56 protein-coding genes, 1 tRNA gene and 5 pseudogenes (1 of these 62 running past the window's edge) are annotated in these 57671 nt (G+C 40.4%); 28 read left to right on the plus strand and 34 right to left on the minus strand.

Features of this window, described 5'->3' with window-relative positions; all coding sequences use genetic code 11:
- Nucleotides 1-109 precede the first annotated feature (109 nt).
- The 4 genes from RR876_RS15270 to RR876_RS15285 form a co-directional block, all read right to left on the minus strand.
- On the minus strand, nucleotides 110-1741 hold the full coding sequence (locus RR876_RS15270; protein WP_332478235.1) for a long-chain-fatty-acid--CoA ligase: 1632 nt from the start codon (nucleotides 1739-1741) through the stop codon (nucleotides 110-112).
- A 710-nt stretch (nucleotides 1742-2451) separates the two neighbouring features.
- Nucleotides 2452-3477 (minus strand): AraC family transcriptional regulator, encoded by a 1026-nt coding sequence (locus tag RR876_RS15275; protein ID WP_332478234.1) that lies wholly within the window; start codon nucleotides 3475-3477, stop codon nucleotides 2452-2454.
- A 205-nt stretch (nucleotides 3478-3682) separates the two neighbouring features.
- Nucleotides 3683-5518, minus strand: coding sequence for a DUF1302 domain-containing protein (locus RR876_RS15280; RefSeq protein ID WP_332478233.1), 1836 nt, complete (start codon nucleotides 5516-5518; stop codon nucleotides 3683-3685).
- 291 nt (nucleotides 5519-5809) lie between these two features.
- A complete protein-coding gene (locus RR876_RS15285; protein WP_332478232.1) occupies nucleotides 5810-6397 on the minus strand; it encodes an alpha/beta hydrolase in 588 nt (195 codons plus the stop codon).
- A gap of 344 nt (nucleotides 6398-6741) precedes the next feature.
- On the opposite strand from RR876_RS15285, the pseudogene RR876_RS15290 reads away from it, so the two are divergent.
- A pseudogene (locus RR876_RS15290) lies at nucleotides 6742-7853 on the plus strand (OmpW family outer membrane protein).
- A 322-nt stretch (nucleotides 7854-8175) separates the two neighbouring features.
- A complete protein-coding gene (locus tag RR876_RS15295) occupies nucleotides 8176-9192 on the plus strand; it encodes an AraC family transcriptional regulator (protein ID WP_004980013.1) in 1017 nt (338 codons plus the stop codon).
- A 167-nt stretch (nucleotides 9193-9359) separates the two neighbouring features.
- On the opposite strand, the gene RR876_RS15300 is transcribed toward RR876_RS15295, so the two are convergent.
- The 8 genes from RR876_RS15300 to RR876_RS15335 all read right to left on the minus strand — a co-directional run bounded on the left by RR876_RS15300 (nucleotide 9360) and on the right by RR876_RS15335 (nucleotide 16987).
- The gene (locus RR876_RS15300) at nucleotides 9360-10388 is read right to left on the minus strand and encodes a putative sulfate exporter family transporter (RefSeq protein ID WP_332478231.1); all 1029 of its coding nucleotides are present in this window, start codon (nucleotides 10386-10388) and stop codon (nucleotides 9360-9362) included.
- Nucleotides 10381-10707, minus strand: coding sequence for a Rieske 2Fe-2S domain-containing protein (locus RR876_RS15305; protein WP_332478230.1), 327 nt, complete (start codon nucleotides 10705-10707; stop codon nucleotides 10381-10383). The genes RR876_RS15300 and RR876_RS15305 overlap by 8 nt, the downstream gene beginning before the upstream one ends.
- Nucleotides 10704-11357, minus strand: a complete 654-nt coding sequence (locus tag RR876_RS15310; protein ID WP_332637100.1) for a DsbA family oxidoreductase — start codon at nucleotides 11355-11357, stop codon at nucleotides 10704-10706. Before RR876_RS15310 ends, RR876_RS15305 begins: the two co-directional genes overlap by 4 nt.
- Nucleotides 11357-12697, minus strand: coding sequence for an MFS transporter (locus RR876_RS15315; protein WP_332478228.1), 1341 nt, complete (start codon nucleotides 12695-12697; stop codon nucleotides 11357-11359). Before RR876_RS15315 ends, RR876_RS15310 begins: the two co-directional genes overlap by 1 nt.
- 149 nt (nucleotides 12698-12846) lie before the next feature.
- Nucleotides 12847-13950, minus strand: a complete 1104-nt coding sequence (locus tag RR876_RS15320; RefSeq protein ID WP_332478227.1) for a 3-keto-5-aminohexanoate cleavage protein — start codon at nucleotides 13948-13950, stop codon at nucleotides 12847-12849.
- A gap of 60 nt (nucleotides 13951-14010) precedes the next feature.
- Entirely contained in the window at nucleotides 14011-14859 is an 849-nt protein-coding gene (locus tag RR876_RS15325; protein WP_332478226.1) for a TauD/TfdA family dioxygenase, read from the minus strand.
- Nucleotides 14860-14883: 24 nt separating this feature from the next.
- A complete protein-coding gene (locus RR876_RS15330; protein ID WP_332478225.1) occupies nucleotides 14884-15870 on the minus strand; it encodes a quinone oxidoreductase in 987 nt (328 codons plus the stop codon).
- 529 nt (nucleotides 15871-16399) lie between these two features.
- Nucleotides 16400-16987, minus strand: coding sequence for a TetR family transcriptional regulator (locus tag RR876_RS15335; protein ID WP_332478224.1), 588 nt, complete (start codon nucleotides 16985-16987; stop codon nucleotides 16400-16402).
- Nucleotides 16988-17102: 115 nt separating this feature from the next.
- On the opposite strand from RR876_RS15335, the gene RR876_RS15340 reads away from it, so the two are divergent.
- Nucleotides 17103-18593 carry a SmvA family efflux MFS transporter gene (locus RR876_RS15340; RefSeq protein WP_332478223.1) on the plus strand — a complete coding sequence of 497 codons (1491 nt, stop codon included), beginning with the start codon at nucleotides 17103-17105 and terminating at the stop codon, nucleotides 18591-18593.
- A 148-nt stretch (nucleotides 18594-18741) separates the two neighbouring features.
- Here the strand turns inward: RR876_RS15340 and RR876_RS15345 are convergent, their stop codons facing one another.
- Together RR876_RS15345 and RR876_RS15350 are read right to left on the minus strand one after the other, a co-directional pair.
- Nucleotides 18742-19029: a hypothetical protein gene (locus RR876_RS15345; RefSeq protein ID WP_332478222.1), complete on the minus strand. Its 288-nt coding sequence runs from the start codon at nucleotides 19027-19029 to the stop codon at nucleotides 18742-18744.
- 312 nt (nucleotides 19030-19341) lie between these two features.
- Nucleotides 19342-19418: transfer RNA gene (locus RR876_RS15350), tRNA-Ile, on the minus strand.
- 361 nt (nucleotides 19419-19779) lie between these two features.
- On the opposite strand from RR876_RS15350, the gene RR876_RS15355 reads away from it, so the two are divergent.
- Nucleotides 19780-20223 carry a hypothetical protein gene (locus tag RR876_RS15355; RefSeq protein ID WP_332478221.1) on the plus strand — a complete coding sequence of 148 codons (444 nt, stop codon included), beginning with the start codon at nucleotides 19780-19782 and terminating at the stop codon, nucleotides 20221-20223.
- Between the two features lie 8 nt (nucleotides 20224-20231).
- Complete coding sequence (locus tag RR876_RS15360; RefSeq protein ID WP_332637101.1) at nucleotides 20232-20795, plus strand: tyrosine-type recombinase/integrase; 564 nt, start codon at nucleotides 20232-20234, stop codon at nucleotides 20793-20795.
- 78 nt (nucleotides 20796-20873) lie between these two features.
- On the opposite strand, the gene RR876_RS15365 is transcribed toward RR876_RS15360, so the two are convergent.
- A complete protein-coding gene (locus RR876_RS15365; RefSeq protein WP_332478220.1) occupies nucleotides 20874-21224 on the minus strand; it encodes a DUF3147 family protein in 351 nt (116 codons plus the stop codon).
- A gap of 186 nt (nucleotides 21225-21410) precedes the next feature.
- On the opposite strand from RR876_RS15365, the gene RR876_RS15370 reads away from it, so the two are divergent.
- Both RR876_RS15370 and chrA read left to right on the plus strand, forming a co-directional pair.
- Nucleotides 21411-22337 (plus strand): chromate resistance protein ChrB domain-containing protein, encoded by a 927-nt coding sequence (locus RR876_RS15370; RefSeq protein ID WP_332478219.1) that lies wholly within the window; start codon nucleotides 21411-21413, stop codon nucleotides 22335-22337.
- Entirely contained in the window at nucleotides 22334-23683 is a 1350-nt protein-coding gene (gene chrA, locus RR876_RS15375) for a chromate efflux transporter (RefSeq protein ID WP_332478218.1), read from the plus strand. The genes RR876_RS15370 and chrA overlap by 4 nt, the downstream gene beginning before the upstream one ends.
- A 112-nt stretch (nucleotides 23684-23795) precedes the next feature.
- Here the strand turns inward: chrA and RR876_RS15380 are convergent, their stop codons facing one another.
- The 3 genes from RR876_RS15380 to RR876_RS15390 form a co-directional block, all read right to left on the minus strand.
- Entirely contained in the window at nucleotides 23796-24053 is a 258-nt protein-coding gene (locus RR876_RS15380; protein ID WP_332478217.1) for a hypothetical protein, read from the minus strand.
- A 197-nt stretch (nucleotides 24054-24250) separates the two neighbouring features.
- The gene (locus tag RR876_RS15385; protein WP_332478216.1) at nucleotides 24251-25459 is read right to left on the minus strand and encodes an MFS transporter; all 1209 of its coding nucleotides are present in this window, start codon (nucleotides 25457-25459) and stop codon (nucleotides 24251-24253) included.
- A 181-nt stretch (nucleotides 25460-25640) separates the two neighbouring features.
- Nucleotides 25641-26225 (minus strand): TetR family transcriptional regulator, encoded by a 585-nt coding sequence (locus tag RR876_RS15390; RefSeq protein WP_332478215.1) that lies wholly within the window; start codon nucleotides 26223-26225, stop codon nucleotides 25641-25643.
- A 364-nt stretch (nucleotides 26226-26589) separates the two neighbouring features.
- Between RR876_RS15390 and RR876_RS15395 the strand changes: the two genes are divergently transcribed.
- A complete protein-coding gene (locus RR876_RS15395) occupies nucleotides 26590-26808 on the plus strand; it encodes a DUF6500 family protein (RefSeq protein WP_332478214.1) in 219 nt (72 codons plus the stop codon).
- A 135-nt stretch (nucleotides 26809-26943) separates the two neighbouring features.
- On the opposite strand, the gene RR876_RS15400 is transcribed toward RR876_RS15395, so the two are convergent.
- From RR876_RS15400 to RR876_RS15455, 12 genes and pseudogenes are all read right to left on the minus strand, one after another.
- Nucleotides 26944-27363, minus strand: a complete 420-nt coding sequence (locus RR876_RS15400; RefSeq protein WP_332478213.1) for a hypothetical protein — start codon at nucleotides 27361-27363, stop codon at nucleotides 26944-26946.
- Nucleotides 27360-27665, minus strand: a complete 306-nt coding sequence (locus RR876_RS15405) for a hypothetical protein (protein WP_332478212.1) — start codon at nucleotides 27663-27665, stop codon at nucleotides 27360-27362. Before RR876_RS15405 ends, RR876_RS15400 begins: the two co-directional genes overlap by 4 nt.
- An 89-nt stretch (nucleotides 27666-27754) precedes the next feature.
- On the minus strand, nucleotides 27755-28132 hold the full coding sequence (locus tag RR876_RS15410; protein WP_332478211.1) for a hypothetical protein: 378 nt from the start codon (nucleotides 28130-28132) through the stop codon (nucleotides 27755-27757).
- A gap of 307 nt (nucleotides 28133-28439) precedes the next feature.
- On the minus strand, nucleotides 28440-29018 hold the full coding sequence (locus RR876_RS15415; RefSeq protein WP_332478210.1) for a lysozyme: 579 nt from the start codon (nucleotides 29016-29018) through the stop codon (nucleotides 28440-28442).
- 101 nt (nucleotides 29019-29119) lie between these two features.
- The gene (locus tag RR876_RS15420) at nucleotides 29120-29551 is read right to left on the minus strand and encodes a glyoxalase (protein WP_332478209.1); all 432 of its coding nucleotides are present in this window, start codon (nucleotides 29549-29551) and stop codon (nucleotides 29120-29122) included.
- A 93-nt stretch (nucleotides 29552-29644) separates the two neighbouring features.
- Nucleotides 29645-30031 (minus strand): hypothetical protein, encoded by a 387-nt coding sequence (locus RR876_RS15425; protein WP_332478208.1) that lies wholly within the window; start codon nucleotides 30029-30031, stop codon nucleotides 29645-29647.
- Between the two features lie 58 nt (nucleotides 30032-30089).
- Nucleotides 30090-30554, minus strand: a complete 465-nt coding sequence (locus RR876_RS15430) for a hypothetical protein (protein ID WP_332478207.1) — start codon at nucleotides 30552-30554, stop codon at nucleotides 30090-30092.
- A gap of 65 nt (nucleotides 30555-30619) precedes the next feature.
- Complete coding sequence (locus RR876_RS15435; protein ID WP_332478206.1) at nucleotides 30620-31597, minus strand: hypothetical protein; 978 nt, start codon at nucleotides 31595-31597, stop codon at nucleotides 30620-30622.
- Between the two features lie 312 nt (nucleotides 31598-31909).
- Nucleotides 31910-32721: pseudogene (locus tag RR876_RS15440) on the minus strand (hypothetical protein); the annotation flags it as partial.
- A 36-nt stretch (nucleotides 32722-32757) separates the two neighbouring features.
- Nucleotides 32758-33024, minus strand: a complete 267-nt coding sequence (locus RR876_RS15445; RefSeq protein ID WP_332478205.1) for a hypothetical protein — start codon at nucleotides 33022-33024, stop codon at nucleotides 32758-32760.
- On the minus strand, nucleotides 33025-33189 hold the full coding sequence (locus tag RR876_RS15450; RefSeq protein ID WP_332478204.1) for a hypothetical protein: 165 nt from the start codon (nucleotides 33187-33189) through the stop codon (nucleotides 33025-33027).
- A gap of 223 nt (nucleotides 33190-33412) precedes the next feature.
- Nucleotides 33413-34183, minus strand: a pseudogene (locus RR876_RS15455) (phage head morphogenesis protein); the annotation flags it as partial.
- A gap of 153 nt (nucleotides 34184-34336) precedes the next feature.
- On the opposite strand from RR876_RS15455, the pseudogene RR876_RS15460 reads away from it, so the two are divergent.
- The 6 genes and pseudogenes from RR876_RS15460 to RR876_RS15485 all read left to right on the plus strand — a co-directional run.
- A pseudogene (locus tag RR876_RS15460) lies at nucleotides 34337-34813 on the plus strand (ERF family protein); the annotation flags it as partial.
- A gap of 217 nt (nucleotides 34814-35030) precedes the next feature.
- On the plus strand, nucleotides 35031-35507 hold the full coding sequence (locus tag RR876_RS15465) for a class I SAM-dependent methyltransferase (RefSeq protein ID WP_332478203.1): 477 nt from the start codon (nucleotides 35031-35033) through the stop codon (nucleotides 35505-35507).
- Nucleotides 35508-35770 (plus strand): annotated as a pseudogene (locus tag RR876_RS15470) (DNA-binding protein).
- 78 nt (nucleotides 35771-35848) lie between these two features.
- A complete protein-coding gene (locus RR876_RS15475; RefSeq protein WP_332478202.1) occupies nucleotides 35849-36202 on the plus strand; it encodes a hypothetical protein in 354 nt (117 codons plus the stop codon).
- A gap of 1180 nt (nucleotides 36203-37382) precedes the next feature.
- Nucleotides 37383-37955, plus strand: a complete 573-nt coding sequence (locus RR876_RS15480; RefSeq protein ID WP_332478201.1) for a 1-acyl-sn-glycerol-3-phosphate acyltransferase — start codon at nucleotides 37383-37385, stop codon at nucleotides 37953-37955.
- A 261-nt stretch (nucleotides 37956-38216) separates the two neighbouring features.
- Nucleotides 38217-38966, plus strand: coding sequence for a YebC/PmpR family DNA-binding transcriptional regulator (locus RR876_RS15485; RefSeq protein ID WP_332478200.1), 750 nt, complete (start codon nucleotides 38217-38219; stop codon nucleotides 38964-38966).
- 367 nt (nucleotides 38967-39333) lie between these two features.
- On the opposite strand, the gene RR876_RS15490 is transcribed toward RR876_RS15485, so the two are convergent.
- The gene (locus RR876_RS15490) at nucleotides 39334-39804 is read right to left on the minus strand and encodes an Lrp/AsnC family transcriptional regulator (protein ID WP_004693423.1); all 471 of its coding nucleotides are present in this window, start codon (nucleotides 39802-39804) and stop codon (nucleotides 39334-39336) included.
- A 280-nt stretch (nucleotides 39805-40084) separates the two neighbouring features.
- Nucleotides 40085-40849 carry a glutathione S-transferase family protein gene (locus RR876_RS15495; protein ID WP_332478199.1) on the minus strand — a complete coding sequence of 255 codons (765 nt, stop codon included), beginning with the start codon at nucleotides 40847-40849 and terminating at the stop codon, nucleotides 40085-40087.
- Nucleotides 40850-41228: 379 nt separating this feature from the next.
- Between RR876_RS15495 and RR876_RS15500 the strand changes: the two genes are divergently transcribed.
- From RR876_RS15500 to RR876_RS15540, 9 genes are all read left to right on the plus strand, one after another.
- Nucleotides 41229-42431 (plus strand): SfnB family sulfur acquisition oxidoreductase, encoded by a 1203-nt coding sequence (locus RR876_RS15500; protein ID WP_332478198.1) that lies wholly within the window; start codon nucleotides 41229-41231, stop codon nucleotides 42429-42431.
- Nucleotides 42432-42441: 10 nt separating this feature from the next.
- The gene (locus RR876_RS15505) at nucleotides 42442-43665 is read left to right on the plus strand and encodes an SfnB family sulfur acquisition oxidoreductase (RefSeq protein ID WP_332478197.1); all 1224 of its coding nucleotides are present in this window, start codon (nucleotides 42442-42444) and stop codon (nucleotides 43663-43665) included.
- Nucleotides 43665-45083: an LLM class flavin-dependent oxidoreductase gene (locus RR876_RS15510; RefSeq protein WP_332478196.1), complete on the plus strand. Its 1419-nt coding sequence runs from the start codon at nucleotides 43665-43667 to the stop codon at nucleotides 45081-45083. The genes RR876_RS15505 and RR876_RS15510 overlap by 1 nt, the downstream gene beginning before the upstream one ends.
- Nucleotides 45084-45105: 22 nt before the next feature.
- Complete coding sequence (locus tag RR876_RS15515; protein WP_332478195.1) at nucleotides 45106-45948, plus strand: MetQ/NlpA family ABC transporter substrate-binding protein; 843 nt, start codon at nucleotides 45106-45108, stop codon at nucleotides 45946-45948.
- Nucleotides 45949-45957: 9 nt separating this feature from the next.
- Nucleotides 45958-46794 carry a MetQ/NlpA family ABC transporter substrate-binding protein gene (locus tag RR876_RS15520; protein WP_332478194.1) on the plus strand — a complete coding sequence of 279 codons (837 nt, stop codon included), beginning with the start codon at nucleotides 45958-45960 and terminating at the stop codon, nucleotides 46792-46794.
- 11 nt (nucleotides 46795-46805) lie between these two features.
- The gene (locus RR876_RS15525) at nucleotides 46806-47876 is read left to right on the plus strand and encodes an ATP-binding cassette domain-containing protein (protein WP_332478193.1); all 1071 of its coding nucleotides are present in this window, start codon (nucleotides 46806-46808) and stop codon (nucleotides 47874-47876) included.
- Nucleotides 47857-48516, plus strand: a complete 660-nt coding sequence (locus RR876_RS15530) for a methionine ABC transporter permease (protein WP_332478192.1) — start codon at nucleotides 47857-47859, stop codon at nucleotides 48514-48516. The genes RR876_RS15525 and RR876_RS15530 overlap by 20 nt, the downstream gene beginning before the upstream one ends.
- 336 nt (nucleotides 48517-48852) lie before the next feature.
- Entirely contained in the window at nucleotides 48853-49944 is a 1092-nt protein-coding gene (gene ychF, locus RR876_RS15535) for a redox-regulated ATPase YchF (protein WP_004693442.1), read from the plus strand.
- Nucleotides 49945-50134: 190 nt separating this feature from the next.
- Nucleotides 50135-50473, plus strand: a complete 339-nt coding sequence (locus RR876_RS15540) for a hypothetical protein (RefSeq protein WP_332478191.1) — start codon at nucleotides 50135-50137, stop codon at nucleotides 50471-50473.
- A gap of 58 nt (nucleotides 50474-50531) precedes the next feature.
- Here RR876_RS15540 and RR876_RS15545 read toward each other — a convergent pair whose 3' ends face one another.
- Nucleotides 50532-51071 carry an Mpo1-like protein gene (locus RR876_RS15545; protein WP_332478190.1) on the minus strand — a complete coding sequence of 180 codons (540 nt, stop codon included), beginning with the start codon at nucleotides 51069-51071 and terminating at the stop codon, nucleotides 50532-50534.
- Nucleotides 51072-51188: 117 nt separating this feature from the next.
- Between RR876_RS15545 and RR876_RS15550 the strand changes: the two genes are divergently transcribed.
- Nucleotides 51189-51884: a Crp/Fnr family transcriptional regulator gene (locus RR876_RS15550; protein ID WP_332478189.1), complete on the plus strand. Its 696-nt coding sequence runs from the start codon at nucleotides 51189-51191 to the stop codon at nucleotides 51882-51884.
- Between the two features lie 174 nt (nucleotides 51885-52058).
- On the opposite strand, the gene RR876_RS15555 is transcribed toward RR876_RS15550, so the two are convergent.
- Complete coding sequence (locus RR876_RS15555) at nucleotides 52059-52541, minus strand: hypothetical protein (protein WP_332478188.1); 483 nt, start codon at nucleotides 52539-52541, stop codon at nucleotides 52059-52061.
- A 101-nt stretch (nucleotides 52542-52642) separates the two neighbouring features.
- On the opposite strand from RR876_RS15555, the gene RR876_RS15560 reads away from it, so the two are divergent.
- The 4 genes from RR876_RS15560 to glnD all read left to right on the plus strand — a co-directional run.
- A complete protein-coding gene (locus RR876_RS15560; protein WP_004693451.1) occupies nucleotides 52643-53395 on the plus strand; it encodes an AzlC family ABC transporter permease in 753 nt (250 codons plus the stop codon).
- Nucleotides 53392-53739 (plus strand): L-valine transporter subunit YgaH, encoded by a 348-nt coding sequence (gene ygaH, locus RR876_RS15565; protein ID WP_234966187.1) that lies wholly within the window; start codon nucleotides 53392-53394, stop codon nucleotides 53737-53739. Before RR876_RS15560 ends, ygaH begins: the two co-directional genes overlap by 4 nt.
- A gap of 220 nt (nucleotides 53740-53959) precedes the next feature.
- Nucleotides 53960-55174, plus strand: coding sequence for a formate-dependent phosphoribosylglycinamide formyltransferase (gene purT / locus RR876_RS15570; RefSeq protein ID WP_332478187.1), 1215 nt, complete (start codon nucleotides 53960-53962; stop codon nucleotides 55172-55174).
- A gap of 28 nt (nucleotides 55175-55202) precedes the next feature.
- Nucleotides 55203-57671 carry the 5' portion of a [protein-PII] uridylyltransferase gene (gene glnD, locus RR876_RS15575; protein ID WP_332478186.1) on the plus strand. The gene runs 198 nt beyond the window's last position, so only the first 2469 of its 2667 coding nucleotides appear in the window; the start codon lies at nucleotides 55203-55205; the stop codon falls past the right edge of the window.

Below are 57671 nucleotides of genomic sequence, written 5' to 3' on the forward strand. Positions count from 1 at the left end.
TTTGTAATGGTTTTTCCACTTCTAGTGCTTGTCTAAATCTTAAGCCTGCAGATTTTTGTTCTGTCATCGTCCTTTCCTTGAAATGTTATGAATGAATGTGAAGTGTTGTTTATTCCACTGCGAGTAAAATTGAGCCATAACTTGCTCTTAAATCTTTTTTCAGGACTTTGCCTGTACCTCCAACGGGAATACTATCGACAAAAACCACGCGATCAGGAATTTGCCATTTCGCAATTTTACCCGTGTAATAATCCAAAAGTTCAGCTTCAGACACCTGACTGACTGCGGTCTTTTTCGCGATGAGGATTGGTCGTTCATCCCATTTGGGATGGCTCGCAGCAATGACTGCCACCATGTCTATTTCAGGGTGTGCGATGGCAATATTTTCTAGTTCAACAGAGGAAATCCACTCTCCGCCTGATTTGATAAGATCTTTAGAACGGTCACTGATGACCATATAGCCATCTGAATCAATAGTTGCCATGTCACCCGTGTCAAACCAACCATCTGCGGTGAGTGCATTGCTAAATTGATCGAAATAAGACTCTACGATCCAGTGCCCTTTAATTTGCAAATGCCCTGTGGTTTTTCCATCTGTAGCCAATTCAGTACGACTCTTTTCAGCATCACAAATTCGAATGCTAACCCCAAACGGTGGGCGGCCTTGTGCGAAACGCAAGCTCGATTGCGCCGAGTCATCCAACTGTAAATGTTTGGCCTTGAGTTGATTCACCACGCCCAAAGGACTGGTTTCTGTCATGCCCCATGCGTGAATGGTTTCACACTGAAAATCATCTTTAAACATTTTCAGTATTGACGGTGGGCAAGCTGCGCCGCCAACCACATTACGTTTTAAGCTGACGAGTTTGCTGCCTGATTGCTTCGCTGCTGTAAGCAGTCCTTGCCAAATGGTTGGTACACCTAAAGCTGTTGTCACTTTGTATTGATCAATCAGCTGAACCAAGCTTGCTCCATCCAACATCGGTCCCGGCAGCACCATACTGCAACCGACCATAGCCGCTGCATAAGGCGTGCCCCATGCATTGACATGGAACATAGGAACAACAGGCAAAATACAATCTTGCGCAGAAAAGTTAAATGAATCAGGCAAACAGGTGGCATAGCTATGCAAAATACTTGAACGATGGCTGTATAAAACCCCTTTAGGATTCCCAGTCGTACCCGAGGTATAACACAGTGAACTGGCTTTAGTTTCATCCAATTCTGGCCACTCAAAATGTTCACTTTGCTGTGCGATTAACTCATCATAAAACAGCACTTCAGGTAAGGCTTTTTGAATGTCTTCATCATAAGCATCGAGGCAGATAAAATGCTCTACATACGGAATGGATGGTTTAATAGATAGAACTAGATTTAGGAAGGTTTTGTCAAAAATCAAAGCCTTATCATTTGCATCGTTAATAATATAGCTGAGCTGCTCAGGAAAAAGTCGTGGGTTAATGGTGTGACAAACCAACCCACTGCCCGATATGCCATACCATGTTTCTAAGTGACGATGATTATTCCATGCAATAGTGGCCACACGGTCGCTCACTGCAAAACCGAATGACTGCAATACATTGGCAAAGCGCTTTGAGTTTTTCGCAATTTTCCCCCAGTCTGTATGCAGCATCGACCCATCAGTATTTTTGGAGATAATGGCTGTATCCGCATGATAACGAGCGGCATGTTCAATCAGGCTGCTAATCAACAAAGGTTGAAACATCATATTTCCAATCATCAGAAAATTCCTTTTTAAAAATCTTTTTAGACTTATTGTTTAAGATCCGCATACGATCGGTCTTGGTCATTTGTTTTTTAAAATACTGTCTTTTTCCATCTTCATTTTGTCATTTGGTTGCGTTATTTAGTCATTTGGTCACTTATACACAAAAACTTAAATCTTCTAATTTATTGTTTTAATTAATTATTTATACAAATATTCGATATTATAAAAAATGATAATTAACTCAAAGCGAATCTTTGGGACATGCACCTGATTTCATATGATTTTTTAAGCTTTTAATGAAAAAATACGCTGAGCAAGGTCAGGCTTTAGAAAGAAAACTGCAAAAATATAGAAAAGACGAGGCGGAAAACTGTTGTGACTACTATTACTGTCCTGAAGTTTAATTTAAATAAACTTTGGATACACGAGTGTGGCAAGGATGCAACACGTTACTCATCAGAACAGGGACGTTATGTATGGGTGACAAAGGCTTTTTCTTACTTTTGGCCTTTCAAATTAAGGTACTGCCTACACAAGCGTCTTTCAGCTTTGATTGAAAAGTTAAGGCAACAGACGTACATGACTTTATCAAAATTATGGAAAAACAGTGGTACGATTAATTTTTTAATAGGATAAATATAGATGGATCGAATGATTTTAAGCACCCATCAAATGCCGAAAGCATATTTTAAGAAATAAGAATGAAGCTTAATCTGCACGCTTTAAGCATGCAGATTCATCCGTCTCCAACGCCCGGGCGTAATACCATACCATCGCTTAAATGCGCGGGTGAAATTGGCTTGGTCGTCATATCCCACTTGATTGGCCACTTCAATAATCATGAGTTTTTTATTTTTAAGTAACTCCGCTGCAATTTTTTTGCGTGTGGCTTCAAGCAAGGCTTCAAAGCTAGTCTGATGTTTATTCAAATAACGGTACAAAGTAAAACGGTGAATCGAAAAATATTCAGCCACACGTTCGACATTACAACTTCGGTGCGGCAATAATTCCTCAATAATTTTACAAATCTGACCAATCATATCGACACGATCGTGACTTTGCAGCTCAGACAAATGCTGACGCAAAAATTGATCTAACTGATGGTCATGCCCTGCTCTTTTTTGATCTAGTTGTTCCTGCGGAAATAAAATTTCGTGCTGTGACTGACTAAACCACACAGGACAGCCAAATGCTTTTTCGTACAGATGCGCACACTTCGGCTTCGAATAAGAAATGCGCACCAAAGCTGGACGCCAAGATTTACCCAAAATCAGCTCAATAATAGACACCATCGCAACCAAATACGCGGTTTGATATTGTTCTTTTCCGGGAATGTCACCATCGATATGCATGCAAATACGTGCATAGCCGTCATCTTCTTTCAAATCTAATTTTTGCCCTCTGTACCACATACTGCCGTACTGAAAGAGGCTCTGCATGGCATCCCGCATGGTCGCGGCATTCAGCACCAAAAAACGTAATGGCCCAATATTTGAAAATTGTGCTTTTTTCCCAATCACTAAACCCAAATGATCACAGCCCGTTAATGCTTCAACGGCTTGAAAAATACTGCCCTGTGTTTGTAGAGAAATCGGCAATAAATTGTTTTTTAAGTCTTCGCGCTGAATCCCAAAATGCTCAAATACAGTACGCGCATCGAAACTGTTTTCTTCTAAATAGTTGGCAATCAGGTTCAAAATTCCAATAGGATTGGACTGTGGTTGTCGTTTTAAATCAATGCTGTGCATCGTTCCCTCTATATATGTCGATATATTCAGCACATGACTGCCTGATATCCCTATTCATTTTGAATATTTAATACTTCAAACATGCTGTCAAAATTCTAAGTGCATTTCATTTCAATCCAGTGCCAATGCTACGAAATCATGGTCTGTTTAGACCATGATTCAGATGAGCCAAATATTCACTTTCAAACAAACATCCTAGCTCTTTTTAAAAATTCACTTTGAATGCGAACGAGGCAAAATCTCGGTCATCGATGGTACTGAAGTCATTTGAACCAAAGAAACTGGTATAAGCCATTTCTGCGGTATATCGTTGGCGGTATGTTGCAGACACCGCTGCGGCAACACTCATTTGACCTTCCTGAAAGTTTTGGCTAAAACCATCGACATCATGGCGGAACAACACACTTGGGGTAATCACAGTTGCAGGCAGTAAATCTTTATAGACTAAAGCACCGCGCAAACGATATCCGTATGACCATTCTGTAAAAAAGCCTTCGGTATTACAAAAGCGCTCATTTAAACGGTCAATTTCATCATTGGACAGATGCGCCGTTCCATAAGGCGTACATTGGTTGGCTTTGGTTTCTGGATCATACGCACCTGATGACAACTCGCTACGCCCAAAAGCACCGACACGACCAAAACGGTTGTTCCCGATGTCACCGATATGATTCACCGCCACTTCAGCAGCCCAAGTAAAGGTATTGGCTCCGAAGACATTTGCTAGACTATTACCAGCACCGAGTGAAAATTGAGTCACGGGCGCACGTGCATAACCTTGTAAATATTGCCCAAACTCTGCCGATGTTCCTGCCTCTGTTAGCGGCGTATTTTTGTCTAAGACTTGTGCATAGACAATATCCGTACCATTAAACTGCAAAGGCTGGTTGGGTTTATGCGTTAACTCACTAAACACTGAGGTTGTACCGACTTTGCCTGCCAAGCTGAGTCCATACATTTTGATGTCTTCAGGATAGATCGAGAAAAACTGTGCGGTACTAAAGTTTGCTGGCCCTGCCGCAGTGACGGCTGTACCGTCAAAATTCGCGGTTCGATTATGATAATTTGCAAAATACAGCCCGAGCTCAGCATTGTTTAACTTGGGCAACGTTTGCTTTAAGGAAAAGCCATACTGTCCGCTGTCTTTGGCATAACGACTTTCGCTACGCGGGATATAAGATTTGGCATCTAAAGCCGTATCTGTAAGTTTATCGCCCGGCATCACAGTAATGACGATCGGCCCACAGTTTTCTGGCACAAAGTCCGAAATGGCAAAGAATGTCTCACAACCATCGACCACAGACGGTCTAAACTTAAACTGATAGAAACCTTCAAATTTTAAATGTTCATTGATCCCAGCTTCAAAGGAAAACATTTCGGTTGGAATCACACGTTCTCTTGCATCACCACCGGGACGGTTCATGGCAGCATAATCAAAAGCGCTGACACTATTGAGTCCATTTTGGAAGAACTGTGATTTGCCCCACTGTAAGGTATGTTTGCCCAGTTTCATATTGGCACTTTGGCCATTATCTAAAGCAAAGTTTTTCCAAACATAGGCATCCCACAGGTCGATGCCTTTAAATTTGGCCAGTCGGGGCCATGCCGAATCATCAAAAGCTTTGAAATCACCTTCACCTGTTTCATAAGCATGGTCATACCAATACTTCGCACTGACCACTGCACCCTGCTGTTTTCCTTTTAAGTTCAGCTCGGTAAAACCTTTCACCACTTGTGAAATCACATCGCCTTCATTAAAGTTCACGCGACCATCATCACCATTGATATCAATGCTATGGCCTTCTTTTCCAATATGGTTTGCATCGGGTTTGTAGACCAGTGAACTAGATGCCTCTTGGGTGCTCCAGTTTGTCCCAAAGCTAAGAACAGTTTTAGTTTCAAGCTTCCACTCCTCATTTAGATCAAAACTCGCCGCTGAAACTTCCGAGATGACCAAAGCAAGGCTTAAACAAAGAACCGTTTTTTTCATCAATGCAATATGATGATTTTGTCTGTTTAAAGACACAAATTGACCGACCATATCATCTCCATATCGATATGATTTATTTTTAAATACTGTGATTTATTTCAATATAAATGCTGATGATTTCTGGCTATTACACCGCCACCTTCCACAAAGCACATTTCTTTAAACTCAACATCTTCTCTCCACATCTCTAGTTATTCTGTAAAGCCATCCTTTGGCTCGGGATTTAAATTAACTGTTTTAAAATGTTCAAATTTGTCTTTTGGTCATGCAAATTGGTCTTTAGGTCATTTGCATGAATTGATTTTTCGAGATTGAAATTCAAAGGTGAACTCTGCCTCTCGACTAGGAAACTTGCTCTATGGACAAAGCATCCAACTGCAAGATCAATTGTTCAGCCTGAGGCCAATCGCCAAAACCTGCTGCTGGGTTCAAATGCCCTACAGCACCCGCGTTGATCAACTGACTGCCCCATGTCTCTGCCATTGCCTCAACGGCTTGATATTGTGCTAAATGATCGTTGGTACTCGCCACGACGATACTTGGAAATGGCAGTTTTTGATTCAGTAATGGACTCCAGCCTTCGTTTTTAAGAATCTCAGGACTTGGATAATGCTCAGGCCAACTTTCCGCCAAGTCAGGTGGTGTAACCAGCAACGCCCCTTGAATATCATGCTCATGCAAAGCAGCCCAATGTATAGTCATCAACACGCCCGCGCTATGCGCCACCAAAATAACCGGCCCTTCGATTTTTTTCAGCTCGGCTTCAATACGTGCAACGCGGTTTGCGCAATTCAATTTGTCTGTTTCTGCTGGCGGAACGGCGCGAACTTTTATCAGCTTCGACTCAAGTAATGTTTGCCAATGCGCAGCAACGTGATCGCGCAAACCCGGAATAATGAGGACCGTTGCCTGTGTAAATATTTTTTCCATGGATACACCTATTTAAGCCTGATGCTTTTTAATCAATGCGGCGCATTGTTGTATCCAACATAGAGGGATGGTCGCCAATTCGATATACATAGGGCGACAATGACTTATCATTTGATGACAAATCATCAAATCTATAACATTTTAGAATGCACTCTATAAACAATCTAAGCGTTTGATTTTAATCAATTTAGTAAATTACGTGGTTTAATTTATGCAACACATTTCATGTTTTTATTCAAATTTTGCCGATTGCTTAAAAAAATAACTGACTCAATAATACGCTTGCGTTTCAGAAAGGATCCGCTGAAACCATAAAAAAAATAGCAAATGAAAAGGAAATTAAAATGAGTCAAATCTGTAAAATAGTCGTGCCTATTGCATGCCTATTGCATGCCTATTGTCAGTAAATTTTGCTTATGCGGATTCTACAAACTTTAAACGCTGGGCAGTCAGCGCAGGTTGGATGCATGTCATGCCTCAGGGGAAGGCCAATTCCACCCATGTTACCACTAACGTTGAAGAAGGCGGCAGTTATGGGGTTGGATCATTATGGGCTGCAGACGTTGTTAACTATGAAACAAATGCTCAAAAAATAGTAGACAAAGGAGGATTTGAAGGACTTTCGATGAAAAGTATCCTGAAGCAAGGTCAGTCTAATCCAGATTTTAAAGTTCCGGCTACTCTACTGAAAGGTGCGAAATCTAATATCTCCGGTATTTCAGATTACACCAGCTCCGGAGGTATGCAAGTTGAAGATACTGATACCTTGGGGTTAACCCTGAGCTATTTCGTGAACGATAATGTTTCCTTAGAGTTGATCGGTGGTATTCCACCTAAAGTTGATATTAAGGGTGTGGGAGAAATCAGAGCCGTTGCTGTATCTGTTGCTAATACACCAGGAGTTGGTGCACCTACTTATTTAAATGGCTTAGAACTGATTAAAAACACCTTAATTACAGACCTTGGTGCGCATGGCACGGTTGCTGAAGTGACTGCATGGACACCTGCGGTCACAGCAAAGTACCACTTTGGTACGTCAGGTAAAGACCGATTCCGTCCATTTGTTGGCGCAGGTGTGGTGTATGGACATTTCAATAAATTAAAGCTCAATGGCGGTGTCGAAGAAGATCTCATCCAAGCGGGCTACATGATTGATAATATTTTGAATGGCCGCGCTGGTGAAGCACTGCATGGCGGCAAAGGCAGCTCTACAGCGACCCCTGAGGTGAAAGTCAAAACCAGTGATGCCTTTGCACCTGTACTGACTGCAGGCTTTACCTATGACTTTACCGACCGTTGGTTTAGTACGGGTTCACTTAGCTATATGCCAAACTTTAATAACGTCGCAACTGTGACTGTCACCGACACGTCTACAGGCCGACAATTAATTAAGTCCACCACCAAGATTGATCTCGACCCATTAGTGACTTATGTCGGGGTTGGCTATCGTTTCTAAATGATAGAAAATACTGAACATATCAAATGAAACATCGCATTCAGATTTTGATCATCTCAGGCAGGTCATTTTGCCCACCCAAATCAATCTCTGAAAATGCCCTCATTTGAGACTCAAGTTATCGCATTTTATTTACAGGCTAATTCTTATTCGATATAGGAATTAGTCATTTTTAAATCTGAATGGTTTCTTGATAAAATAAAACAGATTTTAATCAAAAAACCGCACTACTTAAGTGCGGAAACTGATACTTTTATAGTACTGGATATTGCTTAAAAATAAGTTCAGTCAGGACGACTGAAGTAAAAATAGGGAGCTTAAAGTGATTCCACTTGCCCATACGGCTGTACTCAAAAATTATTTGAATGTTAGCCAACAATTCAATTTCAATCCTTATTATTTGCTTTCTAATGCAGGGCTTAATCCTGCGCAGCTCAATGACCCGAAACAACGTATCCCTGTCGACAAAGCCATTGCGCTGTTAGAACAATCTGCTGAAATAAGCGGCTGCGAAGTATTCGGACTGCTTATGGCGGAACAGCGTCAAATTGCTGACTTTGGTGAATTGAGTCTACTGTTAAGTTATCAGCACACTTTACGTGATGCGCTACAAACCATTGTTATGTATAGAAACTTCATTAACAATGCGCTTGAGATGTATATTGAAGAAGCTGGCAATACGGTGATTATTCATTTGGAAGTTGTGGGCGCATCGACCGAATACAGCCGCCAAGCCATCGAATTGGCTTTGGGTGTCACCCATCGTTTTTGTGCAATGTTGCTTTCGCAAAAGTGGCGTCCACTGGGCGTACATTTCACCCATAGCGCACCACAAAATTTGGCTATTCACCAACGGGTTTTTGGTTGTGCTTTAGAGTTTGGTAGCGAATTTAATGGTATTGTTTGTACTGTAGCAGAGCTAGATAAAGCCAACCCGCAAGCCAATACAGCCATGGCAGATCATGCGAAGCGCTATCTTGATATTGATCTGCTGCAAAATGAAAATGAATCCTCCATCATTTTCGATATTCGAAAAAGTATTTATCTTCTTTTACCTATGGGACGTGCCACGATAGATCAAGTGGCAAATCTACATGGGATCAATGTCCGGACCTTACAGCGCAGATTGGAAGCGTCTCAAACCAGTTTTAGTATTTTAACCAACGATGTGCGTCGGGCTTTAGTTTTCCGCTATCTGCAAAATATGAACTACTCCCTTGGACAAGTCTCAGACATCTTGGGCTATTCTATGCCAAGCTCTTTCACCCGTTGGTTTATTGGTCAGTTTGGCGTTTCACCCCTAGCTTGGAGAAATGACCATAAGGGCGCTACTCATTAATAAATGCATGAAATAGATCTACTTCACATTAAAGCTGATTCATCCTATTTGAATGAATCAGCTTTAATCATTTAAAAGTCCGTGTAATACATAGCATTTTGCCAGTCAGTGCGCTGCAATCACTGACTGGCAAATAACGTACTGAGTAGCTCAATGTTATAACGTCATTAGAACATCCAATGCATCAGTAAAAGTACCAAGACCACAAGGAAAATACTCTCTCCCACCATCAATAAGATCGGTTTGATACCCACTGTCGCAAGTTCTTTAAACTGCGTTTTCATGCCCAACGCACTGATGGAAATAATCAAACACCAACGCGACAGCTCATTCATACCACCTTGAACCACCATAGGCACCCAGCCAGTACTGTTTACACAAGCCAAAATTAAAAACCCAACAGCAAACCATGGTAAAAGTGGCGGACGTGGCCCTGTAGACTCTACGCCTTGCATGCGTGTAATCATGGCTGCACAAATAATCACAGGCAATAACATCGCTACACGCATGAGTTTTACCACCGTTGCGGTATCGCCAGTTTCAGTCGACATGCTATAGCCAGCGCCGACCACCTGAGCAACATCATGAATGGTTGCGCCCAAGAATACTCCTGCTTCAGTCGGTGACAAGGCCAACCATTCTGCAATCATCGGATACACAATCATGGCAATGGTCGACAATGCAGAAACGCCAATCACCGTAAATAATGTCGCCTTTTCTTTTTGTGGATGATTCGGTAAAGCAACAGATAAAGCCAACGCAGCTGAAGCCCCACAGATGGCCGTTGCACCACCTGTCAGCATACCAAATAGTTTTTGAAAGCCTATTAACTTGGCAACGACAATTGAAACTGAAATCGTGACAATAATTAAGGTAATCACGAGTGCAATAGGCTGCCAACCCAATGCGGTGATTTGCGCTAAAGTAATCCGCATTCCGAGCAGCGCAATGCCGATACGCATCACCGTTCGTGCGGTGAACTCAATGCCTGCTTTACAACGGCCTTCAACTGACAAAAAGCTCAGCCCCATACCCAGTAATAAGGCAAACAGCATGACAGGAGCACCATAGTGTTCCGATAAAAAACTTGCTGCTGCCGCTGCCACTAAGCTAATACTAAAACCAGGTGCCAAGGCTTGAACTTTTTGACGAATATTATCTGCATAGCTGAGGCTAAATTGGCTAGAACTATTCATGTTGTTCTCCGCTATCTAGCACGATCAACACCTGTTCTCCAACCTTTTGTACAGGATAAGATGCAACACGGAGTTTCGTGGAGTTGAGTAAGTAGCCACTGGCCAAGTCAAAACGCAGCCCGTGTGCACAACATTGGATGACCTTTCCTTCTAACTTGCCGCCGCATAAGGACGCACCTTGGTGTGGGCAACTGTCATCAATGGCATATAATTGATGTGCAACGTTAAACAAAGCCAATGTTTTAGCGCCAACTTGCAAGAAGCAGCGTTCCCCTACAGCAGGAACTTTGGCTTGAGGGACTTCAAAATGTGTAGTCATGCTATTTCTCTCCGTTCGACCAGAGCATCAAGCATGGCTTTATAAAGTTCATCCGCAGGACGGGCACCGACCATAGCAAAGCTACGATCAAAAACAAAATACGGCACGCCTTTCCCTCCCGTATCACCATTAAAAAATGGCATATGTGGTTTCGCTAAAAGCTCATCAATTAGCTCTTCAAAAAAACCACAATAAATGGCAATTTTACGTAATACCTCAGTATCACTAATATTTTCTGAATGGTGAAAATAGGCTGAATACAGCCCTTCGAGGAGTCGATCACTCTGGGCTGCATCACATATTTTGTTTGCGTTTGCATAAAAACTATGTGCTTTGGCTGTATTTGGCATACGTGGAATACGGTCAAAGTCGAGATCAATTGAAACTGCTTTGGCCGCCTGACGAACTTGCGCTTGGCGCATGCGAACAGCAGTCATACTGCCCAGTCTTTGTAAATAAAACGCATTAAAAGGAATGCCATCTACAGGAATATGCGGCAAAAGCTGCACGCCCCTCCACTGAAGTTTCACAATGACGTCGGGATGGCTATATCGTAATTTTTCTATTGCGACCTGTAACTGACGTTTCCCGATCATGCACCACGGGCAAATAAAATCAAAAAAAACTTCAATATTGATTTCACGAGTCATCACTTATCATCCGTATCTAATGCTGGGTTGTGTTGAATATTCATCGGTATTGCCTGCGCATTAAAACGGGCAACATCGCGGACATAATGTTGTTTTGCGTAGAAAAATACCGCCGCAGCTGCAATGCTCATCAGCGGCATCAGTTGAAACGCATTATGTAGTCCAATCAGATCTGAAACTTTGCCGACCACTAAAGGCCCCAAAGCTAGACCGAGGAAATTATTGGCTAAGGTTAATGTCGCAAAAGCGGTACTATGTACAGAGTTATGTGTGAGGTTTGCGACCATGGCGCTTGATGGGCCATTGGTGCCAAGTGCAATAAACATCCCAAGACAGATCATCAGTAACTGTGAATTACCCGCGGGCATTGCAAATGCAATGGATAACAACACACAGCCAATCAAGCAAAATGCGATGGCTAATGTGACTTTGCGAACAGGACGATCTCGTCCTAAGCGGTCACACAACATGCCGCAAAGAATGGTGCCAACCGCACTACTGAGTACGATAAGTGCTGCAATTAACCCAGCTTTGTCGGTACTCATACCGTAGTAACGGTTGAGATAACTCGGGAACCAAACGATCACCGTTCCACCCACAAACAACTGCAAACCACTGCCAATATAAGTCGCAATGACTGAGCGGCTGGAATAAATAGAACGTAATGGATTGGTCGATTTATCCTGTTTTTGTTCTGCACGAAGTTGGCGGCAAGTCTTACCAATTTTTGTTTCTTTCACAATGACTGGATATAAAAAGGCCAGAATCAGCCCAAATACAGCCATGCCTGCAAATGCCCAGCGCCAACCGAAATGCTCGGCCATCACACCACCAAGCGCCATGCCTAGAAATGAACCGAACACGCCACCCGCCATAAAAGCACTGGCTAAAGTGGCACGCATATCGCGAGGGAAAACTGCAACCACCACTGCAATACCGACACTGCCATACGCTGCTTCACCCACGCCGACCATAAAACGTGCCATAAACATTTGTTCATAGTTTTCCGCAACGGCGCAGCCTAAAGTGGCTAAACTCCATAGCACGGCCATAAGTGTTAAGCTTTTCACCTTGCCAAATCGGTCTGCCAAAATGGATAAAGGCAACGTCAATAAGCCCACCATTAAAGCCACAATGCCACTGAGTAAACCCAGCTGGCTATCGCTCAGCGTCCACTCACTTTTGATCAAAGGAAAGACCGCATTCAGCACTTGGCGTGACATATAGTCAGAGATGAGCAAGCCAAAAGTTAAAGCAAAAACCAACCACGCATACTTACGTGGTACGTCAATCGATGTATCTAAACCATCTGTAGAACTGGCATATTGATGCGCGCCCATACGACCTCCTTGTGTTTCTTATACGTTCTAATTCTCATTCTTCATAAAAATTGCACTTGATCCGCAGCACAATCATCTTGGTGACTCAGTCCGAGTCAACATTCCATTTGACTCGGCTTATGTTCATTTACTTTTTTAATCGTGACTTGTTAACCGACTTTACGATTCATTTCATATGTGTTTTGGTCAGATGTAACTTCATGAATACGTTGCGGAACACCTTTTTGCCCCACTTTACGGTTCGGTGCCATACCATTTGCCAGCAAGGTTTCTTCAATACTGTTGTACTGCACACCAATACGGTAAATCTCACGCGCTTCTTTGCCAGTCGCCACTTCACGACCCAATTCATGGGCAATACGAACAGTTTGTTCAATTTGTTGTACTGAACCAAAACGCTGACCACGGTGATCAATAATCGTATCTTCATTACCGACACGTGCATGTAAGCCCATTGCCATAGACATAGTGTTAAATGGTAGAACGTTTTTCAGTAATGACTCTGAAGTTAAGGTGCAGCCATCTGGCACACGATGGATAAAGTTAAAGAAGTTAAATGGATTTGGCCCATCAAAACCACCACCAATGCCAATCCACGTCAGGTTCAACGGCCCCATGTATAAGCCTTTACGCACCATACGCTCTAAGGTTTCAAGACCATGCATACCGGTTAATTGGAAATGTGGTTGAATACCATTTTGAGTGAGACGCTTTAAATGTTCGGTCAACCATGCAGGTCCTGCGGGTACAGTCATTTCTGCATAGGCTTCTTGAATGGCAGGATGCTCAAGTGACGTACCTTTTAAATACTCTGGGTACAAAAGCTCCATAATATTCATTTGCGTGGTGTTTACTGCAACCGTCACCTGATCAGGTTTTGGGGTCAGTTCTGCCAACATATGACGGGTATCATCACTAAGCCAAAGCGCAGCTTCACCTTCACTTTCAGGCGCAAATGAAATTGAACCACCAACCTGAATAATCATATCAGGCACAGCTTCACGCACCCCTGCAATCAGTTCATTGAACTTAGACAAACGCTTTGAGCCTTTGCCATCCAGTTCACGTACATGCAAATGCAGTACAGTTGCACCCGCCTCATAGCACTCCACTGCTTTTTGAATTTGCTCTTCCATCGTGACAGGAATGTCTTCTGGAAAATCTTCTGGCATCCACTCTGGGCCATAAGGTGCAACCGTAATAACCACTTTATCCATGTTTTCTGGGTGCAAAGAATCGTCAAAGAATTGCATGTGCATCTCCCTTTATATTATTCAAATTGTGAATTTAGTTAAATGTTCTAGTTTTCAAACTTAGTAAGTCTGGTCGCCAATAATGCCCGCGCGTTCCATTTTGCGGTGGCATGCAGGATAGTCCATCACAGCATAATGCTGTGTGCTACGGTTATCCCAAATGGCAATACTATTTGGCTTCCAACGCCAGCGAACTTGGTACTCTGGAATTGAGGCCTGTGAAATTAGATAGCGGAGTAAATCCGCTGCACCTGGATTGGCATCTTGCCCAAAACGAACGCGCTCTTTGGTGTGGTAGTTGGTAAAATGAGTGGTAAATGCATTCACATACAGAATTTTTTCACCTGTTTCTGGGTGAGTACGTACCACTGGATGTTCGGCATCTGGGAACTGCGCTTTCAATGCTAAACGCTTTTCAATCGGCATTGCTGCACCAAAACTGGCTTCGATACTATGACGTGCACGTAAACCGTCAATTTTAGCTTTGATCTCTTCAGGTAAGTTTTCATAAGCCAAAATCATATTGGTCCACATGGTATCTCCACCGACCTGTGGCGCTTCTACGCAACGTAATACGCAACCCATTGGAGGAATTTCACGCCAGCTGGCATCGCTATGCCACGCATTTTCATAACGATCGATCGGACTATCTGGGCTTTTATAAATTTGCACCAAACCAGGGTGATCGGGGTGACTGCCTACTGCAGGATGGTCTTCCAACTCCCCAAAACGCTCTGCAAATGCCACATGTTCAGCACGGGTTAAATCTTGATCTCGAAAAAACAACACTCGATGCTTAAGAAGGTTCGAGCGAATTTCACTAAATAAATCTTGATCGTGAATCGCATCTGCCAAATTTATGCCGCTGAGCTCTGCGCCAATATTGCAGCTTAATTGTTCAATTTGCATAAGAAATCCTTTCTAATAACAAACTTAAATAACGAAAATAGATGAACCCGTTGTTTTACGTGCCTCTAAATCACGATGTGCTTGTACGGCATCTTTAAGTTCATAACGTTGATTAATTTCAATTTTGATTCGACCACTTGCGACATGATCAAACAGCTCATTGGCCAAAGCTTGCTTTTCAGCAGGGTCAGCAATGTAATCGGCTAGCGCAGGGCGGGTGATATAAAGCGAGCCTTTCATAGCAAGCAGCACTGGATTGAAATCTGGAATCGGCCCTGATGCCGTACCCACGCACACCATTAAACCGCGACGCTTTAACGAATCTAATGACGACATAAAGGTGTCTTTGCCCACACTGTCAAAGACCACATTGACACCGACGCCATTGGTCAGCTCACGTACCCGCTCAGCTACATTTTCATGGCTATAGTTAATGACATAGTCACAACCATAAGCTTTTGCAATCGCCGCCTTTTCGTCAGACGACGTCGTTCCAATCACGGTTAAACCCAGCAACTTCGCCCACTGTGAAACGATTAAGCCCACACCACCTGCCGCAGCATGTAATAAAATCGTGTCACCTTTTTTAAAATCATAAATGCGACGCATGAGATAGGCAGATGTCAAACCACGCATGGTCATGGCAGCTGCAGTTTCACATGAGATACCTTCAGGAAGTTTGATCAGGACATTTGCGTCAATTAATCGTGATGTGCTGTAAGCACCCAAGGTATTTAAAAAGCCGGTATAAGTGACACGGTCGCCCACTTGAAAGTCGGTAACACCCTCACCTACAGCCTCAATCACACCAGAAGCCTCTACGCCCATGCCATTTGGCAGTGGAATTTGGTATGTACCGTCACGGAAATAGGTGTCAGCATAATTTAGCCCTACTGCCACATGACGTAGAAGAACTTGCCCTGCGGCTGGCTTTCCTACTTCTATATCTTCGTAGCGCATTACTTCAGGAACACCCGACCCATAGAATCGTATTGCTTTATTCGACGTCATTTTTCTATCCATGCTATATTTTTATTCAGTGATTAATCACACATCAAAACTACAACACTCAATAGAGCAACACTTTACATAAGACGACATTCACTTAGCATTTTACGACATCGCTATGTAGCTAGACTATCCAATCAGCTTAAGCCCTTTTACACATAAATAATTTAAAATCAATTACTTTTGTTATAACCATTATTTATTTAAATACTTATATGGTTACATTTGAAATGAAAGCTTTGTAGAAAAAATTTATTAACTCATGCTGCACTTTAAAGTATCCAGCAGCTTACCGAATTTGAGCAACGGCAAGTCACCACTGAACGTCCCGTGACTTTTTATTTTCAAACTATCTTAGAGCCCGATACTAAAAATAGAGATAAGAATTAGATGATTTAGCAAGTATGACTCTCTCGACAAAGCACGAGGTACAGATTCTTCCACGTGCTGGACTAATGTTAATTTAACAAAAGCTCATGGTATACGAAGACCGAATGTCTTAAACAATGAAACATCGCGCTGGAATTTTCTTTTATTGAAACAGTTCCATTTTAAGTACCATTTCAACATGGTGCTTAAAGGAATGCTGATCTAAGCCTTTTAAACCAAGTTGATAGATCCCTTCTAAACCACAGACAAACGCAATCAGCCGCCATGCAATGTCTTGACTAGAACTTGCTGCAGAAACTTTAAACTCTTGCTGAGTGATCCCCTGCTCAATGGTCGTCACTAAAGAGTTATGCCATTGTTCCATTGTCACGTTATAAGCTTTTTTAATCTCCTGATCCTGATCAATTAAAATCTCAGCCTCATTCCATAAACGTAAATAAGGTTGTGTTTGTTCAATATTTTCAATGCCGAGCAATAAAAATAGGCGTTCAAGACAACTATTGGTTGTGATTTGATCTTCCACTTGATCCAGCTGATTCATCAACTCAATAAATACTTCGGCTTTTAAGTGTGAGCTTGATTGAAAATGATGATGCACTTGTCCAGTCGAAACTTGGGCTTCAGCGGCAATCCTACGCACAGTTAAACCATTAAGACCTTCTAGTAGTGCCACGCGTTTTGCTGCATCTAAAATCATCGTACGACGCTGTTCACGGTTTAAATAGTTCATTGCATTAGTATTCAACAGAGTTTACAAAACAGATATTAAACAAAGTTGGACACTTGTTCAAGTATGGATATAATAAGCAGACTTGAACAAGTGTCCAACTTTAATTAGGTGTTTTATGTCCCGCAAATGGGTGATTTTGGCAATTATCGTACTCATTTATTTACCTGTTTCAATTGATGCAACAGTACTCCATGTTGCGATCCCGACATTGAGTTCAACCCTCTCTTTGTCTGCCAGTGAAATGTTATGGGTCATCGATATTTATTCGCTGATTATGGCTGGGCTAATTTTGCCAATGGGTGCATTGGGAGATCGAATTGGCTTTAAGCGCCTGATGTTAATTGGCGCAAGTATTTTTGGTGTGGCTTCATTGATAGCGGCCTTTGCAAATTCAGCTTATATGTTGATTGCAGCCAGAGCCTTTTTAGGTGTCGGGGCAGCCATGATTTTACCAGCAACTTTGGCTGGTGTTCGAAACACCTTCTTAGATGAAAAACAGCGAAATTATGCTTTAGGAATTTGGGGAACCGTTGGCGGCGGTGGCGCTGCTTTTGGTCCGCTTTTAGGTGGCTTTATATTGGAGCACTTTTCATGGGGTACAGTATTCCTCATTAATGTTCCTATTATTATTCTTGTACTCATTTTGACTTTATGGCTGGTCCCAAAACAAACAGTACAGACCAAACAGCCTTTGAACCTGTTACAAGCGCTAATTTTAGTGATCGCTATTTTAATGCTGATCTATTCGATTAAAACATCGATCTACGCTTTTAGTTTTTGGATGGTGTTGGTTTTTGCTGTTGGATTATGCTTATTGGTAGGCTTCGTTCGGCATCAACTCCGTGCAGTTCAACCGATGATTGACTTTAGCTTATTTAAGAATCCTGTCATCTCAACCAGTATCGTGATGGCAATGGTTGCCATGATTGCCTTGGTAGGTTTTGAATTATTGCTTTCTCAAGAATTACAGTTTGTGTATGGCTATACACCGCTTGAAGCGGGACTCTTTATTTTACCGTTTATGATAGCTATCAGTATTGGTGGGCCTTTCACGAGTTTTCTGATGAATCATTACGGCTTACGTCCTGTAGCGACTGTAGGCATGTTGATGTGTGCTGTATGTTTCTTTGGTTTAGCCATGACCGATTTTGGTACACATTATATTCAAGCTTGGATATGGATGGTGTTGATGGGTATCAGTGTTGAAATTGCATTATTGTCTTCTACAGCAGCCATTATGTCTGCCGTTTCCCCTGAAAAAGCAACCGCAGCTGGGGCGATTGAGGGTATGGCTTATGAACTCGGGGCTGGTTTGGGAGTTGCTATTTTTGGATTGTTACTTTCATTATTCTATGCACAATCCATTATTTTACCAGAGACACTACCTGCAAATATGCTTACTGAAGCAAGCTCTTCAATAGGTGAAGCAATCTCACTGCTTCGACATTTGGACCCAACGTTGATGCAAGAGCTTAAACAAGCAGCTTCAGAAGCTTTTATTCATTCACATAGTAAAGTGCTCACTATTTCAGGTGTGATGTTTTTAATTCTCTCTGTCTTTGTTTGGCGAGCTTTACCAGATAAAGTTCAATCTACTGATTCCTAACTTCTGCATAATATTCACTCACTTATAGTTAAGAATAGCGGAGCTTTATGCAATAGCTTGCATAAAGCTTCATTTAACTTATCAGCACGGCTTGATAACTTGAAATTTTAAATGATGAATAGTCACTAAAGTTTTAGACATGAGTTATTTATAGATCTTCGATTACATTTAGTATTATGACATTTTCAATATTTTTAGGGTCGTAGTTGATTTTTACACTTTTTCCAACGGCATATTTTGCAGTATCACTTTTTCTCATGATAACTTTAAATTTATCAGTGATAATTTCATTTCCATCGATATTGAGACGCAACTGCATAAAAAATAGCGGTTGATATTGAACTTTAATAAGAGAATCTAAGTAATAAACAATTTCAGCCTCTGTCTCTTTGCCTCTTATAGTCCTACATATTTTGTAGTAAATATCTTTTAACAATATTTTCCAGAATACTAATATTACAAGCCCACCAATTATAAACGAGAAAAAATAATTAACGGATTCACAGAATAAGCCCTCATAGAGACCAAACTTGTCCTAACCAATCTCTATATTAAAAAGACATTTAGGGAATATGAGATTAATTCAGATGGTCATAAGTCAGAATTAAAACCTTCAAAATGAAATTCAATGACAAGACAACATTATAAGTATTTAAGCTTTCTGATTTTTTAATTGCTTACATAGTGCTTACAAGAAATTAACTATAAAAAAACCACTTAGGATTAATGCACCTAAGTGGTTGATATATGGTGGGCCCACACAGACTTGAACTGTGGACCAACGGATTATGAGTCCGCTGCTCTAACCAACTGAGCTATAGGCCCTATAAGATTGCAAAGCGATTATATTCAATAGCTTGGCAGTGCCGCAATACTATCTAACATTTCCCTATCGAGCAAGTATTTTTTACTTGTAGCCCTATAGTAGACGCTAGAAATTATTGTGCTATATTGCAGTTGATAGCGATTCTAGCGATGTCATCATCCAGAGTAAAGCTTACAAAGACACTTATTGATCAATTAGAATTTATTCCAGCCATTTATCGAGATATTGAGCTCATTGGTTTTGCTATTCGTATCAATTCAACTTGTAAAACCTATATTGTTGAAAACAAAGTCCTTGGCAAGACGGTACGGTCTACATTGCAATCTAACTCTTGCCCAAGCCCGAGACAAACTTGCTCAAATGGCACAACGTATTAATCGCAATGAAATGAAACGCAAAGCTATCGCGGATGAAAAAGCTAAAACAGACCTATCAAGAAGTAAACCAACATTAAAAGCAGCTTTTGATAATTATTTATTCCATAAAACCTTAAAACCAAGAAGCATTAAAGATTACACCATCGTGATTGATGACTATCTAAAGGATTGGAATAATTTAAAGCTGGATGATATTTCTCGTACTATGATTCAGGCCAAGCATACAGAGCTTTCGAAACGTAGTAAGGCTCAAGCGAATATGGCTATGCGCGTTTTCCGTGCCATTTATAATTACTCAGTTGAGCATTATCTTTATGAAAATGATAATCCAATCCTTGATACAGATAATCCGATTAAAACTTTAAATGCTAAAGAAGCATGGAATAAGATTAGACACGTAAGACTTATATTAATGAAGATCAAATAGCCGATTGGATTAAAGCTGTTTTTCAATATAAAGATCGTGGCCAACAGTTAGAAACTAACCGAGATTTTTTACTGACCTTAGTTTTGACTGGCTTTAGACGTGAAGAATCTGAATTCCTCCTCTGGTCAAGTGTTGATTTAAAGTATGGGCACATAACATCTATAAATCCGAAAAATGGTGAGCCTCACACATTACCAATGGGCGATTTTCTACTTGAATTAATGCAAAAGCGCTATTCTCAAGCAACAACAAAATGGGTATTCCCTTCTGCCAAATCTTCTTCTGGTCATATAGTTAATATTTCCAAAATACGGCAAAAAATCGATAAATCATGTGGAGTTGAATTTAGTTTTCATGATTTACGCAGAACTTTTCGATCTATAGCAGAAAATTTAGATTATGCTCGTTACACAATTAAGCGTTTGCTTAACCATAAAGAAGAAGATGACCGCGATGTAACTGCAAGTTATGTACAAGTTAGTGAAAGAAAATTACGTGAAGCAATGAATGCTATTGAGGACATTGTTTTAGGTGAATATAAATCAACTATTTTCTCAAAGGTAGAAAGCTAATAGCTTATATCACCAAAGACGGCAAATGGCTTGCATATCTAGTTTAAAGGTTCTACTACCAATAAAAAGTAGCCCCCCCTACAACAAATCTATGCCGAAATTTCTTAGTATAGTTGCCCATAAAAGAAAAATAAGTATGGTCATTACGCAGCAAATAGTTAAGGTTAGCCAAAATCCATACCGTGGATAAAGTAATGGGAATGCTAAAAACATCGGTAATGTTGGTACCACATACCAAAAAGTATACCAAGCATGATTGGAAATTTTTTGCGAATCTTGGTTCTCAAGCTTCATCCAGATCAACACAAGTATGGTTACGATAGGCAGAGCTGCAATCAAGCCACCTAAACGATCACTACGTTTAGCCACCTCCGAAATAACTACAACTACTCCGGCTGTTATAGCGTATTTTGCAATGAGCCAGAGCATATGCTTCCCCTAGTTAAAAGTTAATAATATTTATTGTACAGACTGGTTTATTCAAAAGCATATTTTGAAGTATCTTCTTTAAGCATAAAACTATTTATTCTTTTTACGTATATTGTTATTCACTTAAATCCATTACCAAAAAATCAAATATGTTATAAATTAAACAAAATATGTTGAGTTTATAACATGAAACTATCATTACTGATCTCATCACTGCCTAGTCAAAGTACTGCCGCCAGAATGCGAATTTGGCGTTCATTAAAGTCGAATGGTGCAGCCACATTAAGAGATGGCGTCTATCTCTTACCAGCAATACAATCTGAAAAATTCGATACTGTTATCGATGATCATTTCAATGAAAATGGACATGCTTATATCTTTCACACTGAAGCTCCTGCACATCTAGATCTGGCACAACTTTTTGACCGGGCTGGAGAGTATGAGGAACTCAGAACTGAAATTTCTCAAATACAAAGTACGCTTGAAGAAAGTAAGAAAAAAGAACATCTCAAACAAATCCGAAAATTAAGAAAATCTGTCAATTCACTGGTAGAAATAGACTTTTTCCCGAATATTCAACAAAGTAAAACACTGAATGAACTCACCCGATTAGAACATGCTATTGCTCGGTTAGGTGAAGATGATGAACCCAATAATTTTGAACAGCAAATAAAAATCCTATTCAAGCAAGATTTTCAAAATAAGATCTGGGCAACCAGAAAGCGTCCTTGGGTTGACCGTTTGGCATCGGCATGGATCATTCAAAAACTTGTAGACCCTCAGGCAGAATTTATTTGGCTAGAGCATCCTCATGATTGCCCCAAGGAAGCTTTAGGCTTTGATTTTGATCATGCCAAATTTACGCATATCAATAATCTAGTCACTTTTGAAGTGTTAATGCATAGCTTTGAATTACAAAACCCTGCTTTAAATAAAATCGCTGAAATTGTTCATTTTTTAGATGCTGGAGGAAATGAGCCTGCTGAAGCATTAGGTATTGAAAAAATCTTACAAGGTCTCAGAAGCACGATCACAAATGATGATCAATTACTCCAGCTTTCAAATCATATTTTTGATGGCTTATATGCGGACTTTACAAGGAATTTAGCATGAACAATAAGCCATCTTTGTCAAATGAAATAGAAATTGAACCTATTAGCTTTTGGCAAGCTTTTAAATTTTGGTTAAAACTAGGATTCATCAGCTTTGGAGGCCCTGCTGGGCAAATCGCTGTTATGCATCAAGAGCTGGTTGAAGAAAAAAAATGGATTTCAGAAAAACGGTTTATGCATGCTCTGAACTATTGCATGTTGTTACCCGGGCCTGAAGCTCAACAACTCGCAATTTATATTGGTTGGTTAATGCATAAAACCAAAGGAGGCATCGTTGCAGGCCTTCTCTTTGTTTTACCCTCTCTATTTATCCTGATCGGGTTGTCTTGGGTCTATGTTAAATACGGGAATGTCCCAATCATTGCGGGTTTGTTTTACGGGATTAAGCCTGCTGTTGCCGCTATTGTATTTCATGCGACTTATCGTATTGGTAGCCGATCATTAAAGAATAAGTTTCTTTGGGCAATTGCAGTTGTTGCTTTTCTGGCGATATTTGCTTTTAACATTCCTTTCCCGTTCATTGTCTTATGTGCAGCCATATCAGGTTATCTGGTCTGTAAAAAGCACCCTGATTTGTTTAAAGCGAATACACATCAGTCCAGCCATAAATCATATGGGCATGCAATTATTGATGATGATACCCCTACACCTGAACATGCTATTTTTAAATGGTCTCATTTGATCAAAATAGCAATAATTTCAGCACTTTTATGGGCAATTCCTCTGGCCTCGTTAACAGCGATTTTAGGATGGGGACACTCTTATACTCAACTTGCTTGGTTTTTCACTAAAGCTGCACTCCTGACATTCGGTGGTGCTTATGCTGTTCTGCCGTACGTGTATCAGAGCGCTGTTGGTTTTTATCACTGGCTTACCCCAACTCAAATGATCGATGGTTTGGCTCTGGGTGAAAGTACTCCGGGCCCATTGATCATGGTGGTAGCTTTTGTTGGCTTCTTAGCTGCTTATAATCATTCACTGCTAGGTGCCGAACATCAATTTATTGCTGGTGCATTGGGTGCAATCATCGTTACGTGGTTTACATTTATTTTCTCATTTTTCTTCATTCTGGCAGGGGCACCTGTCATAGAGTCCACGCATAATCAAATTAGATTCACAGCCCCTTTAACAGCCATTACCGCTGCCGTGGTGGGTGTAATTTTGAATTTAGCCCTCTTTTTATGTTACCACGTGCTTTGGCCACAGGGGTTTGAAGGGAGTTTTGATTATATTTCTGCCATTATTGCTATTTTAGCTGTAGCCGCATTATTTAAGTTTAATCTAAGTGTGCTTCGGGTCATCGTCAGCTCAGCATTACTAGGATTGGTAATTAAGCTCATAATCTAAAAATCAGCTGCGCAGCTTATAAGTAGTGCAGCCAACTTTATCACTCATCCTATTCTTATCTGTATGCATTGTCCTTCTGAGAAATTTATGTATTCTGACAGGTGCCAAGCAATTATTTCTCGAAAGAGCTCCTACAGCCGTCCAAGAATTTTTCATTAATATTCATTTCTGGATCATCTCTCTCATCATCACATTGATCCGCACTCTTTAGGTTGTTATCACGTGCGTATTGATAGCCGTAATACTCTTCTGTGCCTTCTTCAAAGCCACCAAGCTTGTTAGGTCTCATTTGATACTGGAAAAAGATGAATGCAGCTATGCCGATGGCTGCTAGTACTCCATTAACGATCCTAAATTGTTTTGAAATCATTTTTTATTCTTAGTTCGGTTGTTATTTAAGCGATGATCATAAAGAATAAAAAGGGATAAGTCTATGTGCGCAAACTTCGAAGCCAACAGAAAGAATCGTGCTTTTTTTACCACCTTGCAGAATGAAAAACATCACCCTTATTTTGAAATATTAAACTGCCCTTCTGAACAGTTTAATATTTATATCAGCTTTAGCTCTTAACTTGTGGTTATACGGCCTCCAGCTTTAAATCCATTTTCACAAAATAAATATACAATCAATAAACCTGTTAATGATAAAGCAGCCATGCTTACAAAAAATGAATCTATCCCAACCTTATCAAGTAATATCCCGCCTGCAATACCCCCAACTGCAACAGCGAGATTAAAAACAGTGACTAGCATCGATTGTGCAATATCAACACTATCTCCTGCAGTATCAGCAACAGCTGTTTGTAATAATGTAGGCGCACCGCCAAACGTGACTCCCCATAAAACAATTCCAACTATAATGATCCATGTTTGACCACTGAAAAAGCCCATTAAAATAGAGGCCAATGCAAAGCCAGCCAACCCCATCAATGTCAGTCCTCTGAGCGATCTGTCGATCCAAGTACCTGTAATCCAAATTCCTAGAATTGAAGATAATCCAAAAATTAACAATACAATATCGATATGATCACTGAGATGTACTGAACTGAGATATGGAGAGATATAGGTATAAAGAATATTGTGAGCAAAGATCCATAAAAAAATAACGGCTAAAATAGGACGTATGCCCGATTGGAAGAATACAGCTTTAATCGAATGCTGTTTATTTATGCGTTGACCAGAAAAATTGGGAAGACTTGTAACTATCCAAATTATTAGTACTAAGGCTAGAACTGAAATTACAAAAAATACCCCTCGCCATCCGAATAAACTCCCCAGCCAAGTCGCTAATGGTACTCCCATACACAATGCTATGGGTTGACCAACTCCCACAACTGCAATGGCTTTACCTTGCTGGTTCACCGAAACCATATTTCGGGCATAACCGACTAAGATACCCCATATTATCCCAGCTGACATTCCTGCAATAAAACGTGAAATCAAAATGATGAAATAGTTTGACGATATTGCAGTTAGGCTATTAAAAATAAATAGCCCGCTAATTGCTAATAAAAATAATGGCTTTCTCGACCAACTGCGAGTTGCAGCCACAACAGGAATTGCAGCAATTACAGAGCCTAAAGCATAAACTGAAATTAATTGTCCAGCTAAAGCCTCTGAAACTTGTAAATCATTACTTATCAACGGCAGTAGTCCTGCAGGGATTATTTCTGTCATGATTGTTAAAAAGCCCGCGACTGTAAAAGCTAATAACTTACCTATAGGTAAGTTTGAGGGCTTAGCGTAATTTTCAGAGATTTTATGCACATTCTTCATACGTAAAATCTCTCTTGAAAAATTTTGGCACAGAGGCAGCCAATACTTTTACTTTGTAATATCCAATCAAATTCAATTCTTTTATAAGCAGGCATATGTATTCCGACTAATTCTTAATACTGGAATGATCATTCCATTATTGAGTAAAAAAATCCTTAGCTTGGCTAAGGGACGTAAAAAATTATTGCAATGTACTAAGTGCCACTTCGGCTACATTTTGTAAGTATGCTCTACGGTTTTGGGCGCTACACCCTTTACTTAATACTCTCATTCCTTGAATAGTATTAACAAAGAATATGGCTAATGCTTGTGGCGAGCTCTGTATGATTATCTCACCTGACTGCTGCCCTTTGAGAATTAGCTGCTCTAGTGCTAATTGTAATCGTTCAAAATTATATCTAACTGATTCAGCTGTTTTTTCATCATGACCAGCTAACTCCAAGCTCGCATTGGCTATAAGACAACCTCGATGTTGGCAGTCTGCTAGCTCATCTTCTATTATCCGGGATAATAACTGGCTTATTAGTGTTTTAACTGGGCCCGTATTAGAAAGTAAGTCGATATTAGACTTCGTCTTCAGCTGATAACGATATAGAGCTTGTTGGTATAGCTCTTCTTTATTCTTAAAAGTACTATATAAGCTACTTCGTGATAACCCAGTCCCTTCAACCAAATCTTGAACTGAAGTAGCAGCATATCCTTTACGCCAAAACACATCCATTGCTGCATCAGCAGCTTCATCTTGGTCAAATTCTTTTGTGCGCATAGTTTCATATTGGAACAATCATTCCCAATAACTTAACTTATCTGTTTCGCTATGTCAAAAGCTTCCTCTAAAATAAGTTAAAATTTTAAGATGAGTCAGCTTTATCTATTCGCGAAAACTTTGAAGCGATCAGAATGAATCATACTTTCTGGTACCTAGGCCAAAAGAATTCAAAGACAAGAATATGATCTACGTCTTGGACGGTTAGGATAAGTTTAAACTGACATATAATGAGCTGGTAAAGATCATTGGCAAAGCTAGACAGGCTGGACCGAGAATGATTCTAGTGCTGAGAACAGTAAACTAAAACAATCAGCAGTAATACGGGTTTTAGAGAAATTGAATAATTAAGATAGGTCAAAAAATGAGAGATGAATTAAAAGAAATTTTTATTCGTGGATGCAACGAGAAAATTGAGAAGAAAGGAGAAAATGTTGGTCTATCCTTTTATGCTTTCTTCAAGAATAAAAACGATAACCCAGAACTATTGATGGAGGCTGCTCATTGGTGGATTATGCGTCACAAACTAGATCACTTTGAGAAAGCAGTTAAGGTTAGACAACTTGTTTTAAGTGAATCCTGATTACGGCTTATTGCATTACATCAGCCAAAACTTGGCTGGACGATTGAGTCGAGGGAGTTTGACGAGGGATTATTTTAGATAAAAATAGGTATAGGTCATTGAAAATAAACTAAAAACAATTTAAAAATAAGGCAACTACTCTAATAATTCCGACCAATTAGTTTCTAAATATTGAACTTCGACTTTTTTAATATTTCCTGAACATTTTAGACGAATTTTTTTAGCTGATAAAGTGAGATTAATAGCAGGGTCATTGAAAGTGAATATAAAGTCATAACCATCTTCACAATTTTTTTCATATTGAATGCTGATAATGAAAAACTGCCCCCCATATAAATCATCAACAATACTGAGTTTTTTTATTTTTGCGCTTTCAAAAATCAACAACCCTTTCTCTAGAGAGTAATTATCCAACTCAAAGTCATAGGTACTAAAAATTTGAACATATAAAATGAAACTCATATCTGGTGAATAATAATCTCGTTCAATTAAAAAACCGAACACTCTTGCATCATGCAAATTGTTAATTATCGAATCAAATTCATTATCCTTCATGGCGCTACTCCACAGTCTCCAAAATTATGTCTTGCTGTATAACAACGCCCATCTGGTGCCTGATTATTAACTGGATAATGCCAGTGAACAGGACTACCTGTTTTTTCAAAACAACCATGTGATCTAGATCCTGTACTGAGATCTTTACTGTGTTCCTCATAGTGAGTCACCTTATTAAACTTAACACCTGCAGGAGGGTTGCATTCTGGTGGACAATTTAGATCTTTACTAGGATCACAGGCTGTATCCTTATTGGCTTCTAAATCCTCTACAATAGATTCGGCTAATAATTCATCACCCATTGCATCTGTAATAATTTTTTCAGCAGCAATGATAGTCGCATCTTGTGCAATTTTATCACCAAATTCTGCATTTTCAATGACTTTATCAGCTACATTGAAGCAAACAATTTAGGTCTGCTTCTACTTAGAGTGTATTGAACCTGACAATTCGTAGTGCACTCTTCTTGTTTGGTGTATTTGACTTGATTATTTTCAGAATCAAGTCCCCAATCAACAGCTCCAAGTAACTGCTCAACTCCTGTAGACAACGCATAAGCTGCTACACCACCACGTAAAACTCTCGATACTTCAGCAGTATTAGGTGTAATTAATACAGAAGAATTTACCGCTCCTTTAACTCCATCATAAAGAACTCTAGAGCCTATCTGTACTGAATTACCTAAAACCCAACCACTTAAGGGGGGATATTGAGGCGGCTGATATTTCAATTTGGCGTTGATATAATAAATTATCATCTGATAAATCAATATTCACTCCAGAATATATTGCATCAGATGAATCTTGCTCTCTACAACCAGAGATACATACTAACAATGCAATTAAAATGATATTCTTCACATTTATTACTTCTAAATAATTAAGTTAAATAAATATTTTATATTATAAATTTAGTTTATAGAGACTAAGCACAATCAAAATCATATCAAAAATATTAAAATCCCACCTTAATATCTTTCTTAATTCACACACTGCACACAAACAGTGACATGCACCTTTGTCAAAATTGAATGCGCTGTGCAGCCTGAAGCAGGATGCACAGCATTAGCGCTTTGATCATGATAGAAACAAAGCCTTTTCTTTAGCACGACGATTCACAAGCCCTTGCATACGTTTACCGCCTGCATTCACCCATACATCAAACTGATCCGCTGCCCCGCGAATATTATTGACATTCAGCTTTTTTACTAAAGTTGATTCACTAAATGCATTAGTCCCAATGTTGTAGGCAAGTGATACCAGTGCATCAAACTGATTTTGGTTCAGTGGCACCTTCACTGCATTATTTACAGCAGATTCAAACTTCTTTAAGTCATGCGCCATGTATGCCTTCGCCTGTGCTTCAGTGCAAGTATCACCTTTTTTGACTTTGATGCCGTTCGGATAAACCGTGGTACCGAAACCAATCGTCCACACTCCCACACCATCGTCGTAGGCAGCTAGTCGCTTACCCTCAAAACCACAGATGAGATCGACACCGAAAAGACTGACTACCATCTGGTCGATCGCTAGACCCAACATATCGGCCACTGTTGAATCTGTAGCAGTTGCAATCACTTGATTGGCAGCATCAACTTGTTTTTGAGTAAGTGTTCCGCCACTGATCTTTCTTAAAAAATCAAATATCTGTTTCATTTCACTTTCCTTTAGGCATAAAAAAACCGCCCTAAGGCGGTATATAGAATAAAAATGACCAACTTACGATCATTTTTCGATAAATTAAGATGATGTGTTTATTAATTAGTCGCACGTAACCAAGGTGTTACTGTTAACCCAGTTAGAATTCCTTCAGGACTTAAAAAGCGTGTAACTGTTTGCCCCCATGGCTCAACACGATTATTAACTAGCAATTGATATCCCTTAGAAACCAAGTGAACAGAAGCTTCAGCAATATCTTCAACTTCAAATTCAATCCAACTTTGAGGGATGTTGAATTCTTCTGGCCATTCTTTTACACCAAAACATGACTCGGCTGCTTGAGTTAAAGGCCATAGTGCAAAATGCTTTACACCACTGAGTTCACCATCTTCAGTACTCATATATGATTCATTCCCTTCCATCGCTTTGAGTGGAAGTTCTAATATATTGAGATAGAGTGTTTTACTCTCTTGATCTACTCTTGTAATTGGTCCAAATCCAGCAACAAAAAGTACTTTGATTAGGGGCATTTCAATAACTCATTCTTATAAAGTAGTTGATTCTTTTATACGTCAAACTGTTCACTTTTAAAACATGAAAGATTTTATGCATAAAAAATTAATTTATTTGGTTAATTCATCCTTTGATTTTTTAAGTTCTTTCACTACTTCAATAATGGTCTTCCCTTCCTGTTTATTGATGAAGTTAAAGGTCCACCGCACAACAGCCCAACCCGGTAAACCACATACAAAAAAGAATCCACCTAAGGCGATCATCCCCCAGATATCCGTTACCCACTCATGTAACCCCCATTTCACGATAATGAAAGCACCACCAGTCAGACTTGATACAACTGTACAAATCAAACCTACAGCCCACTCTTGTGGTGAGCGTGACAAACGCATCATGATGACAACCGTTGCAACAAGTGCTATCGCTAAAGTGACCATAATCGCTGCACCGTAGAATTTTAAAAACGCAGCAAAACCACTTGTGGACACTGGTTCCATTTATTTCCCCTAATTTTTGGCAATAAAAAAACCTCCCGAAGGAGGTTTGTAAGTCGAATCACTCTAAAGTGACTTTTTCCTGAATGAGGAAATAAAGTGCTTTATCGTTAAATGGGATAATGAAATACCGAACCAATACTCCACTTGGTAAGACAAGCTTAGCAAAATAAACATCTAACTCATTAATAGCTACATCATCACTAAAACACCATTCGAGATAGTCCATAATCCGAAATGCTAAATATTTTTTTCTATCAGTCGTATCAATGGTCATTCCGAGCGGTTTAGTTAGCAGATAATCCTGAATTCTACTTTCGATACTTGAAAACTCAATTTTCTCGTAATTAAAACTCAATCCAATACGATCATCAAAATGTTTAAAATAATTTTCTTCGACCGATAACAAAGGATCATTATCTAATGCAAAAATGTTTAGGTTTTTCTCTCTAATATCACCATCTATTTCTGAAATCCCATTTAAAAAACCTGACAAGAAGTCAACCCAAGTTTCAATAAGCTCCATTATTTTCCCCTTTCTTAACCTTCACACCAAACTTTATAAGCACGAACCAATTCTTCTTTTTTATCTCAAAGAACTTTAATTCTTTTTTGATGACCCACATATATTTTCTGACCTTTCTGATCTGGGTTTAGATCGCTTTTACGCCATTGAATTGTTTCATCCAAATCTTTTACACCCTGCTTAATCTCATCACACGGATCATTAGGCTTCATATCAAGAATTTCTTTTTCTCGATCATGCGAAATAGTATTGGGTTTTGGTGCACCCCCCGCAACCGTAGCATTATCTTCCAATTGTTCAGCAATAGGTTGAGCTTTCTCACTGTCGTTTTCAGCTTCTGAAATAATATTTTCAGCCGCTAATAAAATTTGAGACTGAGCGTCAGCGTTATTATTCTGAGCATTCTCAATGACTTTATCAGCTACAACATCTAAAGATAAATTATTACCCGATTTGTCTGGATCATAAGCTGTGTTTTTAACGCGTCTATATGTTGCTCCAATATTGCCATTAAAAGTCCCATTTGGGAGTGTAGCCCCATAAAGTTTGTAGTAGCCTTCATCAGCAACGACTGTAAGATTTTTCCAATAATACGGTCTAGATGGATGAGCATTTAACCAATCCTGACAAGCAACTTGCTGTTTCCCATCTGCATAATATTTACTATTGTTAATTAGAATCAAATAAGAGTAGTTGGGCATACAGGTTGGTGCATTTGTACAATTTACAGGTTTAAATTGAACTTGATTATTTGCAGGATCAAGCACCCAATCTACCGCTCCCAACAACTGATCAATAGCAATAGACAATGCATAACCGGCAGCCCCTCCACGCAATACTCGCGCTACTTCAGCAGTATTGGGTGTAATGAGTACTGATGACTTTTGAACTGCTCCTACAACATTTTTTGAAGCATCGTATAAAACCGAAGCACCTTGTGGAGTCGGGTTGTGTAAATTCCAACCTGCAATTGCAGCAGTATTCGAAATTGTTGTACTTAGCGCTAATGCTAAGCCAATCATAATTTTTGATATCATTTTCATGAATTTCATCCAAAAAAAAGCCCCCGTAATTTAGGGGGAGAAATGTGTTAAAAATAGAATTACGAATTAAAACCTCATTAACGTGTAAGCATGTGTTCCTCCATTTTTTGGCAATAAAAAAGCACCCTTTTGGGTGCCATACACTTTTTAAAAACTTAAACTTCGATTTGAATGACTTCGCCCAATAGCGCGAGTCGCTTGATCTCTCCATCAGATACAAATACAGATGCGCCTAAGTTGTAGTGTGTTGAACTGGTGACCAGATTTAAGCCTGACCCACCCACCACCAACACTTTGTAGTTGGGGTGGTCGTTGTTGACCAGCTGGTGGTTGATTACCTGCTGAGAATTGACGAAGTTGTTTAGCTGAAAATGCAAATGCAGAGTCATCTAGTGCTTTCATGTCAGAAATATCTTCCGCACTAAACTCTTTCCCCAGATCTTTAGCTAAAGCGGTAATTTCTGCTTCACGCTTGGCTGCAGCAAACTGCTTGTTTTGGGTTTTAAGCTCAGAGTTTTTAGTCTCAAGCTCTTGGATACGGGCTTGCGCCTTTTCTAATTCGGTCACGTCTGTGTCCTCTGGTTGATTTATGATTTTTGGGGTATGGCTAGCTGCCACTGCATTGGTGTTCTCGTCTGCGCCTAGGGCACAGAAAGACTCTTCACGGATACGACCACCACGAAAAATGGTAATTGGGGCCTGAAGCGTTCGGCCATTTACAGTGACCTCCCCACGTTCTACTTCCTCAATAGATGCAGGATCGATATACACAGACATCTGCCAAGGAAAACCCTCATCACTGTCTTGTGCAACCTGCTGTCCAAATTGATTGGTTAGTAGGTCACCTTCAACCTTTAACCCAGTTGCATTGTCTTTTGAGACTTGAGTAACCACACCTACACGGCGCCCAGTGTCATGGTCCAACAATGCTGCAAGAGGCGTGTCAATTTGCATTGATTCCAAATCAAAGATGACATCGCCCCAGTAGTAATGCCTTGGATCGGTTCGCCACTATACGCAACACCACTAAACTTTCGTTTTTGATTTTCTGTAGCAGTTCCGATCTCAAAAGGATTGGCCTTGAATTGAAGAGCTTTAGGCTCTATTGGTTTGCTTTCTGCCATATTTCACCTATAAAAAAACCACCTACAAAGGTGGCTTTAAAAGCTTCGAATTAAGGCTAAAAGTTTTTCCTCAGCCTCTCTTGTGTGTGGGTATATAACTGGCTCATTCCGTTGAATCGCGCTAGATAGTGTTTCGATAATTCGCAGCTTTTCTTCTAGGGAATAATCTAGCTTAAGGACAGCTTCTGAAGTATTGCCATCTGCTAATGCACGACTCTCATTAGGCTTCATACCCAAAGCCACATTTCCATTTGACACATCTGAACTTTGACTTAAAGCATTTGATCCAAAGTCACGCCCCATTTAATGGCAGCCGTCTTTATCAACTTTTAAGGCACCTGTTAAAAATAATCGTAACTGTTGCTCTTCTTCAGCAGTTTCAATTTTTACCATCCGGATGAACTTAGGTAGCTTCGCGCCCTCTTCAACTACTACTGGATTTGAATCATCAATACCTATTACACGCATTTTGTTATCCTCAATAAAAAGCCGCCGATTAGGCGGCTTCGGTTAATTTTTACTCATGGTTTCTTTGGTGGTCGAGATAAAGCGCAGCACATAGCTCTAACAAGAGCATTCACTTTTGATGGGCTACCAATCACAACTACTTTTTCCCAGCAGCCGCATGGTGAATAACCATTACCATTTCGACCATTCAAACCCCGTCGACACGATTCACATTTTTCAGTCATTAATTCACCAATGCTTTAAGTGTGTAAATCATCTTGCCATTCAGCGCTCCAATCGAAACCACTTCAAATGACAGGCCTATTGGCATTAATACGCCATGACCAGCATTCAATTCGTTTAGATCAATGCCAACCCCCTTGGCATTTTCAATCTGCAGCACCACATCCGAAGCATTCTCAGCTAACAGTAATGGTGAATTAAATTGAATCGTTTGCCCAACCTCATAAGCCACTACATGTTGCAAGGTCACGCCACCTGTCACGATTGCCGCTGAATTACTCGCCACGGCGCTTAAGACTTGCATGTCCTGTCTGAGCCACCGCTTTAAAACATCGTCCGCTTTCGAGCTTACGGACAGATTTAGGTAGTTCGTGATTGCAGAATCATTGCCCTGCACGCAATCCAAGAAAGTCTTAATCGCACTCGGTCTAATGGATGGATCTAAAGGAATAACTTTATTGGCCACCGTGTTGAACAGATCTCTCGATTTAACATTCATCGGGGCTAAAAGACTGGTGAGCTTTTTAGATGCAGTCCATTCAGCACGAATGGATTCCTTTTGCTCCAGCAGATATTCCTTATCAAGTAATGACTTAGAAATCTTCTGATCCACCAAAGCCTCAAACTCTCCAAATTGCAAAGGATGTGAACTCCAGTCCAAAGCCTCCGCAACCTCTGGCAACTTGTCATCTGGTGTGATGCCGTATTTAAGCGCTTGTTTCTCAGTGAGGGCGATACAGCTGCACCGGCAACGATATCCGACGGGTGGGTAAACCTTGGATCCGTGAAAACTTTGAACGTGAACGAGCTTTCCAACAAAGAAAAACCATGGCTATTCGCCTTCAAAAGTCACTTACACGTGCTTATCCAAAATCATATAAACGAGCTAAAGGCTCACTGTTCTGGGCATAAGGGGAAATTTGATATGTCTACACTTCAACAGATTCAACTTGAACTAAAAGCTCCAAAGAGCAAACGCAACTCATTTGGTAACTACAACTACCGAAACTGCGAAGACATTCTTGAAGCAGTTAAGCCTTTGCTTCAAAAGTACAATGCCACACTGGTTATCACGGTTGACGTGACTGAGGTTGGCGGTGTAGTGATTGTAACTGCCAATGTAGTTTTTACTGATGCAGACGGCAAACAAACCATTGTTAAAGCCCATGCAGGTGTGGAAATTAGCAAGAAAGGAATGGATGTAGCACAGACCTTTGGTGCTTCAAGTTCATATGCTCGGAAGTATGCTTTGAATGGCCTATTCCTGATTGACGACACTAAAGACTATGACTCTGATGAATATCATAACCAAGTCAACAACAGCACCAAAAATCAGAATCAGTCCAACAACCAGCAGCGAATGCAGCAGCAAGGCCAAAGCAGACAACAAGCCAACCAATCGAAGAATAACAACGCTCAGCAACCTAGTTTGCACGATCGCTATATGTAAAGAAAGTGCTGGCTGATGGCAGTTGCACGTTCTCAGGCAAAGGTACAAAGAAATCGCTGAGCTATGTGTTCATAAAGAATGATTTAACGGGTAATGCGGCGTGCCAGTCGCTGTATGAAGAATACGTGAATTACCAAGAGTCTAATTATATTGATATGCAGGTGACGGGATGACAGCAACAATACTTGATCCCTGCTGTGGCTCTCGCATGATGCATTTTGATCCCACAAATCCCAATGTGGTATTCGGAGATATTCGTACTGAAAAGCACATTTTATGTGATGGTCGCTCTCTTGAGGTGTCGCCTGATATTGAAATGGATTTTCGTGCAATGCCATTCAAAGATGGTCAATTCAACTTAGTTGTATTTGATCCCCCGCATTTAATCAAAGCAGGCAAGGCAAGCTGGTTAGCTTTGAAGTATGGAAAACTGAAAGAAAACTGGCGGGAAGATATTCAAAAAGGATTTGAGGAATGTTTTCGCGTGTTGGCCAACGGCGGTGTGCTGATTTTTAAGTGGAATGAAACACAAATAAAAGTCACAGAAATTTTAGCTTTGACTGATCAAAAACCTGTATTTGGACACATCAGTGGGAAGCGTGCGAATACTCACTGGATCACATTTATGAAATTGGAGGTGTCTTAAATGGCTCGTTTAACAAAAATCGATAAAATGTCTGCATGCGAAAAAAGGCTGTAATTAAAGATTTCCGCAATGCACCACCTGAGGCAGATTTCCCACCCGAAGCAATTGCACTAACCTTTCATATTTCACTGGCTTGGCTGCAAAAGAAAAGATGTGAAGGTGGTGGAATACCCTTTTCAAAGCCAACAGCTAAAACAGTACTCTACCGAAAAAGTGATGTTTTGGAATTTATGGACAGTAATCGGCTTCAACATACAGCATAATAAAAGCCCTCTACGTGAGGGCTTTTTCGTATAAGCGCCATTATGTTAAATAATAGCTATTTTTAAGGAAATTAATAAATGTTAATAAATGAAATTCAAATTAACAGACAAAAAAATCTTCCCCTATTTCAACAAGTAAAATTTTCAACTTTCTATAGTTTAGTTGGTCGGGCTAGCAAAAAAATGCGTGGCATAAGCTTTAATTACGACCATGAACGTAAAACTATTGAAACAATAATAATCTTTGATAGCACATTATCAAAGGAAGAACAGGAAGAAATGGAAATAGCTAACACAGAAGTTCTTGCGGATATTCATAATGAAGTGGCAGGTTTTTTTCTTACTTTAAAGGCAATTCCATCTTCTAAAAGCATTTTAGATCAACGTGGAAATTGGGGATGGATCTATTTGCGCCATGAGTATGATAATTAAGTTTGTTTAAAATTAACATAATACACCTTATACGAAATGCTTGAAATTTACCTATAAGCATCAATATCTTATCCGAAAACATAACGGGGTTCAGCGCACTGTCATGGTTTCTTTGTGATTATTCACGTTCCACGTCAATATTTGAGCCACTTTAAGCTTTCAATGTTTACTTGTCTTTAACTATAAAATCTTATTCTAGACAGTAAGCAATCACTAATCCCCTCTATGACTAAACAGCTATGTACTATCAGGTCTATTTGGATCAAAGAACCTTTGAATTAGAGTTTTACCTTTTAAACTTTTCAAGTCTACAAGCAGTCTACAAATTGGGACTACAAGTAGACTCATTGTAGACGAGAGAAATATTTCCGAGGATCGCTATAGATAGTCAGATATTGCAATATGCTGTAAATATAGGTGTTTTAGGGTTATTTAAGAGATAGGATATTGCGAAATATTGCAGGAAATTGCGAATTTCATAGGAGAATTTAGCATTATGAGTCCGCTGCTCTAACTAACTAAGCTATAGGCCCCAATATGCTGAATTTGTTATATATCAACAAGTTCAGTCGAAATGAATACTAGCAAAGATTTTTTTCAAAAGACAAGCTTTTTCATACTCGGTTGTACACTATCCAAACAATCAGGAGAATTTAGATCATCAAACTGACATATCAGATCTTTCACGATCTTTGAGTTACATACTAAGACTCAAAAGCACTTATAAATACTAGAATAATAAAATTTAATTAAATTGGATAAAAACTAAATACTGGCTTCTTCTTTTTTTCGTGACTCAATGAAAAACTCAACAATCGACCATAAAACAACCAAAGCAAAGAGAATTATTGCACATAAAAAAGTCGAAAGATAAGCCATTTTAACAACCCTGAGCTTTGTTAAACCAAAGTTAAAGTGTGAAAATACACACTTTAGTCTTAGACCAAAGTCTAATCTGTCATTTCGTTTATGAATAGTGGTATTTTCATTTTCAGCATATTTATTTTCTATTTGATTAGATTTAAAACATCTTAATACTTCATTCTCACCCTCTCCAACCTTAACTGCTTAGGATTCAGGCAGATTCATAAAAGCGGCAAGTGCAACGAAGTAGGACTTGACTCAAACCGCAAACAAGCAGACATTAGCCACTTTAAAAAACACTTGTATTTTTATGCTCATGTTAAAAAAATTCATTGGTGAGTCTGCGTTTAAACTCGCAGGCTGGAAATATCATGTAGAACCAAATGTTTTAGAAGATAAGCAAGTCATTATTGGTTTTGAACATACTTCTATGTTGGATGCTGTCTTGTCACTGGCGATTTTTCAAATCTATGATATGAAAATCCATACCCTGATTAAAAAAGAATTATTCAAAGGGCCAATGAAGCCCATACTCGATGCCATTGGTGGTATCGCGGTCGATCGTAAGTCAAATAAAGACATTGTGTCTCAAATGGTTGAACACTTTAGCCAAAATGAAAAATTCAATTTAGTCATTGCACCTGAAGCGACACGTGCCAAAACAGGTGAAGTACGTAAACCTATTCGTACTGGGTTTTGGCATATTGCTAAAGCAGCAAATGTCCCTATTGTACTGATGTACGCGAACTCAAAAACTAAGCAAGGCGGTATTTTTGGAAAAATCTACCCAACAGACCTAGATCATGACTTAACGCTTATTAAAGCACTTTATAAAGAGCATGTTGGTTTAGATATTGAGATTCCAGAACCTAAAACTGCTGCACAATAAGGTCGTTTAATTAACCTAAAAGAATGTGAAGACGCTATTCTTTTAGGCCTCTGTGAGAGTTTCCCAACAGTTAATTTTTAAAGTGAACTGCCTCACAGGGTAAATTTTAAATAACTGGCTTTATTTCAAACAATTTTAATTCTTTTTTTGTTTGTTCAGGCGATTTTCAGAAAAACACCTACTTTCGCATAAAAAAGTGCTTATGGTAGAATTTGCACAATTTGATAGGCACAAAGCCAATCTACAAGGAGCATATTTCGCATGGCGGGTCATTCCAAGTGGGCCAATATTAAGCATCGTAAAGCAAAACAAGATGCTAGCCGTGGTAAACTTTTTACCAAATTTATTCGTGAATTAACAACTGCTGCAAAGCTTGGCGGTGGTGATGCTGCAAGCAACCCACGTCTTCGTGCGGTTGTCGAAAAAGCACTTTCTGTAAATATGACACGTGACGTCATCAACCGTGCAATCCAACGTGGTGCCGGTGGTGAAGATAACGATGATTTAAAAGAAATTACCTACGAAGGTTATGGTGTTGGTGGAGTTGCAGTTATCGTAGAAACCATGACTGACAACTTAAACCGTACGGTGCCCGATGTCCGTCACTGTTTCTCAAAAACAGATGGTAACTTGGGCACAAACGGTTCAGTTGCTTTCTTGTTCACAAAACGTGGTGAAATCACTTTTGAAGATGTATCTTTAGAAGATCAAATCATGGATGTGGCACTTGAAGCAGGTGCTGAAGATATCGAAGTCGATGCCGATGAAATCTTAGTCATTACTACACCTGAATCTTTTGGTGATGTGCAAGATGCTTTGACTGCTGCAGGTTTAAAATCGGACAATGCTGAAGTGGTCATGAGCCCTTCAACTAAAGCCGAAATCACCGATATCGATCAAGCCAAAAAGATTATGAAAATGATTGATATGCTTGAAGATTTAGATGATGTACAAAACGTATACACCAACGTTGAATTCTCTGATGCGGTATTGGCAGAATTAGACGCCTAATCTACTGCTTTATAAAAATGCGTTCTCAAACATAACTTTGAGAGCGCATTTTTTATGGCTGATTGAATACACTTTCAATAAATTTTGCTTTTTTAAATCGATATTCATCCATCATTAAATGTTGGCTGTCTTGCTTTAATTGGTTACGCGCCGCCACTAATTTTTGATTTTCCAACAAGCGATCAAGAAAGATCAGAAAACTTTACCACCGAGCGTTTTTCACGACCAATTGAATAGTAACATCATCCTGCTGTAGCTAGCACCTCTAACATACACAGCTCATGTGCTCTTATTGTCGCTGATAATATGCAAACTTTTGAAAGTAGGAAGCCTAATAATCATTAGACTCATACAAGTTCAGCGTGACTTATACTTTGCTCAACAAACCACTACAGTTAAAAACGTTATATTCTTTAATCACAAAGCTTGAGTGCAGTGCCACCACATGTTCGATTTTACCAATGCGTTTGAGTAAAATATCACTATAGTTTTCCATATCTCTTGCCACAACTTCAACAATAAAGTCTGCCGACTGCCCTGTCACTAAAAAGGCATTGGTCACTTCAGGAATATTTTCTAGCTCTTCTAAAAACTTGGAAAAAGTGTCGGTATCGTGCTTGCTCAAGGATACTTGGAGTAAAACATGTAGACTAAAACCGAGCTTTTGATAGTTAATATCACGCTTAACTTTGGTCATAATATCGTTATCAATGAGGTGCTTAATACGACGATGTACTGAACTGACCGATAGATTAATACGCTCTGATAATTCGTTTAGATTGATATCTTCATTACTTAAAATTTCTAAAATTTGCTTATCAAAACGATCTAATTCCATTATTTAACTCTCATGACAACTTATGTTTATAGGTGTTTATTTCATATTAATCGTTTCGAGTGAAAGATAAAGCTTATTTGCAGTTTTTTTTCATATATTTTCAGATTGATAAAAAGATATCAGCTTTTTTAGACAAAGAGTGCCATGATCTTTTACAAAGTTATAAATAGACTGAGAAACTTTCTATTCAGCTTCTATAAATCATGATATTGAAAATACAAGAAAGGCAAAGGTTGTCTGTATCACACACCACCTTTGCCTTATTTGACTTAAGCTTATCTTAAACGCCGCGCCAGTCGACTCGAGCATTGCGCTCGGTTTGATAGACTCTTAAAACATACTGCCCCAAGGGTAAATTGGTTAAATAGGTTTTATAAGCACTAAATTCTTCAGATAGACTTTCTTCATGGTCTTTTTCCCAAGGTGTGCCTTTAATCTCCAGCACAGGTGCTAACATCGAACACACAGCAATATCTGCCAAACCTAAACGATCCCCCACGAAGTAACGTCCATGATTAGCAATTAACTTCTCATTCAATACTTCAATTAAACGCTGCATCTCGGCTTTGGAATACTCTATTTTCTCTGCATTCAACTCATAGCCTTTCGACATCAAAGTTTTCATTAAAGGTTTGGTGTATTTTTCAAATTTACGTAAATACCCCTTTTCGCCCAACATAATCTGTAACGATTGATCATTATCGGACAATGCATGTGCCAGCCCCCAACGACGCACATGCAATCCCAAATCATTGGCTAGCGCATTAACATCTAAAGCCTCTTTACGAAGCTGTGCTTCATTACGTAACAGTCGATGTTCTGGATAACGCTCATCAAGATATAACGCAATTTCGGTGGTATCAGCGACCCATTTGTCTTGATCACGCAAAATAGGCAATTTATTTTGCCCTGTCTTTAACTGTGCAAAAGCCCGATGAACTCCAGGCACCACATTTTGTGCAACAAAATCTAGCTCTTTATGATCGAGCAACCAGCGAGCTTTCTCACAAAAATGAGATAAAGGAAACTGGTATAAAGTTCTCATAAATGCTCCACATTTATTTTTCTATTTTGGCTTTTCAGAAAAGCCATCTATTTCAGTTGGATACTTTAGTCACTGTATTTAGGATTTACAATGTACTTTTTACTCAAAACTGCCTAGCAAATGTTCAATAGCCTTTATCAAATTTATACGTTTTTTTCTCTACAATATCTCAAATCTTGATAAGCAAGGCTTTGATCATCCCATTCAGCCCTTAGTTAAATTTTTATTCATTATTTTTCAAGTTCTTAACATATCATCTAAATGATTAAACTTAGCATATTTTATTTTTAACTTTTTAGCTGCTAAGTAATCCAAAATCCTTCATTTAATCATTCAAGCAATCCCAAGTAGCGTATAGGCATTAAGTAAAGGTGCTTTTATGTCTCATACACTCTCTAAAAATATTCACGTGATACAAAATGATCAGGATGCGATTAATGCAGCCTATCATGTCGCTGACTTTGCCTTAGAAGGTCGGGATCAACGTGATCAGAACCGTCAGCTTCCTTTTGCTGAAGTCGAGTTATTTAGCCAAAAAGGATTAGGCGGTATTCGTATTCCTCAAGCTTTTGGAGGCGCATTTGTTTCCAACAAAACCTTAGCTCAGGTTTTTCGCATTATTAATAAAGCCGACTCAAGTGTTGGCCAAATTCCACAAAACCAAATTGCGCTGCTCAACATGATTGATATCTTGGGCAACGGACAACAAAAACAGTTTATTTTTAATGAAATATTAAACGGCAAACGCCTTGCCAATGGCGGTCCCGAACGAAATACCAAAGACACTAAAACTCTGAGTACAACATTAAACATTGAAAATGGTCGTTATTATGTCGATGGTGAAAAGTTCTACTCTACAGGCAGTAGCTTTGCCCATTGGTTAGCCATTAAAGCCATTCACCCTGAAGGATATGTGGTACTGACGCTTGTTGATGCCACAGCACAAGGCGTTGAAGTCATCGATAACTGGAACGGTTTTGGTCAGCGTACAACTTCAAGCGGCACAGTAAAATTACAACGGGTTGAAGTCGATCCACTACTTATTTTTGATGAGCGGAAACTGGTTGAAGACGTCAATTACCGTGGTGCTTTCTCGCAGTTAATGCAAGTTGCGATTGATGTCGGTATTGCAGAAGCCGCATTTGAAGACACTTTGTCAGCAGTTAAAAAAGCCCGACCAATTGTCGATGCGCAGGTTGAGAAAGCCAGTTTTGAACATTACACCTTACAAGAAGTCGGCAAATCCGCCGTCCTGTTGGATGCCGCGATCCTACTGCTCGATGAAGCTGCTGAATATTTAGATGAGCTCGACCAACTGAGCGTTGTCAGTGCCGAACAAGCAGCTAAAGCCTCCATTTTAGTCGCTGAAGCTAAGGTCTATGCCAATGACGCGGCACTACAAATTTCTGAAAAACTCCTAGAGCTTGGCGGCAGTCGTTCGAGCCTAAGCCAACATAACTTAGATCAACATTGGCGCAATGCACGTGTGCATACCTTACACGACCCGATCCGCTGGAAGCTGCATGCACTGGGCAACTACTATCTGAACAACACTTTCCCTGCTCGCCACGCTTGGATTTAAGGAGAACGTCATGACTTCATTTCAACCTATTCTTCCATTTCAATCCCGAAACGCAGCGTATGCACATATTATTCAAAGCGATGCCGAAGCCTTAGAGATTGCCAAAAATTTAGCTGAGCAGTTTAAACAACAGGCTATCCAACGTGATGCGGAACGTATTTTGCCCTTTGAGGAAATCGAAGCCTATAGCCAATCTGGGCTTTGGGCCATTACTGTGCCGAAGGAATTCGGGGGCGCAGATGTTTCCAGTTATACGGTCGCGCAAATTATCGCACTAATGAGTGGTGTAGATGGTTCGATTGGACAAATTCCCCAGAACCATTTCTATGCCTTAGAGGTTTTACGTAACAACGGTACTGAACAACAAAAGCGTAAACTCTATGCAGAAGTGCTCAAAGGTGCACGCTTTGGTAATGCCTTGGCAGAGTTTAAAACTAAAAATGCAACACAAAAACAAACTGCACTCAGCCAAACTGAACAAGGCTATGAGGTCAATGGTGAAAAGTTTTATTGCACGGGCAGTCTGTTTGCAGACCGTATCCCGACCTTAGTCAAAAATGCCGATGAAAAAGAGTTTCTGGTCTTTATCCCTCGTTGCAATAAAGGACTCGAACTGATTGATGATTGGTCTGGTTTTGGTCAACGCACCACAGGCAGCGGTACAGTCAAATTCAATTATGTCGCTGTAGATGCAGAAGATATTGTTCCTTTCGATACCGCTTTTTCTAGACCGACTCTGGTTGGGCCTTTTGCGCAAATTATGCATGCTGCCATTGAAACAGGCATTGCGCGTGCTGCTTTTGAGGAAACACTGGTTCGTGTGCGTCAGGCTCGTCCGTGGATTGACTCTGCTGTTGAACAGGCAACCGATGATCCTCTAACTCAGTTTGAACTGGGACGTGTGGTTGCCGATGTACGTGCCAGTGAAGTCCTACTCAAACAAGCGGCTCGCTCAATCGATGCAGCACGTCCTAATCCAACCATAGAAAACATTGCTAAAGCATCACTGGATGTAGCGAAAGTTCGTGCACACAGCACAGAAACCGCATTAAAAGCCGCTTCGAAATTGATTGAACTGGCAGGTAGTCGTGGTAGTCAGCGTGAAGATGGCCTAGACCGCTTTTGGCGTAATACCCGTGTTCACACGCTACATGATGCGTCACGCTGGAAATATTACTTCATTGCCAATTATCTTCTGAACGGTGTTCTTCCACCACGCAGAGGGACATTGTAATGACACTATCATCTCAAAATAAAAAGTCGAAGCAAATCATCCTGAATGCCTTTGATATGAATAGCGTAGGTCATATCAATCACGGTTTGTGGACACACCCACGCGATGAGTCACATCGTTTTAATGAACTCAGCTATTGGACCGATTTGGCGCAAACTTTAGAGCAAGGTTTATTTGATGGTTTGTTTATCGCCGACATTACAGGTGTCTACGATGTTTATCAAAACGGTCTGGATTTAACTCTAAAAGAGTCAATTCAACTTCCAAGCCATGATCCTAGTACACTCGTTTCTGCAATGGCTGCCGTTACACAGCACTTAGGGTTTGGCGTCACTGTGAACTTGAGCTATGAGTCGCCTTATCAGTTTGCACGGCGCTTTGCGAGCCTTGACCATTTAACCCACGGTCGTATTGGTTGGAACATTGTCACGGGTTACTTAGACAGCGCAGAACGGTTAATTGGTCAAAAAGGTTTAAAAGATCACGACTTACGTTATGAACAAGCTGAAGAGTTTCTCGAACTTTGCTATAAATTTTGGGAAGGTTCTTGGGAAGACGATGCCGTACAAAAAGATAAGTTAAACCGTGTCTTTACCGATCCTTCAAAAGTTCATGCCATACAGCATCAAGGCAAATTTTTCCAAAGTCAGGGCGTTTTTCAGGTTTCCCCATCTATTCAGCGGACGCCTGTACTTTATCAAGCGGGCGCTTCAAGTAAAGGCTTAGCTTTTGCAACTCAACATGCTGAAGCCATGTTTATTGGTGCTGACACGTCTGAAAAACTGAAACAGCAAGTCGATAAGATTCGTGCGCTTGCATTAAGCCATGGTCGTGATGAGCAAGCCATTAAACTCTTCGTTGGCATTAGTGTAGTGACGGCAGAAACGGACGAACTCGCACAAGAAAAACTGGCCGAATATATTCGCTATGCCAGTCCAGAAGCAGGTTTGGCGCATTTTTCCAGTTCAGTCGGAATTGATTTAGCGCAGTTCACAGATGATGAAGCGATTCCTTATAAACAAACCAATAGCATTGCCTCGGTCAATAACAAATTTAAAGAGCAAAAAGTTACACGAGCGGATTTGAAAGCCCAACATGTACTCGGTGGACGCTATCCACTGATCGTCGGGAGTGGAAAAACTGTAGCAAAAAAACTCATTCAGCTCTTAGATGAAACTGGCATAGATGGCTTTAATCTCACACGAACCGTCGCCCCAGAGTCACATCAAGACTTTATTCGTTGGGTTATCCCAGAATTACAAGAGCGTGGCCGTTATAAAACCGCCTATGAAACAGGTAGTTTACGCCACAAATTATTCGCTCAAGGTGACCGACTGGCCACAGGCCACCCAGTACAGCAGTATCGATGTCAAAGCTCGAACCCTGATTCTAAAACACAGCAAAAACAAACCGCATAAATTTTAAAATACGAGAAATATCATGGCTCAAACTGCAAAAACAAAATTTACCATTATTGGGGTAATTGTCGCTGCCATCGTCATTGCACTGGTGGCGTGGTCTTATCATAAAAAATCGAGCAACACTGAACTGGTGATCGGTATCAGCCCACCCTTTGCCAATCCGTTAAAGGTGGCTGTGGAAGAAGCAAAACAGCAAGGCATTAACGTCAAACTGGTCGAGTTTTCGGATTGGAATACCCCCAATATTACCCTCAACCATGGTGATATTGATGCCAACTATTTTCAACATCAGCCCTTTTTAGATAACGCCATCAAAGAAACCCTATTTAAACTGAAAGCACTGGATAAAGGCGTCACCACACACGTCGGTTTATATTCAAAAAAGTTTGACTCGATTGATGCTATTCCTGAAAATGCACGTACAGTTATTCCAAATGATCCAGTAAACCAAGGTCGTGCGCTTTTACTGTTACAACAGGCCAAATTGATTAGCTTAAAAGATCCAAGCAATCATCTATCTAACCTGCAAGACATTGTCAGCAATCCTAAAAAGCTCCAGTTTATTGAAGTTGAAGGTCCACAAACTGCGCGTGCCGTTGATGATGCTGACTTGGTTTTTAGCTATCCACATTATTTACGTCTTGCAAAAACCATCGACCCAAATGATGCACTGATCTTAGATGACAACACCAATACTCTGTATTCGATTTTATTTGTGGTGCGTGATGACTACCAACAGCAACATCCAGAGAAAGCCGCACAACTTGAAAAATTCATCAAGATTTATCAAACATCAGACAAAGTTAAACAGACTTTGAATAGTGAAATTGGTGAAAAACTTTGGTTCCCTGGTTGGAAGTGAGTATAAGCCATGACGCAATCTTTCACTCAAAATCGAAAAAAATGGCTGATTGGCTTAAGCGTCATCGTGACAATTTTTGCTCTAGCGGGTTACCGCTATAGCAAAAGCCATGCACAAGATGATGTCTTAACGATTGGCATTAGCCCACCTTATGCCGAACTGCTGCAAAGCGTGGCAGATGAGGTAAAAAAGCAAGGCATTCAGGTCAAATTGGTTGAATTCTCGGACTGGCATGCGCCAAATGTTGCTGTGCAAAATGGCGACATTGATGCCAACTTTTTTCAACAAAGTGTCTTTCTGCGTAATGCCATTCGCGAAACAAATTATGATCTGCATCCATTCGCTACTGGAACAGGAAGTCATGTCGGACTGTATTCTAAAAAATATAAGTCCTTAGATGCACTACCAGCTCAAGCACGTGTGGTCATCCCGAATGACCCAGTGAATTCGGCGCGTGCACTGATTTTACTGCATCGTGCAGGTTTGATTCAGCTCAAAGATATCAACAATGAATTGTCTACCGTAAACGATATTGTGAGCAATCCTAAACAACTTCAGTTTATTGAAGTAGAAGGCCCACAAACTGCCCATGCGTTTAATGATGCCGATTTAATTTTTGGCTTCCCACATTATTTAAAAATGGCCAAAGTCACAGATCCGCATCAGGCCCTTTTTCTTGATCCGATAGACAAGAAATACGCCATCTTATTTGTGACACGTAAAGACTATCCAGACCAAAACCAAAAACTTGCGGCCTTTGTGCAAGCATTTCAAAACTCAAAACACGTTCAAGAAATTTTAGATCGTGATTTTGGCCAAGGTCTGTGGTTTGAAGGCTGGAAATAAGGAGAAAAAGAATGGTCAGCTTTGGTTCTCATGTGGATTTTTCAATTCCACATATCAAAATTCGTAACTTAAACAAACACTATGCAGTACAAGGTCAAACTGTACATGCACTCAAAAATATTGACCTAGACATCCCGACAGGGAAAGTGTTTGGCATTATTGGCAAAAGTGGTGCAGGTAAATCTTCCTTGCTACGCACCTTAAATGGTTTAGAAAGTATTAGTGAAGGTCATATCCATATCCATCAGCAAGACTTGGCCGCATTGAGCCATGCTGAACTGATTCAGCTCCGCCAACGCATTGGCATGATTTTCCAGCATTTTAATCTAATGTCTGCCAAAACTGTTTATGAAAATGTCGCACTGCCCCTCAAAGTGGCCAATTATCCCAAACAAGACATCGAACAACGTGTCAACGAAGTTTTACAGTTGGTCGGGCTGAGCGATAAGGCACAGCATTACCCATCACAACTGTCTGGCGGTCAAAAGCAACGCGTGGGCATTGCCCGTGCATTGGTCCACCATCCTGAAATTTTACTCTGTGATGAAGCGACATCTGCACTTGATCCAGAAAGCACCTCTGTGGTGTTGTCGCTACTCAAAGAGATTAATCACAAGCTGGGTATTACCATTGTATTGATTACCCATGAAATGCAAGTGATTCGGGAAATCTGCGATCAGGTCGTGGTCATTGATAGTGGTGAAATTGTGGAATCAGGCGAAGTTTGGTCGGTGTTCTCTCAACCCCAACAAGGCATTACCCAAGAACTACTGAATCTAGAACAACTCGATTTGCCTTTTCGCTTAAATGCTGAACTTACGCAGCTTGATACACATGCCATTTTCAAAATTCGCTCGACGTCAGATGCGCATCATCCACCTGACCTAAAACAAATTTTAGAACACTTTCCACAAACTGTGCATTTGTATCAAAGTCAGGTCGACACCATCCAAAACCATTTAATTGGAACATTGGTTATTGCTGTTCCTACACAGGACTTAGAAATTCAATCGCTACAACAAAAACTTAAAGCGCATGTGACACATGTAGAGGTACTGGGCTATGCACGACCAACTTATTGATTTATTACTGACAGGTACTATCGACACCTTAATCATGGTCGGTGCATCCGCATTTTTTGCATTACTCATTGGTCTGCCAATGGCAGTGGTTCTAGTCAGCACCTCTGAGCATGGCATTTATCCTTCCAAAAGTATTAACCATAGCTTAGGCTGGTTGGTAAATATCACTCGTTCTGTTCCCTTCCTGATTTTGATGGTGGCCCTGATTCCACTCACACGTTGGATTGTAGGCACCAGTTATGGTGTTTGGGCAGCAGTTGTCCCTTTAACCTTAGCAGCAACACCCTTTTTTGCACGAATTGCAGAAGTCAGCTTACGTGAAGTGGATCAGGGGTTGATTGAGGCTGCGCAAGCTATCGGCTGTAACCGTACCCAAATCATTTGGTATGTGTTGTTACCTGAGGCGCTACCAGGAATTGTCGCGGGTTTTACCGTGACCATTGTGACCATGATTAACTCCTCTGCCATTGCAGGTGCAATTGGTGCTGGCGGTTTAGGCGATATTGCCTATCGCTATGGTTATCAGCGTTTTGATATGCAGATCATGTTGGCCGTGATAGTCGTGCTCGTAATTTTGGTGATGTGTGTGCAAGCGATTGGAGACAATTTGGCAAATCAACTCGATAAAAGGAAGGTCTAATCACATCTCCCACATAAAGTAGAGTTCTATACTGTCCACTCACGTTTTCTAGCCCCCTCCTTTTTCTAAGGAGGGTGTTTCAATATGAAGTTCACACCATTTATATGAAAGACTCCAGTCCTTACATAGACAATGATCTACATGCAACTGACCTCTTAAATCTGGTTTCTTTATTAAAGGAAAAGGCTTAAAAGGCTCGTACACAGGGCTTAAATGAGGAAGTTCTGCCCACAACATGATTTACAACTTTGATTCTTCTCCCCTGAGACCTGACTTTGTCATGGCTTTCATGTAAAATCACTGGCAATTTTTATATAACACGTTGTGAGTTATTTCATGGGTTTTAATTGCGGTATTGTCGGCTTGCCGAACGTTGGTAAATCTACACTTTTCAATGCATTGACTAAAGCTGCTATTGCTGCTGAAAACTTCCCATTCTGTACCATTGAACCAAACACAGGCATCGTTCCTGTGCCAGATCCACGTTTAGACAAACTTACCGCGATTGTAAAACCTCAGCGTGTGATTCCAACGACGATGGAATTTGTGGACATTGCAGGTTTAGTTGCGGGTGCATCTAAAGGTGAAGGCTTGGGGAACCAATTCCTTGCAAACATCCGTGAAACGGATGCGATTGCTCACGTTGTACGTTGTTTTGAAGATGAAAACGTCATTCACGTTAACGGTAAAATTGACCCGCTTGATGACATCGCAACCATCAACACGGAACTTGCACTGGCTGACTTAGAAACTGTGACAAAAGCAGTGACTCGTTTAGCAAAATCTGCAAAAGGTGGCGACAAAGAAGCACTTGCAACCAAAGCGGTTTTAGACAAAATTTTACCTTTACTTGATGAAGGCAAACCTGCTCGTGCAGCTGACCTAGACGACGACGAACGTAAACTGGTTCGTGGTTTTGGTTTAATGACTTTAAAACCAACCATGTATATTGCGAACGTTGCTGAAGATGGTTTTGAAAACAACCCGCATTTAGATGCTGTTAAAAAACTTGCAGCTGAAGAAAATGCAATCGTAGTTCCACTTTGCAACCAAATCGAAGCCGAGATTTCATTGCTTGAAGATGAAGACCGTGCTGAGTTCCTTGAAGCTTTAGGCATGGAAGAACCAGGTCTAAACGTGGTAATTCGCGCAGGCTACGGTCTTTTAGGTTTACAGACTTACTTCACGGCGGGTGTACAAGAAGTTCGTGCTTGGACCGTTAAAGTGGGTGCAACCGCACCACAAGCGGCTGGCGTGATCCACACTGACTTCGAAAAAGGCTTTATCCGTGCTGAATGTGTTGCTTATAACGACTTCGTTCAATACAACGGTGAAGCAGGCGCGAAAGAAGCAGGTAAATGGCGTTTAGAAGGTAAAACGTACATCGTTCAAGACGGTGATGTTCTACACTTCCGCTTTAACGTATAAGTCGTTCCGGATATAAAAAAACCCGATACCAATCGGGTTTTTTTATAAGCTTAAACCAAGCTTAAAAATAGCATTAAATAACATATGAACACCTGATCCGTTTGGATCTCACACAATATTCTAACTTCTATTCTTTTACATTATCGCTAATTTAATCACAGGCACTAATGCCTTCATTGAACAAACGAAAATGAAAAAGATCAGCACATTTATTGCAGCAGGTTTATTCACAATACTTAGCGCTACAGCATTTGCATGCCCACAAGGAACAACACTGTCGGGTGGTACAGGTGCAAATCATAAAGGTGGTAAGTGCGTCGCAACCAGGAACGTGACGAAACATGATCAGGCAATGAAACAAGACAAAACGGCCAAACATGATCCAGCCATGAAGCAAGATAAAATGGTGAAACATGATTCAATGAAAGCCAATGATATGACCAATAAGTCCCATAAAGATTCTCATGTTCCAAGCCCGAATACACCCAAAGCTCAACCAGATACACATAAAGTCGCGAAGACATCTTAAAACAGCATAAAAAAAGCCAGTGAAATTCACTGGCTTTTTTCTCGATAAAATAATTCAGTTAGTGTGATGTCACAGAGACATGCTTATTATCCATTGCAGCACGCTGTTTACGTGCTTCATCTAACATGCGTTGTTCAATGTCTTTTCTAAAACCAAGCATAAATACCATTTCTGCCAAAACAAATAGTGGACCGATGGCTAGGCCAATCACATCATCCATAAAGGCCGGTTTTTTCTTTTCATAGAAATGCCCCACAAACTGGAACGCCCAGCCAACGACAAAAACACCAATACTGAGACCTAACCAAAGACCCAAATCAAACTGTGCAATTTTATACGCCAATGGATAAGCCATGGCATAGATCACTAGCATGATCACACCAAAAACTCGATCTAAGCTCAGGTAGTAAACAATACTCGCTAAGATCAAAACCATCGCCAAAGTAATTTCAAAACTGCCAATAGTCATGCCAGCTCTTGCGGTTAAGCACATAATTGAAAACACAATCAACGGAATACCCACAAAGTGGGTCACGATATTTTTATGATCAAGATGATAAGCTGCATACTGACTTAATAATTTTTCTAATTTACTCATACTGTATTTCCTTATTGCATGATATTGATCACGATATAGAATAACTTTAAAGGAAAACAGCCCATCAAGTTGTCGTCGACCTGACAAGTTGCTCGATCAATCACGAAAGGACGCGGAATGCTGGAAATTCAACATCAACAACAATTACTCAATAACAATTGGTTCGCCAAATTACCATCAACATATCAACAGTATATTGTGCAACATGCCAAATATATTGAGGTTGCAAAAGACCAAGCTGTTTTTCACTCTGGGGATTTATTTGATGGCATCTATGCAGTCTTGAACGGCGCAATTCGTTTAGGTCATGTCGACATTGAAGGTAAAGAAGCGGTTGCAGCGATTGCAGAACCGATTATGTGGTTTGGAGAAATTTCATTAATAGATCAGCAACCGCGTTCGCACGATGCGATTGCTATTCAAAAAAGTACCCTGCTCCATCTACCTAAACGCGATGTTGAAGAATTTATCCAAGCCACCCCAGAATTTTGGTTTCATATTGCCCAACTTGCTTCGCAGAAGTTACGTCTCGCCTTTTTAGAACTGATCGCAATCCAAAGTCAAAATATCAGTCAACGACTGGCTCAACGCTTACTGTTTATTTTAAGCGGTTATGGCAACCATCTCGCGATTACCAATGATGAAATTCATTTATCACAGGAGCAACTAGCTCAAATGCTGATGTGTTCACGCCAAACCATCAACCAAGAACTTCAAAACTTAGAAAAACAAGGGATACTGGCAATTGCTTTTAAAAAAATAAAAATTTTAGATCATGCAAAGCTGCATAAAATGGCACATAGCTCAGAATAGACAATCAAGCTTGCTCCTTAAGAGCGCAATTCATATAGAAGGACTTTATCAAAATATTGCTACTCAATTCTTATATTTTAGTGCATAGGAATATTTTTATTATGTCATTCATTAAAGCTATAACCATAAAAAAGCGAGTTTTAAAAACTCGCTTTTGGTCATGCTATATCGGTCTTAGACACCTACTTTTTTAGGGTCTGTATTGCCTAAACTTGGGTTATCAATTGCGCCCCGACATTGTGCTTTATCACGCTCATAATCGCTCTGTTTCTGTGCAACACTCGAAGAGCCATCTAAGGTCTCACGTGCCCATACTTCTAAGCTGGTCAAGGCTTTACGACACAGTGCGTATTTTCCTTCGGTCACTGAGTCTGTCATTTTGACATTGATACGCCAGTCCGTACTGAGTTTACGTGCAGGATGACGGACTTTAGCTTCAATCTGATCCAGTTGCTTGTTATAGACCAAGCCATCTACTTCATTGATAAACACCCAAGCACGCTGGGCATATTCCGTAGCGTCATTGGTAATTTTTGGCGCAGCCTTAATTTCTACTTTTTGTTCAGGAGCTTGCTCTGACCGCCCACAAGCTTGCAAAAGTAAACTGCTTACAATCATAGCAGTCAGCCCTAAAGTACGTAATTCGAGCTTCAACATGGTTAAACGCCTCAACAAACAATTGGGCACTATGCTAGTGAATTCAGTTACAATACACAATCAATTTTGACCTATTGATAAAGTCTTCTTCAAGGTGTGTTGTGTCCGAACTTAATCCCACTCCTGCGCAAGCTGCTGGCTTTTGGCAAGGGGCTAAGGATAGCCAAGCGATTATCTTTACTTATCTACCTGTTTCTTTTGCCTTTGGTGTATCCGCAACCCAGTTTGGCTTTAGTGCATGGGAAGCTTTATTTTTATCCTGCTCAATGTATGCGGGGGCCAGCCAGTTTTTAGTGGTTGCCCTATTGGGTAGTGGAACATCTATTTGGATGACTGCTCTCACTGTGATTGCCTTAGATATTCGTCACTTACTCTATGGCCCTGCGCTACAAAACTTAATTCAAGATAAACTAAACCTAAAGAAAACTGCTATATGGTCATGGGGGCTAACCGACGAAGTTTTTGCCTCAGGCATGATTAAACTGTCGCAGCGTCGCCAAGAGTGGTCTGAGTCTTGGATGCTCGGTTTAAGTCTGTTTAGTTGGCTCGCATGGGCTACAGGTTCTTTTCTAGGTGGAATGTTTGCAGACCAAGTCAGTCATTTACCCCAGTTTTTACAAGCCGCTCTAGACTTTCTATTGCCTGCACTGTTCTTAAGTTTCTTATTGGCAGCTTTTGAAAAGAAACACACTTTCGTGGTGGCTGTGACCATTCTTGTATCTGCCATTGCTTGCTATTTTATTGACTTATCTGCTGCAATTTTTATTGGTATCAGTTCAGGTATATTTGCAGGTTTGTTTAAACACTATGTACTGAAAAAACCAGACCCTGAACATATGGGAGATCAAGCATGAATATCGAAATTATCTTGGTCGGCATTGTAGTGGGTATTGCAAATTTTGCTTCACGCTTTGGCCCATTCTTCGTCATTCAAAAGTTCCAACAAGGTTCACAAAAGCGCGGTGCTTTATGGTTAAAGATTGCATTGGGTTCGATTGGTATTGCGGCGATCAGTTCAATGCTCGTGGTTGCGACTTTGCCACCACTGTTAGATACACCCAATAAAAGTTTTGCCATGTTAGTCGGCTTCATCGTATTAGCTGGACTTTATTTCAAGTTTAAGCAAATTGTCCCCGCTACACTCACCGCAGCACTGAGCTATGGTTTGGTTTATACCTATATTCCTCTGCCTTTTTAACCCATATCTTGCATCCATCAAAACTTGAAGCGCTCAGCTGTGCAAGTCATTTCCAGCTTGATTGGAAAAATTTATTTATCATCCTTTCCATGAAAATTTTGACTTTGGAATGCACAGCTTTATAAAAAAAATTGTTGGACAATATCATTAATTTATGTGAATGAACCCTGAACACTTTTAAGAGTTCTGCTATGCTAAAAGCCCATAAAATCAAGCATGGATGATTTACATGAGCGTTACTATTGGTACTCCACTTCAGCCTTCAGCATTTAAAGTCCTGCTATTGGGTTCTGGAGAGCTTGGGAAAGAAGTTGTGATTTCTTTACAACGTTTAGGTGTAGAAGTTCATGCTGCTGACCGTTACGATCATGCTCCTGCAATGCAAGTGGCACACTATGCCTATACCTTAAATATGGCAGATGCAACAGCGCTTAAACAACTCATTCAGGACGTTAAGCCGAATTTAATTGTTCCTGAAATTGAAGCCATTGCAACGCAAGTATTGGTTGAAATCGAACAAGATAAAATTGCAACAGTCATTCCCTCTGCAAAAGCGGTCAATTTAACCATGAACCGTGAAGGCATCCGTCGTTTAGCTGCGGAAGAACTGGGCTTACCGACATCGGCTTATCGTTTTGCAGATACTTTAGAATCTTTCCGTGCTGCATGTGATGACATTGGTTATCCAAACTTTGTTAAACCAGTCATGTCCTCTTCTGGTAAAGGCCAATCCCGCGTAAAAGAATTTTCAGAAGTAGATGCTGCTTGGGAATATGCACAAACAGGTGGTCGTGTAAATCAAGGGACAGTGATTGTAGAATCACAAATTGATTTTGATTTTGAAATTACGCTATTAACAGTACGTTCAAAAAACCCTGAAACAGGTGAAATTGAAACATCGTACTGCGACCCAATTGGTCACCGCCAAGATGCAGGCGACTATGTTGAAAGCTGGCAACCCCAAGCCATGACACCAGCAGCCCTTGACGAAGCAAAGCGTATTGCCAATAAAGTCACCATCGCATTAGGTGGCTGTGGTATTTTCGGTGTAGAACTCTTTGTCAAAGGCGATAAAGTGTGGTTTAGTGAAGTATCACCACGCCCACATGACACAGGTCTTGTGACACTTGCCTCTCAGTTCCAAAGTGAATTTGAATTACATGCACGTGCGATTTTGGGTCTGCCTGTAAACACAGCACGTCATAGCGTTGCAGCGAGCGCCGTGATCTATGCAGGTGTGGATGCAAATAACTTATCTTTTTCTGGCTTAAATCTTGCTTTGGCAAATCCAAATACTGATTTACGCATTTTTGGTAAACCAGAAGGCTTTACACGTCGCCGTATGGGCGTTGCGACAGCACGTGCTGAAACAACCGACCAAGCGCGTGAACTAGCAGCACAAACTGCTGGACTGGTTAGCGTTCATCAAAATTAAGCGTTGTTAAAATATACGGATACGGTTCATGATCAATACTTCTCCACTGCTTAACTATGTCAGCAGTAATCACGACATCAAAGCGATTAATCAATGGCGTAGTGATGTCGAAAATCAATTACAAGAAAGTTTTGATCATGGCCAATCCATTCGTGATGTCATTTTAACGCGTTCAAATATGATCGATGAAGCACTTATTTTCCTATGGAAATATGCAAAACTCGATCAGACAGACTTAAGTTTATTTGCTGTCGGTGGTTACGGTCGCCGAGAGATGCTGCCTTACTCTGATGTAGACATCATGATCTTGTCTGAGGATGAGTTTAGCGAAGAACAAGAGAAACTCATTTCTGTCTTTATTTCCTCACTTTGGGATGTCGGAAATTTCAAACCTGGTATTAGTGTACGCACCATTGCCAACTGTGTTGAACAAGCAACCTCCGACTTAACTGTTGCCACCGCCCTCATTGAGTCCCGTTTAATTACAGGCAATGAACACTTAGCTAAATGGCCACGACGCATTGTTTCACAAACATGGACAGACAAAACCTTCTATGATGCAAAAATGGAAGAACAGGCTAAGCGTTATGCACAGCATAATTTTACGGAAAGTAATCTAGAGCCCGATATTAAAAACGCGCCGGGTGGCATTCGGGACATTAACCAAATTGGTTGGATTGCTAAACGGCATTTCCGCGTCAACCGTATTTATGACTTGGTGCATTTAGGCTTTATTTCAGAGTTTGAGTTGGGGGTATTAGAAGAAGCCGAAAGCTTCCTCTGGGAAATTCGTCATCACCTACACCGCCTCACTAAACGTGATGAAAACCGTTTACTGTTCGACTATCAACGTGACATTGCCGCAAAGTTTGGCTATGTGCGTGAAGAAGGTAAATCACCGAATTATCCGATTGAACAATTCATGAAGCGTTATTATCGAAGCGCGCAACAAGTCACCACGCTGAATGAAATGCTGTTGGCTTATTTTAATGAATCTGTGATTACCCCACGCCTACCGAACTATGAGCGTAACATTGAAGAAATCAATGAAAATTTTAAACTGGTCGACGGCAAACTGGCAGTTCAACACCATAAAATTTTCTCTGAAAACCCAAGTGCTATTTTAGAAATTTTCTATTTATTGGCAAATCGACCTGAAATTACTGGTATCCGAGCACGTACGCTCCGCCTGTTGATTTTGGCGGCTAAACGCATTGACCAAAAATATAGAGATAATCCAGCACACCAAGCCCTGTTTATGGCCATCATTCGCTCCCCGCATCGTTTATACGAAACCATGGTGGCAATGAAACGTTATGGCGTTTTAGGTAACTATATTCCTGCATTTGGGCAGATTATGGGGTTGATGCAATATGACTTGTTCCATATCTATACCGTTGATGCACATACTTTATTATTACTGCGCAACTTAAACCGTTTCAAAGAACCTGAGTTTGCCAAAGACTTCCCTGTCGTGAGTTCAGTGTTCCAACGTCTGGCACGTCGGGACATTGTTTATTTGGCTGCCATTTTCCATGATATTGCTAAAGGCCGTGGTGGAGACCATAGTGAGCTAGGTGCAACCGATGCGATTGAATTCTGTCGTAGTCATGGTTTTACCGAACGTGAATGCAACCTTGTCGCATGGCTCATCCAAAACCATTTACTCATGTCCGTCACTTCTCAAAAGAAAGACATTTCTGACCCCGATGTGGTTAAAGCTTTTGCTGAGAAAATGGGCGACATGGAACATCTTGACTATCTATATACGTTGACTGTTTCAGATATCAATGCAACCAACCCTTCGCTTTGGAATACATGGCGTGCTTCTCTCATGCGTCAGCTCTATACGCATGCACGTGACGTGATTCGCTCAGGTTTAGGCCGTCCTGTTGATTATCAAATGCTAATTGAGGACACTAAGTTCTCTGCCAGTGAGCAACTGGTCGAAGAGTTTGCACTAGATGACGTCGAAAAAGTCTGGCAAGAACTGGGGGATGAATATTTCCTCAAAGAATCTGCTGATGAAATTGCTTGGCACACACGTGCTATTTTACAGCACGGTGACAACCCTGAACCGCTGGTTTTAATGCGTGCACAGCGTAAATTTGCTCAAGATGCAGTACAAATCTTTATTTATACACAAGATCAGCCCAACCTGTTTGCAACAACGGTTGCTATTCTTGATCGTATGAATTTGGACGTACAAGATGCGCGTATTATTACCGCAACCAAAGCATTTAGTTTAGACACTTATGTCGTACTTGACCGTTTTGGTACGCTGCTAACCGACCCTGAACGTGAAGCCAAAGTGCTGTCAGCGTTAAAAGATGCCTTAGCCAATTCAGATAAATACCCTGGGCTCATGCAACGTCGCATCCCACGTCAGCTACGCCATTTCGACATTGAAAACACCGTTGATATTACGCTGAATGAAGCACTGCAACAAAACATGGTCGAAATTGCAACACTTGACCATCCCGGCTTACTCGCCAAA

The organism is Acinetobacter sp. (assembly GCF_036666595.1).
Classification (GTDB): Bacteria; Pseudomonadota; Gammaproteobacteria; order Pseudomonadales; family Moraxellaceae; genus Acinetobacter.

What these genes read in the sequence shown, in the direction of transcription:
- RR876_RS15270 (WP_332478235.1), bottom strand. Translation starts at nt 1,741, where the DNA reads ATGATTGGAAATATGATGTTTCAACCTTTGTTGATTAGCAGCCTGATT.
- RR876_RS15275 (WP_332478234.1), bottom strand. Translation starts at nt 3,477, where the DNA reads ATGCACAGCATTGATTTAAAACGACAACCACAGTCCAATCCTATTGGA.
- RR876_RS15280 (WP_332478233.1), bottom strand. Translation starts at nt 5,518, where the DNA reads ATGGTCGGTCAATTTGTGTCTTTAAACAGACAAAATCATCATATTGCA.
- RR876_RS15285 (WP_332478232.1), bottom strand. Translation starts at nt 6,397, where the DNA reads ATGGAAAAAATATTTACACAGGCAACGGTCCTCATTATTCCGGGTTTG.
- RR876_RS15300 (WP_332478231.1), bottom strand. Translation starts at nt 10,388, where the DNA reads ATGAATAGTTCTAGCCAATTTAGCCTCAGCTATGCAGATAATATTCGT.
- RR876_RS15305 (WP_332478230.1), bottom strand. Translation starts at nt 10,707, where the DNA reads ATGACTACACATTTTGAAGTCCCTCAAGCCAAAGTTCCTGCTGTAGGG.
- RR876_RS15310 (WP_332637100.1), bottom strand. Translation starts at nt 11,357, where the DNA reads ATGACTCGTGAAATCAATATTGAAGTTTTTTTTGATTTTATTTGCCCG.
- RR876_RS15315 (WP_332478228.1), bottom strand. Translation starts at nt 12,697, where the DNA reads ATGGGCGCGCATCAATATGCCAGTTCTACAGATGGTTTAGATACATCG.
- RR876_RS15320 (WP_332478227.1), bottom strand. Translation starts at nt 13,950, where the DNA reads ATGCAATTCTTTGACGATTCTTTGCACCCAGAAAACATGGATAAAGTG.
- RR876_RS15325 (WP_332478226.1), bottom strand. Translation starts at nt 14,859, where the DNA reads ATGCAAATTGAACAATTAAGCTGCAATATTGGCGCAGAGCTCAGCGGC.
- RR876_RS15330 (WP_332478225.1), bottom strand. Translation starts at nt 15,870, where the DNA reads ATGACGTCGAATAAAGCAATACGATTCTATGGGTCGGGTGTTCCTGAA.
- RR876_RS15335 (WP_332478224.1), bottom strand. Translation starts at nt 16,987, where the DNA reads ATGAACTATTTAAACCGTGAACAGCGTCGTACGATGATTTTAGATGCA.
- RR876_RS15340 (WP_332478223.1), top strand. Translation starts at nt 17,103, where the DNA reads ATGTCCCGCAAATGGGTGATTTTGGCAATTATCGTACTCATTTATTTA.
- RR876_RS15355 (WP_332478221.1), top strand. Translation starts at nt 19,780, where the DNA reads ATGGCACAACGTATTAATCGCAATGAAATGAAACGCAAAGCTATCGCG.
- RR876_RS15365 (WP_332478220.1), bottom strand. Translation starts at nt 21,224, where the DNA reads ATGCTCTGGCTCATTGCAAAATACGCTATAACAGCCGGAGTAGTTGTA.
- RR876_RS15370 (WP_332478219.1), top strand. Translation starts at nt 21,411, where the DNA reads ATGAAACTATCATTACTGATCTCATCACTGCCTAGTCAAAGTACTGCC.
- chrA (WP_332478218.1), top strand. Translation starts at nt 22,334, where the DNA reads ATGAACAATAAGCCATCTTTGTCAAATGAAATAGAAATTGAACCTATT.
- RR876_RS15380 (WP_332478217.1), bottom strand. Translation starts at nt 24,053, where the DNA reads ATGATTTCAAAACAATTTAGGATCGTTAATGGAGTACTAGCAGCCATC.
- RR876_RS15385 (WP_332478216.1), bottom strand. Translation starts at nt 25,459, where the DNA reads ATGAAGAATGTGCATAAAATCTCTGAAAATTACGCTAAGCCCTCAAAC.
- RR876_RS15390 (WP_332478215.1), bottom strand. Translation starts at nt 26,225, where the DNA reads ATGCGCACAAAAGAATTTGACCAAGATGAAGCTGCTGATGCAGCAATG.
- RR876_RS15395 (WP_332478214.1), top strand. Translation starts at nt 26,590, where the DNA reads ATGAGAGATGAATTAAAAGAAATTTTTATTCGTGGATGCAACGAGAAA.
- RR876_RS15400 (WP_332478213.1), bottom strand. Translation starts at nt 27,363, where the DNA reads ATGAAGGATAATGAATTTGATTCGATAATTAACAATTTGCATGATGCA.
- RR876_RS15405 (WP_332478212.1), bottom strand. Translation starts at nt 27,665, where the DNA reads ATGGGTGATGAATTATTAGCCGAATCTATTGTAGAGGATTTAGAAGCC.
- RR876_RS15415 (WP_332478210.1), bottom strand. Translation starts at nt 29,018, where the DNA reads ATGAAACAGATATTTGATTTTTTAAGAAAGATCAGTGGCGGAACACTT.
- RR876_RS15420 (WP_332478209.1), bottom strand. Translation starts at nt 29,551, where the DNA reads ATGCCCCTAATCAAAGTACTTTTTGTTGCTGGATTTGGACCAATTACA.
- RR876_RS15425 (WP_332478208.1), bottom strand. Translation starts at nt 30,031, where the DNA reads ATGGAACCAGTGTCCACAAGTGGTTTTGCTGCGTTTTTAAAATTCTAC.
- RR876_RS15430 (WP_332478207.1), bottom strand. Translation starts at nt 30,554, where the DNA reads ATGGAGCTTATTGAAACTTGGGTTGACTTCTTGTCAGGTTTTTTAAAT.
- RR876_RS15435 (WP_332478206.1), bottom strand. Translation starts at nt 31,597, where the DNA reads ATGAAAATGATATCAAAAATTATGATTGGCTTAGCATTAGCGCTAAGT.
- RR876_RS15445 (WP_332478205.1), bottom strand. Translation starts at nt 33,024, where the DNA reads ATGGGGCGTGACTTTGGATCAAATGCTTTAAGTCAAAGTTCAGATGTG.
- RR876_RS15450 (WP_332478204.1), bottom strand. Translation starts at nt 33,189, where the DNA reads ATGCGTGTAATAGGTATTGATGATTCAAATCCAGTAGTAGTTGAAGAG.
- RR876_RS15465 (WP_332478203.1), top strand. Translation starts at nt 35,031, where the DNA reads ATGACAGCAACAATACTTGATCCCTGCTGTGGCTCTCGCATGATGCAT.
- RR876_RS15475 (WP_332478202.1), top strand. Translation starts at nt 35,849, where the DNA reads ATGTTAATAAATGAAATTCAAATTAACAGACAAAAAAATCTTCCCCTA.
- RR876_RS15480 (WP_332478201.1), top strand. Translation starts at nt 37,383, where the DNA reads ATGTTAAAAAAATTCATTGGTGAGTCTGCGTTTAAACTCGCAGGCTGG.
- RR876_RS15485 (WP_332478200.1), top strand. Translation starts at nt 38,217, where the DNA reads ATGGCGGGTCATTCCAAGTGGGCCAATATTAAGCATCGTAAAGCAAAA.
- RR876_RS15490 (WP_004693423.1), bottom strand. Translation starts at nt 39,804, where the DNA reads ATGGAATTAGATCGTTTTGATAAGCAAATTTTAGAAATTTTAAGTAAT.
- RR876_RS15495 (WP_332478199.1), bottom strand. Translation starts at nt 40,849, where the DNA reads ATGAGAACTTTATACCAGTTTCCTTTATCTCATTTTTGTGAGAAAGCT.
- RR876_RS15500 (WP_332478198.1), top strand. Translation starts at nt 41,229, where the DNA reads ATGTCTCATACACTCTCTAAAAATATTCACGTGATACAAAATGATCAG.
- RR876_RS15505 (WP_332478197.1), top strand. Translation starts at nt 42,442, where the DNA reads ATGACTTCATTTCAACCTATTCTTCCATTTCAATCCCGAAACGCAGCG.
- RR876_RS15510 (WP_332478196.1), top strand. Translation starts at nt 43,665, where the DNA reads ATGACACTATCATCTCAAAATAAAAAGTCGAAGCAAATCATCCTGAAT.
- RR876_RS15515 (WP_332478195.1), top strand. Translation starts at nt 45,106, where the DNA reads ATGGCTCAAACTGCAAAAACAAAATTTACCATTATTGGGGTAATTGTC.
- RR876_RS15520 (WP_332478194.1), top strand. Translation starts at nt 45,958, where the DNA reads ATGACGCAATCTTTCACTCAAAATCGAAAAAAATGGCTGATTGGCTTA.
- RR876_RS15525 (WP_332478193.1), top strand. Translation starts at nt 46,806, where the DNA reads ATGGTCAGCTTTGGTTCTCATGTGGATTTTTCAATTCCACATATCAAA.
- RR876_RS15530 (WP_332478192.1), top strand. Translation starts at nt 47,857, where the DNA reads ATGCACGACCAACTTATTGATTTATTACTGACAGGTACTATCGACACC.
- ychF (WP_004693442.1), top strand. Translation starts at nt 48,853, where the DNA reads ATGGGTTTTAATTGCGGTATTGTCGGCTTGCCGAACGTTGGTAAATCT.
- RR876_RS15540 (WP_332478191.1), top strand. Translation starts at nt 50,135, where the DNA reads ATGAAAAAGATCAGCACATTTATTGCAGCAGGTTTATTCACAATACTT.
- RR876_RS15545 (WP_332478190.1), bottom strand. Translation starts at nt 51,071, where the DNA reads ATGAGTAAATTAGAAAAATTATTAAGTCAGTATGCAGCTTATCATCTT.
- RR876_RS15550 (WP_332478189.1), top strand. Translation starts at nt 51,189, where the DNA reads ATGCTGGAAATTCAACATCAACAACAATTACTCAATAACAATTGGTTC.
- RR876_RS15555 (WP_332478188.1), bottom strand. Translation starts at nt 52,541, where the DNA reads ATGTTGAAGCTCGAATTACGTACTTTAGGGCTGACTGCTATGATTGTA.
- ygaH (WP_234966187.1), top strand. Translation starts at nt 53,392, where the DNA reads ATGAATATCGAAATTATCTTGGTCGGCATTGTAGTGGGTATTGCAAAT.
- purT (WP_332478187.1), top strand. Translation starts at nt 53,960, where the DNA reads ATGATTTACATGAGCGTTACTATTGGTACTCCACTTCAGCCTTCAGCA.